Origin of the sequence: Clostridium sp., from assembly GCF_050717515.1 — a bacterium.
In the GTDB taxonomy this organism is placed as follows: Bacteria; Bacillota; Clostridia; order Clostridiales; family Clostridiaceae; genus Clostridium_AD.
In genome coordinates this window covers 1-50,474 of record NZ_JBOITL010000001.1, presented here as the reverse complement: position 1 = coordinate 50,474, position 50,474 = coordinate 1, and the positions used below count along the sequence as shown (strand labels likewise).

Annotated in this window: 46 protein-coding genes, 1 tRNA gene and 1 other annotated feature; of the genes, 16 read left to right on the top strand and 31 right to left on the bottom strand. The window is 30.7% G+C overall.

The window, feature by feature from the left end:
• Window positions 1-656 precede the first annotated feature (656 nt).
• Window positions 657-1,790: a pyridoxal-phosphate-dependent aminotransferase family protein gene (locus tag ACREV6_RS00235; RefSeq protein WP_431576038.1), complete on the bottom strand. Its 1,134-nt coding sequence runs from the start codon at window positions 1,788-1,790 to the stop codon at window positions 657-659.
• Window positions 1,791-2,074: 284 nt separating this feature from the next.
• On the opposite strand from ACREV6_RS00235, the gene ACREV6_RS00230 reads away from it, so the two are divergent.
• A complete protein-coding gene (locus ACREV6_RS00230; RefSeq protein ID WP_431576037.1) occupies window positions 2,075-2,827 on the top strand; it encodes a hypothetical protein in 753 nt (250 codons plus the stop codon).
• A gap of 211 nt (window positions 2,828-3,038) precedes the next feature.
• Here ACREV6_RS00230 and ACREV6_RS00225 read toward each other — a convergent pair whose 3' ends face one another.
• From ACREV6_RS00225 to ACREV6_RS00210, 4 genes are all read right to left on the bottom strand, one after another.
• The gene (locus ACREV6_RS00225; RefSeq protein ID WP_431576036.1) at window positions 3,039-4,154 is read right to left on the bottom strand and encodes an NAD(P)-binding protein; all 1,116 of its coding nucleotides are present in this window, start codon (window positions 4,152-4,154) and stop codon (window positions 3,039-3,041) included.
• A 95-nt stretch (window positions 4,155-4,249) separates the two neighbouring features.
• Complete coding sequence (locus ACREV6_RS00220; protein ID WP_431576035.1) at window positions 4,250-4,594, bottom strand: hypothetical protein; 345 nt, start codon at window positions 4,592-4,594, stop codon at window positions 4,250-4,252.
• A gap of 102 nt (window positions 4,595-4,696) precedes the next feature.
• Complete coding sequence (locus tag ACREV6_RS00215; RefSeq protein WP_431576034.1) at window positions 4,697-4,891, bottom strand: transcription initiation factor TFIIIB; 195 nt, start codon at window positions 4,889-4,891, stop codon at window positions 4,697-4,699.
• A 137-nt stretch (window positions 4,892-5,028) separates the two neighbouring features.
• Window positions 5,029-5,499, bottom strand: a complete 471-nt coding sequence (locus tag ACREV6_RS00210) for a VanZ family protein (protein ID WP_431576033.1) — start codon at window positions 5,497-5,499, stop codon at window positions 5,029-5,031.
• A gap of 227 nt (window positions 5,500-5,726) precedes the next feature.
• Window positions 5,727-5,977, top strand: a binding site (T-box leader).
• A 103-nt stretch (window positions 5,978-6,080) separates the two neighbouring features.
• Between ACREV6_RS00210 and asnA the strand changes: the two genes are divergently transcribed.
• A complete protein-coding gene (gene asnA, locus ACREV6_RS00205; RefSeq protein WP_431576032.1) occupies window positions 6,081-7,103 on the top strand; it encodes an aspartate--ammonia ligase in 1,023 nt (340 codons plus the stop codon).
• Between the two features lie 157 nt (window positions 7,104-7,260).
• Here the strand turns inward: asnA and ACREV6_RS00200 are convergent, their stop codons facing one another.
• Both ACREV6_RS00200 and ACREV6_RS00195 read right to left on the bottom strand, forming a co-directional pair.
• On the bottom strand, window positions 7,261-7,965 hold the full coding sequence (locus ACREV6_RS00200) for a glutaminyl-peptide cyclotransferase (RefSeq protein ID WP_431576031.1): 705 nt from the start codon (window positions 7,963-7,965) through the stop codon (window positions 7,261-7,263).
• Window positions 7,966-8,119: 154 nt separating this feature from the next.
• On the bottom strand, window positions 8,120-8,431 hold the full coding sequence (locus ACREV6_RS00195; protein ID WP_431576030.1) for a hypothetical protein: 312 nt from the start codon (window positions 8,429-8,431) through the stop codon (window positions 8,120-8,122).
• A 257-nt stretch (window positions 8,432-8,688) separates the two neighbouring features.
• Between ACREV6_RS00195 and ACREV6_RS00190 the strand changes: the two genes are divergently transcribed.
• A complete protein-coding gene (locus ACREV6_RS00190; RefSeq protein ID WP_431576040.1) occupies window positions 8,689-8,928 on the top strand; it encodes a hypothetical protein in 240 nt (79 codons plus the stop codon).
• Window positions 8,929-9,063: 135 nt separating this feature from the next.
• Window positions 9,064-11,592 (top strand): YceG family protein, encoded by a 2,529-nt coding sequence (locus ACREV6_RS00185; protein ID WP_431576029.1) that lies wholly within the window; start codon window positions 9,064-9,066, stop codon window positions 11,590-11,592.
• Window positions 11,593-11,743: 151 nt separating this feature from the next.
• Here the strand turns inward: ACREV6_RS00185 and fliB are convergent, their stop codons facing one another.
• Genes fliB through ACREV6_RS00170 form a run of 3 tightly spaced genes read right to left on the bottom strand, consistent with a single transcriptional unit; the run spans window position 11,744 to window position 14,501 of the window.
• Window positions 11,744-12,973 (bottom strand): flagellin lysine-N-methylase, encoded by a 1,230-nt coding sequence (gene fliB, locus ACREV6_RS00180; protein WP_431576028.1) that lies wholly within the window; start codon window positions 12,971-12,973, stop codon window positions 11,744-11,746.
• Window positions 12,974-12,995: 22 nt separating this feature from the next.
• Complete coding sequence (locus ACREV6_RS00175) at window positions 12,996-13,826, bottom strand: TerD family protein (RefSeq protein WP_431576027.1); 831 nt, start codon at window positions 13,824-13,826, stop codon at window positions 12,996-12,998.
• 15 nt (window positions 13,827-13,841) lie between these two features.
• The gene (locus ACREV6_RS00170; protein ID WP_431576026.1) at window positions 13,842-14,501 is read right to left on the bottom strand and encodes an AIM24 family protein; all 660 of its coding nucleotides are present in this window, start codon (window positions 14,499-14,501) and stop codon (window positions 13,842-13,844) included.
• Between the two features lie 376 nt (window positions 14,502-14,877).
• Here ACREV6_RS00170 and ACREV6_RS00165 point away from each other — a divergent pair, with 376 nt between their 5' ends.
• Genes ACREV6_RS00165 through ACREV6_RS00150 form a run of 4 tightly spaced genes read left to right on the top strand, consistent with a single transcriptional unit; the run spans window position 14,878 to window position 19,369 of the window.
• On the top strand, window positions 14,878-15,969 hold the full coding sequence (locus ACREV6_RS00165; protein ID WP_431576025.1) for an HpcH/HpaI aldolase/citrate lyase family protein: 1,092 nt from the start codon (window positions 14,878-14,880) through the stop codon (window positions 15,967-15,969).
• Window positions 15,914-17,290, top strand: coding sequence for a phosphoribosyltransferase family protein (locus ACREV6_RS00160; RefSeq protein WP_431576024.1), 1,377 nt, complete (start codon window positions 15,914-15,916; stop codon window positions 17,288-17,290). Before ACREV6_RS00165 ends, ACREV6_RS00160 begins: the two co-directional genes overlap by 56 nt.
• A 45-nt stretch (window positions 17,291-17,335) precedes the next feature.
• Complete coding sequence (locus tag ACREV6_RS00155) at window positions 17,336-18,475, top strand: cysteine protease StiP family protein (protein ID WP_431576023.1); 1,140 nt, start codon at window positions 17,336-17,338, stop codon at window positions 18,473-18,475.
• Window positions 18,476-18,499: 24 nt separating this feature from the next.
• Entirely contained in the window at window positions 18,500-19,369 is an 870-nt protein-coding gene (locus ACREV6_RS00150; protein WP_431576022.1) for an HAD hydrolase family protein, read from the top strand.
• Between the two features lie 90 nt (window positions 19,370-19,459).
• Here ACREV6_RS00150 and ACREV6_RS00145 read toward each other — a convergent pair whose 3' ends face one another.
• From ACREV6_RS00145 to ACREV6_RS00130, 4 genes are all read right to left on the bottom strand, one after another.
• Entirely contained in the window at window positions 19,460-22,237 is a 2,778-nt protein-coding gene (locus tag ACREV6_RS00145; RefSeq protein ID WP_431576021.1) for a calcium-translocating P-type ATPase, PMCA-type, read from the bottom strand.
• An 84-nt stretch (window positions 22,238-22,321) separates the two neighbouring features.
• Window positions 22,322-22,927, bottom strand: a complete 606-nt coding sequence (locus ACREV6_RS00140; RefSeq protein WP_431576020.1) for a TerD family protein — start codon at window positions 22,925-22,927, stop codon at window positions 22,322-22,324.
• Window positions 22,928-22,992: 65 nt separating this feature from the next.
• Window positions 22,993-23,571, bottom strand: a complete 579-nt coding sequence (locus ACREV6_RS00135; RefSeq protein ID WP_431576019.1) for a TerD family protein — start codon at window positions 23,569-23,571, stop codon at window positions 22,993-22,995.
• Window positions 23,572-23,612: 41 nt separating this feature from the next.
• Window positions 23,613-24,194, bottom strand: a complete 582-nt coding sequence (locus tag ACREV6_RS00130) for a TerD family protein (protein ID WP_431576018.1) — start codon at window positions 24,192-24,194, stop codon at window positions 23,613-23,615.
• Window positions 24,195-24,716: 522 nt separating this feature from the next.
• Between ACREV6_RS00130 and ACREV6_RS00125 the strand changes: the two genes are divergently transcribed.
• The 3 genes from ACREV6_RS00125 (at window position 24,717) to glgD (ending at window position 28,403) form a co-directional block, all read left to right on the top strand.
• The gene (locus tag ACREV6_RS00125; RefSeq protein WP_431576039.1) at window positions 24,717-25,928 is read left to right on the top strand and encodes an Nramp family divalent metal transporter; all 1,212 of its coding nucleotides are present in this window, start codon (window positions 24,717-24,719) and stop codon (window positions 25,926-25,928) included.
• 210 nt (window positions 25,929-26,138) lie between these two features.
• Window positions 26,139-27,284, top strand: coding sequence for a glucose-1-phosphate adenylyltransferase (locus ACREV6_RS00120; protein WP_431576017.1), 1,146 nt, complete (start codon window positions 26,139-26,141; stop codon window positions 27,282-27,284).
• A 9-nt stretch (window positions 27,285-27,293) separates the two neighbouring features.
• Complete coding sequence (gene glgD / locus ACREV6_RS00115; RefSeq protein WP_431576016.1) at window positions 27,294-28,403, top strand: glucose-1-phosphate adenylyltransferase subunit GlgD; 1,110 nt, start codon at window positions 27,294-27,296, stop codon at window positions 28,401-28,403.
• A gap of 69 nt (window positions 28,404-28,472) precedes the next feature.
• Here glgD and ACREV6_RS00110 read toward each other — a convergent pair whose 3' ends face one another.
• The 5 genes from ACREV6_RS00110 to ACREV6_RS00090 all read right to left on the bottom strand — a co-directional run bounded on the left by ACREV6_RS00110 (window position 28,473) and on the right by ACREV6_RS00090 (window position 34,315).
• Window positions 28,473-29,711: a right-handed parallel beta-helix repeat-containing protein gene (locus ACREV6_RS00110; protein WP_431576015.1), complete on the bottom strand. Its 1,239-nt coding sequence runs from the start codon at window positions 29,709-29,711 to the stop codon at window positions 28,473-28,475.
• A gap of 148 nt (window positions 29,712-29,859) precedes the next feature.
• Complete coding sequence (locus tag ACREV6_RS00105) at window positions 29,860-30,816, bottom strand: M42 family metallopeptidase (RefSeq protein ID WP_431576014.1); 957 nt, start codon at window positions 30,814-30,816, stop codon at window positions 29,860-29,862.
• 33 nt (window positions 30,817-30,849) lie between these two features.
• The gene (locus tag ACREV6_RS00100; RefSeq protein WP_431576013.1) at window positions 30,850-31,848 is read right to left on the bottom strand and encodes a M42 family metallopeptidase; all 999 of its coding nucleotides are present in this window, start codon (window positions 31,846-31,848) and stop codon (window positions 30,850-30,852) included.
• Window positions 31,839-32,888 (bottom strand): M42 family metallopeptidase, encoded by a 1,050-nt coding sequence (locus tag ACREV6_RS00095; RefSeq protein ID WP_431576012.1) that lies wholly within the window; start codon window positions 32,886-32,888, stop codon window positions 31,839-31,841. The genes ACREV6_RS00100 and ACREV6_RS00095 overlap by 10 nt, the downstream gene beginning before the upstream one ends.
• A gap of 260 nt (window positions 32,889-33,148) precedes the next feature.
• Window positions 33,149-34,315 carry a mechanosensitive ion channel family protein gene (locus tag ACREV6_RS00090; protein ID WP_431576011.1) on the bottom strand — a complete coding sequence of 389 codons (1,167 nt, stop codon included), beginning with the start codon at window positions 34,313-34,315 and terminating at the stop codon, window positions 33,149-33,151.
• A gap of 203 nt (window positions 34,316-34,518) precedes the next feature.
• Here ACREV6_RS00090 and ACREV6_RS00085 point away from each other — a divergent pair, with 203 nt between their 5' ends.
• From ACREV6_RS00085 to ACREV6_RS00075, 3 genes are all read left to right on the top strand, one after another.
• Window positions 34,519-34,896 (top strand): GntR family transcriptional regulator, encoded by a 378-nt coding sequence (locus ACREV6_RS00085; protein WP_431576010.1) that lies wholly within the window; start codon window positions 34,519-34,521, stop codon window positions 34,894-34,896.
• A 74-nt stretch (window positions 34,897-34,970) separates the two neighbouring features.
• Window positions 34,971-35,831, top strand: a complete 861-nt coding sequence (locus ACREV6_RS00080) for an ABC transporter ATP-binding protein (protein ID WP_431576009.1) — start codon at window positions 34,971-34,973, stop codon at window positions 35,829-35,831.
• Complete coding sequence (locus tag ACREV6_RS00075; protein ID WP_431576008.1) at window positions 35,831-36,499, top strand: ABC-2 transporter permease; 669 nt, start codon at window positions 35,831-35,833, stop codon at window positions 36,497-36,499. The genes ACREV6_RS00080 and ACREV6_RS00075 overlap by 1 nt, the downstream gene beginning before the upstream one ends.
• Before the next feature lie 41 nt (window positions 36,500-36,540).
• On the opposite strand, the gene ACREV6_RS00070 is transcribed toward ACREV6_RS00075, so the two are convergent.
• Window positions 36,541-36,954, bottom strand: a complete 414-nt coding sequence (locus ACREV6_RS00070; protein WP_431576007.1) for a hypothetical protein — start codon at window positions 36,952-36,954, stop codon at window positions 36,541-36,543.
• A 312-nt stretch (window positions 36,955-37,266) separates the two neighbouring features.
• Here ACREV6_RS00070 and ACREV6_RS00065 point away from each other — a divergent pair, with 312 nt between their 5' ends.
• Window positions 37,267-38,421, top strand: a complete 1,155-nt coding sequence (locus ACREV6_RS00065) for a sensor protein KdpD (RefSeq protein WP_431576006.1) — start codon at window positions 37,267-37,269, stop codon at window positions 38,419-38,421.
• A 116-nt stretch (window positions 38,422-38,537) separates the two neighbouring features.
• Here the strand turns inward: ACREV6_RS00065 and kdpC are convergent, their stop codons facing one another.
• From kdpC to ACREV6_RS00015, 10 genes are all read right to left on the bottom strand, one after another.
• Window positions 38,538-39,128: a potassium-transporting ATPase subunit KdpC gene (gene kdpC / locus ACREV6_RS00060; RefSeq protein ID WP_431576005.1), complete on the bottom strand. Its 591-nt coding sequence runs from the start codon at window positions 39,126-39,128 to the stop codon at window positions 38,538-38,540.
• A gap of 15 nt (window positions 39,129-39,143) precedes the next feature.
• Window positions 39,144-41,207, bottom strand: coding sequence for a potassium-transporting ATPase subunit KdpB (kdpB, locus tag ACREV6_RS00055; RefSeq protein ID WP_431576004.1), 2,064 nt, complete (start codon window positions 41,205-41,207; stop codon window positions 39,144-39,146).
• Between the two features lie 32 nt (window positions 41,208-41,239).
• Window positions 41,240-42,910 carry a potassium-transporting ATPase subunit KdpA gene (gene kdpA, locus ACREV6_RS00050; protein ID WP_431576003.1) on the bottom strand — a complete coding sequence of 557 codons (1,671 nt, stop codon included), beginning with the start codon at window positions 42,908-42,910 and terminating at the stop codon, window positions 41,240-41,242.
• Window positions 42,911-42,935: 25 nt separating this feature from the next.
• Window positions 42,936-43,013 (bottom strand): K(+)-transporting ATPase subunit F, encoded by a 78-nt coding sequence (kdpF, locus tag ACREV6_RS00045; RefSeq protein ID WP_224617774.1) that lies wholly within the window; start codon window positions 43,011-43,013, stop codon window positions 42,936-42,938.
• 300 nt (window positions 43,014-43,313) lie between these two features.
• On the bottom strand, window positions 43,314-44,015 hold the full coding sequence (locus tag ACREV6_RS00040) for a response regulator (protein ID WP_431576002.1): 702 nt from the start codon (window positions 44,013-44,015) through the stop codon (window positions 43,314-43,316).
• Window positions 43,984-45,615: an ATP-binding protein gene (locus tag ACREV6_RS00035; protein WP_431576001.1), complete on the bottom strand. Its 1,632-nt coding sequence runs from the start codon at window positions 45,613-45,615 to the stop codon at window positions 43,984-43,986. Before ACREV6_RS00035 ends, ACREV6_RS00040 begins: the two co-directional genes overlap by 32 nt.
• 154 nt (window positions 45,616-45,769) lie before the next feature.
• Window positions 45,770-46,270 carry a hypothetical protein gene (locus ACREV6_RS00030; RefSeq protein WP_431576000.1) on the bottom strand — a complete coding sequence of 167 codons (501 nt, stop codon included), beginning with the start codon at window positions 46,268-46,270 and terminating at the stop codon, window positions 45,770-45,772.
• Window positions 46,246-47,781: a TrkH family potassium uptake protein gene (locus ACREV6_RS00025; RefSeq protein WP_431575999.1), complete on the bottom strand. Its 1,536-nt coding sequence runs from the start codon at window positions 47,779-47,781 to the stop codon at window positions 46,246-46,248. Before ACREV6_RS00025 ends, ACREV6_RS00030 begins: the two co-directional genes overlap by 25 nt.
• A gap of 111 nt (window positions 47,782-47,892) precedes the next feature.
• Complete coding sequence (locus ACREV6_RS00020; RefSeq protein WP_431575998.1) at window positions 47,893-48,552, bottom strand: potassium channel family protein; 660 nt, start codon at window positions 48,550-48,552, stop codon at window positions 47,893-47,895.
• Window positions 48,549-49,202 (bottom strand): potassium channel family protein, encoded by a 654-nt coding sequence (locus tag ACREV6_RS00015; protein ID WP_431575997.1) that lies wholly within the window; start codon window positions 49,200-49,202, stop codon window positions 48,549-48,551. The genes ACREV6_RS00020 and ACREV6_RS00015 overlap by 4 nt, the downstream gene beginning before the upstream one ends.
• A 419-nt stretch (window positions 49,203-49,621) precedes the next feature.
• Here ACREV6_RS00015 and ACREV6_RS00010 point away from each other — a divergent pair, with 419 nt between their 5' ends.
• A complete protein-coding gene (locus ACREV6_RS00010; RefSeq protein WP_431575996.1) occupies window positions 49,622-50,203 on the top strand; it encodes a tetratricopeptide repeat protein in 582 nt (193 codons plus the stop codon).
• 177 nt (window positions 50,204-50,380) lie between these two features.
• Here ACREV6_RS00010 and ACREV6_RS00005 read toward each other — a convergent pair.
• A tRNA-Lys gene (locus ACREV6_RS00005) sits at window positions 50,381-50,456 on the bottom strand.
• Window positions 50,457-50,474 lie beyond the last annotated feature (18 nt).

Sequence of the window (50,474 nt, the reverse complement as noted above, 5' to 3'; positions counted from 1 at the left end):
CGACTAAAATTACTTTTTTATCTAAAGTAATTAACTGGTCAAGCGAAATGTTATTTCGCTATTTTACCTATTTCTCTGTTTAATTTTCAAAGACCAACTTACTTTGTCATCATGTGACGACTTCTACTATTTTACTAGGTATTGCTTGTTTTGTCAACAACTTTTCAAAATTTATTTTCATCTGAAAACATATTAAATAGTAATCAACATCTAGCTTACAGTGCCACTTGTTTGTGACGACAAGGAATATTCTATCATGTACACACATAATACATTTATACTAACTATCCAAATACGACAATTATATATAACATTCTTTATAATACTACTAATTATGAAGTTTCTTTGACACCGATACACTAGGGCTAGTATACTTTATTTAATCAAAAAAAAACACTAAATTCACCTTACTCTGAATGCTTTATAGTTCATAATGCGTATTTACTTAGTCGTATTTAAGCTGATCTTTCATCCCTCATTAATTTGTATATATATTTTTTGGGTAATTGCATGAACTCAATCCACTTAGCTTTCCATATTATTATTTCATCTATATATATGAAGCAACGTAAAAAAGCCAATGATTTATCATCGACTTAACCTTTATCCTACATATATACTTACCATTCATATTCCTTTAAAATCAAACTATTAAACTATATCTCATTTAAAAAAACCTCAACCATGTCTTTTTTACATTGAAATCCTAGCACCTTTAATGAGTTTTGTAATGCTAATAGAGTATATGCCATTTTATCCTTTTTAGCATTTTCACCCATATGCCCTATTCTTATTACTTTCCCTTGTAGATACCCAAATGAACCAGCTATAAATACATTAAATTCCTCACGCATATGTTTTAATAGTTCTTTATCATCTATACCCTTAGGTATTTCTATAACTGTTACAGTATTAGAATATCCCTCTTCGATGTATAACGTAAGCCCCCCTTCCATTACAGCTTTTCTTGTAGCTTTACCAATAGAATTATGTCTTTGAATTACCTCTTTATCTTCCAATATATTATCAATAGCCTGTCTTAGTCCAACAATATCGCTTATTGGTGGTGTATATGGGAACCATTTATTTTCGTAATAATCCTTCCATACAAGTAAATTGCAATAGTAAGAAGCTATAGGCTTTTTTCTCTGCTGCATTAATTTAAATGCAGCTTCACTTATACTTATAAAAGTTAGACCCGCTGGAGCCGAAACACATTTTTGGGAAGCGCCTAATGCAATATCTATTTCCCATTCATCTACTCTTATATCTTCTCCACCCATGGCAGCTACACTATCTACTACAGATAATATACCATTTTTCTTTAGCATAGGACATATTTTATCTATTTCATTCAAAACTCCTGAAGGAGTATCACAATGTACTACAGTAGCATATTTAAAATCATGATCTTTCTCTAAAAATTTCTCTAGCTCTATTGTATCTATCTTACATTTTCTGTCCCCTTTAAAAAAGACTACTTCTCCACCGTACATCTTAACAAAATCCGCAAACCCTTCTCCAAATATTCCATTCTCAATTACAAGTACCCTATCATGAGTCTCAGTTAGAGACGCGCATGCTGCTTCAAGGCCTAAAATCCCCTCGCCACTTAGTATTCTAACCTGGTTATTAGTGTTTAAAAATCGGCCTATTTTATCACAAGTTTGCTTGTAAAATTCATAAAACTGTAAATCTAAATCTGGATTAGTTGTGGCTAAAGCTCTTGCCATTCTTACGTTTTCTCTTACCTCCGTAGGTCCTGGAGTCATTATTTGAGACACTTTCATAATTTTCACTCCTTAAAATGTAGTTTACAACGTCATATTAAAAATTATATCACTGTTAATGGATTTTAAAAAATGTATCCATACAATGTCGTTTCACATTTATATCCATGACACTATTATAAATTAACCAATGCTATAAATTCCATACTTACATGTATAATTTTTTGATTTTTTATTTTCATTGTATATTTTTTAGTTTTTTGGAGATATTTGTAACAAGTTATGTATTTTCATGTTTTGCATGGAGATATCACAAATTTAAAAGTAGGTGTAAAACTATAAGTATGAAAAATAATCTTATTAATTGTAAATTTATATTGCTAACAATTATTTATGCTACAGTTTGCATAATAATGATTAAATATTTTACTGCATTCAACGCTATAGCCCTAAATATTTTTGAAAAAGTAAATTTCCCAAAAATTGTTGATTCCCCTGCATATACAACAACACTTTCAAAAAAAATAGCGTCCAATAATTATGTAGATGATCCCTATACATTAAATGAACCTGCTCCCCTTAAAAGCTATTATACAAAAAAATCCAGCATTAACTCAAACATTATTGACCATAAAAAAACTCCAGTTGTTAATGCTCATCTCCCAGATTATTTAATGTACAAGAATGTTAATATAACAAATTTAAAGGAATTTCTAAAATCAAAAAACTCTATTCTAGTTCAAGAACCTTATTTTTCAGCAATATTATCTGCAAGCAAAGATTTCAATCTAAATCCACTTGTACTGTTCGCTATTGCAGGTCAAGAACAATCCTTTGTACCAAAAGACGCTAAAAACGCCTATAAGATTGCTAACAATCCCTTTAATGTGTTTATTAGTTGGAAAAAATATAATACTAATATCCAAGATGCTGCTAGCATTGCTGCAAGAACCATAGTAAATTTGTGTAAAAACAAGCCTAATAATATTGAAGCCTTTACTTGGGTTAATAGAAAATACTCTGAAGATAAAAATTGGTCAAAAGCTGTTCGCTCGATATTTAATAAACTTGAAGATAATGTTTCTTATTGGAAATAAGTTAGCCCCGATATAATTATATATTTCGAAAGTTAGTTTATGTGAATTTTCAGCCATATCTATATTGTACCTTGGTGTTTTAAAATATCAGCATTTTGTACTAGTTTAACCCACAGAGAATGGTCATTAAGAATCTTTCTTTCACGATTAAACCTTAGAATTTGATTTTAAATTCACTAAAAATCCATCTCCGGCTACTCATCTTAATACCTCAATTTTTAAAATCTTTGTAATTATTCCATAGTCTCATAATAGGGGTTGATAGTTTAAGTAAATCAATACTACTATCACTACTACATACACTATCCACTACTTTATCTATAATTTTGTTATCTAAATTCCTAACTTCAAAATCTATTTGATCATCCGTTAAACTCTCTAAAAATCTTCTAAAAACAAGAGAATGATTATAATTCTCAAATAGTGGTTTAGCAAGTTTCTCATAATCTCCTAATGCACAAATATCATATGCAGCATATATTCCTGTTAAAATTGATGTATATTGTCCAAAGCCGAGACCTGGCGAAACAGTACCAAAACAATTCCCAACAAAATACGTATTATCAATAATAGCTTTATCACATATTCCCATCATATATCTTGTAATTTCAAAGTTATCAGTTATCCTAAGGTTTTGGTCCAAGTCCACACATGCTAAATTATAGAATTTTTCCCACATATCATTTATATCTAATTTTATATTGTCAGGATAATCAGGATATGCAATAACTAAATTTGCTTCACTTTCAGAAAAAGGTATAAGCCAAGCATATCCTTTAGGCAATATCTCATAATTAAACCATACATGAGAATTGCTCCGTGTAAACTCACCTTGAACTGTTGCTCCTTTTATAGTGCATGTAAGATCACATCTATAATTACCTAAATGAGAAGCATATTCTCCATCTCCAGTCGCTAATACTACATGCTTGAAATTTTTGCACAACTCTTCATATTCGTAGGTTGAATTAAATGTAATCTTAGATTTAACTTGTTTCTCTAATTGACATTCATATGAATTCTCGTTTCTACCGCGTACATTTGTATATCCAATTTTTCCATTGATAGTGCCAATGGCATTTTTAGAATGTATAAATAGTTTATCAACTTCATCTATAGGTGTTAAATTTATATGGTGTTTCTCTGCTATGTAAGGTACCCAGTCTTTACACGGTCTATTAAGTATACTAAACATTGCTTCCGCATTAACAAATCTATCTCCCACACTGTTTCTTTTCTCAAAAATGATTGGTGTGATTCCATGCCTCTCCAGTGTTATTGCACAACAAAGTCCAGACATTCCACCACCCATTATAGCAACTTCCATTATAAACACCTCCTTGTATAGTGTTTATCTAAATAAAATTTCTATACATTATTTGAAATTGAAATAATTATTTATAGGTTACTTAATATATCTAATTATTTTTCATAATTTTTATACCAATATAGAATACAAGGTAAGCAGATAATACCTGCGATTAATAACAAAGAATACTGGTAAGCCTTTAACATCCACATAAACTGTTCATTATTATATTGACCAATCTCATTTGGCACAAAATACATTGAAGTGAATTTATAAGAAAGCATCGGAGAGCAAATGATCATTAAAATCCCCATAATAAATTGACTTATCTTTGAACCTTTTTTAACAAAAATAGCTTCTTTATCAACTTCGGTTTTTTCAATTAACGCACACTCACAATCACTACAAATTGTATACCCCTCTTGATATTCACTTTTACATTTTGGACATATTAACATACTCAACCCCCTATTAATTTATGATTTAATATTCCATAAATTACAAATGTTTAAGTATCATAGATTTTACAATTGGTGAACAATTTTTAAAAATGTAAATTATCACTTAAGTTTCTCTGGTGCTAATGCTCTCATATTTAAAATATAACCACATTTTGTACATACCTCCGCACTGACTTGTGACCCATTCATGATTTTTAATAATGCGTCAATAGGATACAATTTTGCATTAATATCAAGCTTAGCCTGTGCAATTTTTTTACAGCCACATTCTGGGCATTTCTTTTCTACTTCCATTAAATTATCCTCCATTCTGCATATTTATTTACATAATATATTATTCAGAGAAACTAATTATTATAACAAAGCCGGAATAAATTACGACTGTTATATTATAAGTTTTGAAACTGCCGATTAGCTTTTTTAGCAAAACTTTATTTTAATTTAGTCAGGTCTTTTTTCGAAAGAGCAGGTTTCTTTTTTAATGTGACACAAATATACATAACCAGAAATGCTGTAAGCCCTCCACCTGTATCTACCATCACATCTCTAAAAGCCGGTCCCCTTCCCGGAACAAAAGCCTGATGGAACTCATCCGAGCATGCATATAAAAACACCATTAGTAGTATCCATATAAAAACTTTAAAGCCCCAATTTTTCTTTGTATTTATAGCCCTATATAACAGAATATATAAAATAAAATATTCAGTAAAATGTGCTGCTTTTCTAACTATAAAATCACTGAGCGTCCCAAGTATACTATTTAAATCTAGCCCAATAAATTTGAATATGTATATAACAAATTTATTATTTTCACTTGATACCTCCCCAGGTTGACTGGAAAACATAAATATTAATATCATCCACCCTATAACCAAAATCCAATTCATATGTTTTTTCTTCATATATGCGCCCCTCAATTATTTTTCTTTATTAATACTTTTATTATGATTTATGTAAATATGCTTGTCAATATTCCTTTGTAAACTGCCCTTAAAAATCAGATTGTAATAACTATATGTAGTAATCCTATAAAGTCAGATTTTATATTTCTATAAATTCCCATAAAAATATTTGTTTTGCAGGTTGACAAATCTCAACTTGCAAGTTAGAATAAATGTAAGTTATTTTTCTAAAAACTGTGATGAGAAGAGTATATATAGGAAGTAGTTAAAGCGAGTGGATTATAGTGAGAGTTCCATATGACGCCTATGTTGAAGAACATCTCTGAGTTTCCAGCTGAAATCCTTGTGAAATTAGGTGTGGACGGAGCCTAACCGTTATATATAGGGCAGTATCGAATATTTTTTCCGTACTGATTACGAGTGAGCTTTTAAAGCTAATTTAGGTGGTACCACGGAAGTTTAACCTTTCGTCCTAGAAATAAGGATGAAAGGTTTTTTGTTTTTTGTAACAATATTAGAACATATAGCATGGCCATGCTAATCATTAGAAAAAATTACAAAACTACTAGGAGGTTTTATTTATGATTACTTACAAAAAAGAACTTGCAATTCCAGTTGGCTACAAACCACTTCTCGGATTAAAAGATACGGAAATTGCTATTAAACAAGTAAAGGATTATTTTGAAAATAGAATAGCAAAAGAGTTAACTCTTACAAGAGTCTCAGCTCCTCTTTTCGTAAAATCTGATACTGGAATAAATGATAACCTAAACGGTACTGAACGAGTTGTTTCCTTTGATATGAAAGCTTTAGCTGGTACAAATATTGAAATTGTTAATTCACTAGCTAAGTGGAAACGTATGGCTTTATATAGATATGACTTTGAAGTAGGCGAAGGGCTATACACTGATATGAATGCTATAAGACGTGATGAAGATTTAGATAACCTTCACTCTATATATGTAGACCAATGGGATTGGGAAAAGGTTATTTTAAAAAAAGAAAGAACTTTAGATAAATTAAAAGAAATTGTAACTAATCTTTATAAAGTTTTTAAAGATACTGAAGATCATATCCACAAATTACATCCTAAAATAGAAAAGTTTTTACCCGAGGAAATTTTCTTTATAACTACGCAAGAACTTGAGGATTTGTACCCTTCTTTTACTTCAAAAGAAAGAGAAGATGCTATATGTAAAGAAAAGATTGCAGTATTTATAATGCAAATTGGTGGTATACTTAAATCCGGTGAAAAGCATGATGGTAGAGCTCCTGACTATGATGATTGGTCACTTAATGGAGATATAGTATTCTGGAATCCAATACTTGAAAAGGCCTTTGAGCTTTCCTCTATGGGAATAAGGGTTGATGAAATAGCACTAAGAAAGCAACTTAAAGTGGCAGGTTGCGAGGAGCGAAGTTCCTTTGAATTCCATAAGCTACTATTGGAAGGTAAACTCCCATACACTGTAGGCGGTGGTATAGGTCAATCTAGAATATGTATGTATTTTCTAAATAAAGCTCATATTGGTGAGGTTCAATCTTCAATATGGACAGATGAAATGATAAATGATTGTTTGGAAGCAAATATAGTTTTACTTTAATGATATTAAAAACACTGAAAATAATTAATTATTTTCAGTGTTTTTTAAAATAACAAACAGAAAAATTCTGAGGGAGTTTAAATTTCCTTCTGAAGTCTATAATATTGCAGCTTCGCAGAAGATGATTTAACCTTATTTAAGTGCTATAAACATACATCTAAATTAACTTTATTTCAAATACTTTAGGCCACATCTTTCCAGTTACAAAAAATCTATTATTTTCACTATCAAAGGTTATTCCATTAAGTGTACCTGCATTTTTATATTCCTTAGGACTTAACAACCCTTTAAGGTCTATCCACCCAGTTACTTTTCCACTATAAGGACAAATTCTAGCAATTTTATCACTTCTCCATATATTAGCATAAATTTCACCTTTAGTGAATTCCAGTTCATTTAGTCTTGTAATAGGCTTAAATTCATCATGAACTTTAATACTATATACCTTTTTAAAGTTTTTGGGATTTAAAAAAAATATTTCATCTGTACCATCACTCATAATTAAATGCTCATCATTATGAGTAATTCCCCAGCCTTCTGTATTATAGTAAAATTTGTCAATTAGATTAAAGTTATCTTTATCGTAAATAAATCCCACCTTAGATTTCCATGTTAACTGAAAAATTTTATCATGGTAAAGTGTAATGCCCTCACCAAAATAATCTTCATCTAATTTGTGTAGTTTTAAAATCTCACCTGTTTGTAATTGTACTTTACGCAATGTGGACTCATTATATTTACCCGTGCTTTCATAAATACACCCAGATTCATATACTAACCCTTCAGTAAAAGCACTAGCATCATGTGGATAAGTGTTTATAATGTCGTAAGAATATATTGGAATATTTTTAAAATACACCATAACCCTCACATCCCTACTTAATTTATGTTTACCATATTATATGTACATTTCAACACTTATGTTAATATTAATGTAAAACAAATAATATATTATTACTTTATCTGTGCATAACATATGCATAACTATATAAATTATACAATCTCACACTAAATTTTTACCCAAAAAATTCTGGCGTTTTAATATTATCTGCTCTTATCGCCTTTTTCATTATGGTAAGACCAATAGTTTGACTATCTTTATCAATGGAGCAGGGATATTTTGTGCCGCAGGTACTACATTCTATATATTCCTTGAAGCAAGTTTGTTCTCTATTATCAAATAAAAATGGAAGATTTTCAGGTCCTTCCTCCTCTATATTTTGGTTAACTGTGTCTATTTTATATGTATAGAGGAAAGTGGCTTCATGCTTTATTTCGAAGTTTTTGCTATTACATTTTGGACAATTAAGTGATTCATTTATTTTCAACTAATTACTTCCTTTCTAGCTTATTATATTTATAGTCTATGTTTATTTTTATTTCCTATTCGTCTTATTATACTTAGAGTTTTATAGTATTTTTATACATTAAATGATAAAATATGTATTATAAGTAATATAAAAGTCTAATAGTATTAATTTCAATCTAAATTATAATCTTACATAATAAAAAGGGGGATTTATAAATGAAAATTAAAACTAAAAAAACAATACTACTTTTAGGACTTCTAAGCCTATCTACATTTATGGTTGCATGTATGCCTGGTGATGGCAGTTACTCTGCAGCTAAACCTGCAAATTTCTTATCCGGAATTTGGCATGGATGGATTGCACCTATATCTCTAATTTTAGGTATATTTAATAGGAGCCACCGTGTTTATGAGATTGTAAATTCTGGTTGGTGGTATGATTTTGGATTCTATGTAGCTATCATTAGTGGTTTTGGTGGTCTTTCTTTACGTCGCAGAAAGAGAAAAGAAAAGTAGTACTCAATTATTCTATTACCTAATAGTAATATTAATGGTAAACTAGTAGTAAATAAAATTGTTTTTATTATTGATTTTTTACATCTATGCTCATCGTGTATCATAGGTGTAAAAATAAGATTGGAGGTTTACGCTTTGATTAATACTAGAAAACAAATAAGTACATCTATATTAGAATCACAAAATTTATTTCAAGATATATTTGTTCCTGTTAATAAGAGGCAGGGATTTATTAAATCAAAATCCCCTAATATACCTATTTATTTTTATAGATATATTGGTATTAGTGAAAATAGTGAACTCTATTATGAGAATTTACATAAACTAAACCATAAACTTACTTCACTTGAAAGCTTATATATAAATTTTACCTCTGGAATACCAGTGAAAATATTATCTACATCTATATCTGAGATACCCTGGAATGGACTTCTAAGTTCTAACTCAACTGAAAGAAATACACTAATGAGTATTCTTAAAACTAAAGCCCTATTTCCTGAGTTTAATAACAACTTTTTCAATGATTATATCCAAAATAGCTTTGATGAAACCCTGGCTCTCTATTTAGCAAATGAACCTAATACTACAGAAACTGTAATTAAGAATTTTGCTGTTAAATTGCTGGGGTGGACTTTGGACTTCGCTCCAAAACTATTTCATAGCTCTAATTATAATTCTAGACAAGATTCCGATATTATAAATCCTAAGGTGCTTTTTTATGGTGAGATCAAAAAGCATGAAATTTATTTTTTGATACTCTTGTCTAAACTAAGTTGTGATGTCATATATATTAATACCCTATCAGATATGGATTTTTCAAAAATAGATAAACTAAATATTCATTCAAAATTTATAAAGCTACCTAAAACTCAGCCATTAATAGATTTGGATTTAAAAGTAAACCACGACTTTAAGAAAACTATTGTTGATGACACTAGTAAATTTAAAGAAACTATTATTGAGCACAAGCAACCTATTATAGAAAATAAAAAGCTACCTACAGATATAAGCTTTAAGGGTTCCATTAACACTTTACTTAAAAGCAGCATGAGTATATTTAATGATTTAATATTGCCTGTAAATAAAAGGATTGGGTTTATAGGAGGCACCGTACCTTTTGTCCCTGTATACTTTTATAGATATATAGGAATAAAGGAAAATGAAGATGATTATTATAACGACTTATTTAGATTAGATAAAAATTTAAGTATGTTCGATGGATTATATTTAAAATTTACAGACTCTATACCTATACGCACCGTTCCTAAATTAATCACTAGCACTCTAAATATATGGCAGCATGTAGATCCTTTTGATGCTTCACTAACTGCTAAGATTGCTGCACTACTTATGGAACATAAAGTTTTTCCAACTAATAACAGTACTTTAAATTGTTCTATGGCAAATAGTTTTAGCTATATATTAGATTTATACTGCAAGGAAGAAAAGAATTTAAACTTATCTAAAGTTAAAAATTTTTCACTTAAATTACTTTCTTGGGTTCATGATTTTGTTCCAACACTTGTTAAGAATTTTCACTTTCAAGATACTTCCTCTGATGAAATTTCAAACCCTAAAATTATATATTATGGTGAAATTAAAAAGCATGAGCTTTTATTCTTAATTTTTTTATCTAAATTAGGTTGTGATGTGCTATATATAAATTCTTTAAGTGATAGTATTTTAGACCTTACAGAATATAGCGAAATTTTTTCAAAGTGCTTTGAACTCCCATATAAGGCTGATTTAAAGGAATTCCCCAAAGAAGAGAAGCTTATACGTCAAGAAACTATTGCTGCCTCGGCATCTAGAGAATTATCGAATTCACTGTATGCTGATGGAGATGGTTTTTATAGACCTTGGCAATTTGAGGAGTATAAAACTCAGCCTGCTACACTTAATACTACCTTTCATGAGTTTAAACTTTTATGGAATGAGCCATCTAGTCTTCGCACAGGATTTAGAGTAGAGAATAACACCGTATACATTCCAAACTTATTCGCAAAAATAAGTGGCGTTCCCAGTGATTTAACTTTATATTGGAAGGATTTTTTTCATTTAAAATCCGCAGACAATACATTGTTTATACCAGGGATTCCTTTTACTAATATAACTTACTCTAAAACTGATTTATACTCCTTAGCCTTTGTACTTGATAATAATGGATTTGTTGATGAAAAAAAACTACTAACCCATAGTTGTTATAAATTTTCTTATTTAAAAACTTCTCTGCAACATATTATCTTAGAAAAAATAAATTATTTTCTAAAAACAGATATGCTAAAAAAAGCTATAGATAAGGATTTCAAATTAAAGATTTTAATGACTATTTTAAATGCTGATAAAAACATACTACAACTAATACAACAGTATGATTATCCTTCAAAAATACCTAAGCTTCTTATTTATGATAATAATGAAAGTATTTTTAGTGATGAAGATTGCATTATGCTATGTTTCTTAAACCTATTTGGATTTGACATTAGTATATTAACCCCTACTGGCTATAATAATATAGAAGGTAAAATCCAGGAAAAGTTCTATGATACTCATAGATTAGAAGAGGTGAATTTTAGTTTACCCTTACCTGATTTTAATGACGAGAAAAAATATACCAAAGAAAAAGGTAAAAGCTTCTTCTCTAATATTTTTAACTTTAAATAATTATATCTATTATCTCCAAAACTGAAATAAGAACCTTATATCCTATACTTCAACTAAAATAATAGGTAGACAACATAGTATTCTATGTATATTCTACCTATTTTTTTTACTTTAATTAATTATAAATAAGATACTTTACTACTCTATGCTTCTAATAAATATTTAAAAGCATTTTAGCAAATTCTATATTATCAAATTTATTTTCTTTTATATAATTTAATACATCAATTGTATAAGTTTTGTGATGTCCTATGATCTTTGAGAAGACTTGGATGAATTCAACTATATTTTCTTTAGAATCTTGTTTATTATATAGATATTTTCCAACCAAATAAAATCTAATAAATGAATATCTTATCAAAAGCATAATATACCCATCAAACATTGATTCTGTTTCAGAAAATGGAAACATGTTGTTATATATAAAATTAACCAAATAATTTTCAAAAATATAGCTATTATTATTTATAAATTTCTCAGTATAATCTTCAAATGCTTTTATGTAAAACTCTGAATATTTACTTATGTCCTCTTCTTCCTCAAATTTGAATTCAACTATAATTTGCTTAGTGTATTCCTTAAAAGAAAGACTGTCCACTTCTTTAGATACATTTAGAAAGCCCACCATCTTTTTGAAAAAAACCATCTCATCACTATAACTTAATTGATTTTTTCCATAAGAATCGCTAACTGAATTTATATCATATTCTTTAATAAATTTAGGTACATTATTATAATTATGTTTAAATTCTTTTTCTAATGCATTTATAAATACACCTAGTATATATAACCTTTGACTTAAAACAAATTTTCTATTTTTTATTATTTTAATACTCAAATCTCTAATTTCTTTAAAATATTTTACAGGTGAATTATTGAATTTTTTAGATTTAGTATCAATATCACTTGATACTATGTGTTTTTCTAAATTTTCCGCGCCTTCTTCAAATTCAATTCCTTGTTCTTTTAGTAAAATAATTCTTGCAGCTTCTGGGCAAGCTACATCAAGGGACATTTCATAATATCCATCTACTTTATTAATTATTCTAGGGAAAGATGTGCAAACATTTGAAAGATATTCCTCTCCAAGCTTAGAATAAATAATACAATAATTTTCTTCATCTAAAAAAGGACACCTTTTCCCACTTGTTAATTTTACTTTTCCATAATCTACATTACTATCTAGATAATTATCATTATTATGAACATTTTTTTGAAACATTCTCTTCATTTCTTTGTCTTGAACTTTATAATACTGTCTGAAGGTGATCTTATCAATATCTATATCCCATCCAACACAACAACTATCTTCACACTTTCCACCTATACACTTAAATTCTTTAAGATATCTAGGATATCTTTTTTCAATATTTTTTCCCATTGTATACTTCCTTTCCATGTTACTAGACCGTCTCTATTCCATAATTATCGCACAGTGCTTGAAGGCCCCCTCTAAATCCGCTACCTATACAATTAATCTTCCACTCACTTTTATATCTGTATATCTCCGCTACTACCATAGCTGTTTCTATCGATAAATTTTCATTGAATTTATAGTTTAAAATTTCTTGTTTACTGTCGCCAGCTATAATTCTAAAATATCCATCTGATAACTGTCCAAAATTTTGGATCCTTTCATCTGCTTCATAAATAGTTACAGTAAATGCCAATTTTTGAATGTTGGCTGGTATTAGATTTAAATCTAACTGAATGCACTCATTATAAGCATCTTTAAGACAAGTATCGTGATCTGCTTTAATAACTATTCCTCCACAAGTACTCTTGGTATTTTCATAAAAAATAAAATCTTTTTCTATTGTTTTGTCATTTGTATCCACCATAAATACCGATACATCTAACTCAAACTCATTAGGTCCCTTTGAGATTGAATTATAATCTAATGTTACTATTAATTTTGAAAGATTCTTAGCATTCTGATTTAGACTTAATTTTTGCCCTTTTCCTAATTTAATGCTTTTTGTAACATCCACAATTTTTCTTTTTTCCATATTATTATTTGGCTTTATGGTGGCACTCCCTTTAGGTCCTACCGTGATGTTAGGTTGTACATTATTTGTGCTTTGAACTTTGTTTTGTTCTGTGTGCTGCTTTGCACCCATTACTAGATTAGAATTATTTTCTGGTCTGATGCTGGTTTCAATAATTAATTTCCCATATTGTTTCTTTTGAGACGTTACTATTTTTTTATTAGTATTATCAATAATTATAGCCACAAAAACATCCCTCCCTTAATCTATTGCAACATTTAATCCTGAGACTCTTTCATAAGGCTGGATAATTACTGTTTCTCCCTGAGAATTAAATTCTAACATATAGGATTCTCCAGAGGTTTGTCCAAGGAAAGTTTTCCAATTTACATCGGTCTTAAAATGAGGATCAGGACCTGTCCAACATACTACTGCATCAGGATCTACTACGCAAGGCGACTCTAAAATAATTGGATTTCCATTGGTAGTTATAACTACCTGAGGATTGCTGCCAATTGCGGTTAAATTTGATGTGAACATACCCTTTTGAGATATTACCCCGGATCCCATAAACCTAACTCCATATTTGCACCCTTCAGTAAAAGCGAGTAAATTTTCTCCTTCAACTCCTACGCTCTGACCTGGCTCTAGCGTAATTATAGTAATGTGTTGTGCTCTATTTGCCATATAATAACTACCATGCCCATTTACTTTCATAATATGAATATTTTCTCCAGTAAGCTTTCTAGCTGCTAGGTTCATAACAGATTTGAATATGCTTTGATTACTATTTGTATCTAATAATACCTTTTCAGAAGTAAAAGTACCCTTGTAAGCTACCATAGCACCTAATTTGGCGAAAAAGTGTCCCTCTCCTTCTGCAATACAAGTAAGTTCTTGATGATTTTTAAAATTAAACATGCGTATTAACTCCTTTCTCTTTTGCAATATAATTGAATTTCTCATTGTAAAAATTGTATTTTTGTGTAAACTTTATTTTTTGAATTCTATCTGTATATTATATCATACTGTATACTACTAGCCTTATTTAAATAATTTGTTTTTATATAAAAACTGGCCTAAAGCTAATATTGAAAAAATATTTAGCATACAAATCTTAACTCCAAAAAAAAATCATTTATAATCATTAATTTTACTTAACATCCAGTAATTCTTGTAATTCCTGTGTGTATTATGTAATTATGCAACGAACTATGTTATAATAATGTATTACAATCAGTAATTTATGGCCTTTGGGACTTACTGATTAATTTATTATGATAAATGGAGAAAAATTATGAGATATTTTAATGATATTAATAATTCACAAGACATTTTTTTTAAAACACCTTCATCTTACGATTTATTTTCCTCAAGAGAAGAATTGTCTTATGCACTAGGTGCATGTTTATATATGCCAGGAACAAGGGAAAATTTATTTGTGGACATAGTTTTTAGTAAAAGTATGGGAGCTCACACCATTACTCTTTGTATTGAAGATTCAGTATCATCCAATGAAGTTGTACAAGCTGAAAATAACATTATTGACCTTTTTATGAGGATAGACCTTCGTTTAAAAGAAGATTCTTCTTTTATTGATAGTCTACCTCTCATTTTTATTAGGGTTAGAAATGTTTGTCAACTTCAAAGGTTACTTAATGAATCTTCCTTAATAGGGCTTTGCGGTTTTATTTTTCCAAAATTTGATGCTGAAGTTGGAGAAAAATACTTTTCCGTCCTAAAAGAATATAATAGGTCAAATAAAAGAACTCTGTACGGAATGCCCATCCTTGAAACACCCAGCATAATTCATAAGGAAACGAGAGTAAACGAACTTACTAACGCAAAACAAATAATCGATTACTATAAACAATATGTTCTAAACATTCGAATTGGCGGAACAGATTTTTCAGGCTTATATAGTCTTAGGAGGAGTAAAGATTTTACCGTATACGACTTATCTGTAGTCAAAGATTGTATTAGTGATATAATAAATGTTTTTAAAAGAGATGATTATGTTATCTCTGGTGTAGTTTATGAATATTATAGCAAAGTTTTAGATTTTGAAAATAATGTTCTTATTAAAGAAACCCTTTTAGATAGAACTAATGGATTAATTGGTAAAACCGTTATACATCCTACCCAAGTAAATGTAGTAAATTCTCTTATGGTAGTTTCTAAGGAAGATTTTATAGATGCAAGTAACATCATTAATTCATCCCTTGACGGTGTAATAAAGAGCAATTACTCAAATAAAATGAATGAAATAAAACCCCATGAAAAATGGGCTAAAGAAATATTGTTAAAAGCTAAAATAATGGGGGTATTTGAAGATGGAAAATGTCACAGAGAATTGTTGCAACGAATCAATTCATTACAACATAGATAATAGACTAGACATATCACTTAATATAAAAGAAAACCTATGTAAAATTCCAGTATCCAATCTTTTTACTATGTCCGCTCGTGAAAATAAAAAAAGAGATTTCTTATTTGTAAGTAAGGTTATAGGAAAGCATATGCCAATGATTCCAGATACTCTGAAAATTATTGGAGGAATCTTGGCACGCCTTTGGATTAATGAAAGAGAGGACTCGCATGATTATCCTACTACTGAATTAGTTAATACCCTTATATCTTTAGATGTATCCCCTAACATAATGGATTTGGATTTAAAAAACGGACAAGAAATAGTTAAAATTCATAGTTTTCCAGTTAATATGGAAAACACACATACTATTTTAGACACTCCTATCAAACTTGCAAACAAAACTCTTTTTATAGGTTTTGCGGAGACTGCTACAGGTCTTGCTCAAGCAGTATTCCAAAACTTTTCAAATGCTGCTTATATACATACCACACGTGAAAAAATAACTTCTATAAAGCCTGCACTATTTTTTAATGAAGAACATTCTCACGCAGTAGAACATTCACTTTTCCCTTATGAAAATGACTTTTTTAATGATTTTGAAGATATAGTTTTAATAGACGATGAACTTACTACAGGTAAATCTGCATTAAATTTAATAAAATGTCTTCCCGGGAAATCTTTTGGAATATTATCCATACTAGACTGGAGAGATGCTATCAGCTATAAAATGTTCCATGATGAAAAAGGTATAGATGTTAGATTATGTTCCTTATTAAAGGGAGATATTAAGTGCAGTAAATCAAAAGATATTATTAGTGATGCTATAACCGCACCTCCTAGCTCCACTAAGTTAATCCCATATAAAGAGCATATTTTTGAAATGTCTGATAGCATTGAGGGCTACAACAAATCTACGGGTAGATTTGGACTTAGTTCACAAGATAATTGTAAAGTATTTGAAGAAATTAAATCAATATCTGAAGTACTAAAAAAAGAAAGAACTAAGGGTAACTGTCTTTGCATAGGTACTGGAGAATTTATATATTTACCTTGTAGTATAAGCGCTAAACTTGGAGATAATGTATACTTTCAGTCTACTACAAGAAGTCCCGTTCATGCTAGAAACATCGATTGTTATGGCAATAAAAATAAGGTTGCTTTTCAAAGTCCAGAAGATGACAATATAACTAACTACCTTTATAATATTCCTGATAATTTTTATAATCAGGTGTTTTTCTTTTCTGAAAAGCCTTTAACCAAAGAAAAAAAAGAAGAATTTAATAGACTTTTTTCACATTTTCATGTAGAATCCATTATATTTGCAAGTTGGATTGGCTAATAGCTTTTATTTTTCACAAATAATATATAAAAGAGGTGTATTTAAATGAATCAATGTATTTTTTCAGGAAGCTACCCCGCAGAAGATGTTGTATTTCTTCTTAAAGACATATCACATCTTATAGTAGAACAAGATAATGAATTTAGAGAAAATGCTATACAAAGTGGAATTCATTATTCCGAGATGTTACCAATAGAATATACTCCCTCAAAAGAATACATGGATATTTTCTATAGCACTCTACAAGAAACAAAAATCAAACTAGCTTCTCTCGTTTCTATATTAAGCGATAAAATTATAGAAGCACGGGGTAAAAATATTGTTTTAGTTTCCCTTGCTAGAGCTGGTACTCCTATTGGCATATTAATTAAAAGGTATATTAAGTTTAAATATGATATAACTATCCCTCATTATAGTATTTCCATAATACGTGATAAAGGCATAGATAAAAATGCACTTGCCCATATATTAAAAAATCACCCCTGTGCAGAGATACAATTCATTGATGGGTGGACAGGTAAAGGTGTTATTCAACATACCTTAACAAAGGCTTGCAAGGAAATTCATGAAGAGTTTAATATAAGCCTTAATTCAAACCTAGCAGTATTATCTGATCCTGCTCACTGCACCCTTATTTACGGTACACGGGAGGATTTTTTAATTCCAAGTGCTTGTCTTAATTCTACAGTTTCAGGGCTTGTAAGTAGAACTGTACTTAATGATAATTATATTTCCAGTGATGATTTCCACGGCACAAAGTTTTATAGTGAATTAAAGTCCTCGGATGTTTCTAATTTTTATATTGATGAAATATGTAACTGTTTTAATGACATAGATAAAAATTATATATCTGAGCTTTTAGAGTCACCAATTACTACCGAAGTTGCTGCAGATATTGAGTTTGATGGTAATTTTTTAAACTGCAAAGGACTTCGCGATATTGAAAGTATTAAAAATAAGTTTAAGATTGATAATATTAATCTTATAAAACCAGGAATCGGAGAAACCACAAGAGTACTTTTAAGGAGAATACCTTGGAAAATCCTAGTGGACTCATTTGATAACCCTAATTTATTACATATATTTAAGTTAGCAGAGGAAAAGCATATCCCGGTAGAAATATATAGTGATATGTGCTACTCCTCTTGTGGTATTATTAAAGCTAAAGAAAAAGAAGATGTATAAAAAGTAATCAAAGGATGTGACTATATGATATTTGCCTCGGACCTTGATAGCACTCTTATATATTCTTCAAGGCACTGCACCCTAATTAACGAAGAAAAACTTGTTCCTGTAGATTTTTATAATAATTGCAACAGTAGTTTCATTACTAAATCCATGCAGGATAAACTAGAGCATTTAAATGAAAGTATGCTTTTTATACCTGTCACCACACGCTCCACAGAGCAATACACGCGAATGAAATACTTTTATGATGTAATAAGGCCTAAATATGCAGTGGTAGCTAATGGGGGTATAATACTTAAGAACGGCAAGGAGCTTAAGTCTTGGTCTGAAATAAGTTCTGCTAAAATCAAGGTCGCTACATCTATTTCGACTATGATAAAATTATGCAGTTTCTTTTTAGAAAGCGACTTTGTAAAATCATATAAAACTTGTGAAGATCTTTTTATATACTCCATTATGGATGAAGAAAAGTTAGCTAATACCTTTTTAAAGGGAGAAATAGCAATAGACTATTTCGAAGTATTAAGGCGCTTTTGCTCAAAACATAACTATAGCCTATCAAAACAAGGAAAAAAGGTTTATATAGTACCTAATTGTATAAATAAATATGATCCTATAAAATATATAATGCAGCTAGAAAACATAAATACATTTATAGCTGCTGGTGATTCTCTCCTAGACTACCCCATGATTAAAAGTTCAAATTATGGAATAATTCCCTTACATGGCGAATTACTAAATGCTCTTCCTGTGAAAAAACTTGAAGATACTGTATTTATTTCAAAGACATCTGGTATCTTTGCTGGTGAAGAAATTTTAGATATAGTACATGAAAAACTTCATGAAAATAAAAATATTTCACAAGATAAAGTCACTTCTTATACCGGTTAATGTTACTACATATTATTTAATATGAAAATAAAAATCCACATTATTGATTTCACTCAATAATGTGGATTTTTATGATTATTGTTTATATGCCTACGCTGCTATCTTTTCCTCTGATTCTGCTTCCATTTGTTGTTCTTTTTTTGAAAAAGGCTTCATAATCAATTTTACAATTTCATTAATTACTATTATAAGTGAAGATAAAATAATTATCTTTAGCCACATAGTAGCACTTAAAGATACTGCATTAAAGAATTTTGAAAACACTTCAGTTACAAATATTTGTACTACTGCTGTAGCTGAAATTATCTTTAAGAAAATAGTGTTTTTTGTAATGTTGGGAAATATGCTATCTGTTCCAAATTCTCTACAGTTAAATGCATTAAATAATGCACTAAAAGCAAATAATGCAAATAATACTGTCTGCATTTCGTTTGGTCCTGTAACCCCTTCTTTTGGGAATCCAGCACCTAATATGTCAAATCTCATTTGAATCATGATAACAATAGTTATATAAATAGCATTTGAAATCATACTCTTTAACATTTGCTTAGTTATAATACTAGCCTTTCTATTTGTAGGCTTTCTGTTTAAAACAGCATCTCTTACTGGTTCTAGTCCAAGTGACAGTGCTGGTGGTCCATCCATTATAATATTTACCCACAAGAGTTGTATTGTAGTGAAGGGCATTTGAAAGTCAAATATTACGGATAAAATTGCTGTTAAAAACGCAATAATATTTACAGTTATCTGGAATTGTATAAATCTTTGGAAGTTTTCATAAATACCTCTTCCCCATTTAATTCCTTTTACAATAGTTCCAAAACTATCATCTGTTAAGATTATATCTGCTGCATTTTTACTTACTTCCGTTCCAGCTATACCCATAGCTATACCTACATCTGCTTTTGTAAGGGCTGGAGCATCATTTATTCCATCTCCTGTTACAGCAACTACTTCTCCATTACTTTGAAGTGCTATAACTATTCTCATTTTTGTATCAGGTTTTGAACGTGCTACTATTGAAATAGTAGTTATTTCTTTTCTAAGTTCATCATCAGATAATGTATCTATATAAGTAGCCTCCACAGCCCTATTATTACCCTCAAGTAATCCTAATTCTTCACCTATAGCAATAGCGGTATTAATATTATCTCCTGTAAGCATTTTTGTAGCAACCCCTGCTTTTCTAGCAGTTTCAATGGCTTCTTTAACATCAAGTCTTAGAGGATCTCTTATTCCAACGAATCCTGTAAACACTAAATCATCTTCTAAAGTACCTTGCTCGGATGCCATAGCTACTTCTCCACTTATATTTCCATATGCAAAACCAAGTACACGCATAGATTTCCTCTGAAGAATTTCAATTTCATCTAATATTTCTTTTCTTCTAGAAGCATCCAACTCTTTTTCAACGCAATTAATATGTTCATATTTGCATAACTCTAGAATTATTTCTGGGGCTCCCTTTGTTAATACTGTGGAACCTTCCTCCTCTTCTATAACTGTACTCATCCTCTTATTTTTTGAACTAAATGGAATTTGATGAGCTATGTTTGCATTTTGTCTTTCTTGTACATAATCACAAGCATCATTGTATAAAAGAAGAGCACATTCTGTTGCACTACCTAAATATTTAACCTCTGAATCATCCTTTTCAATATCTGCTGTTGAATTTACAAGACAGTTATCTATAAAGTAGTTATTGCTTTCGGTGAGCTCACCTCTTTCTCTGTATTTACCATTTAAATAAACTTTTTCTACAGTCATTCTGTTTTGAGTAAGTGTGCCTGTTTTATCTGAGCATATTACACTTACAGATCCTATTGTTTCACAGGCTTCTTTTTTAGTAACAAGTGCATTTATCTTAGCCATTTTCTGCATAGTAATTGCAAGTGTCATATTTATCATTGTTGGAAGTCCTTCTGGAACTGCTGCAACAATTAAGGCAACACATACAACAAAAGCAGTTTTTATAGGTTCAACAGATTGTAAAAATGCAAATATTCCTGAAGTGTCTGGTGATATAGTCTTCGCTACCACCATTTTTACAATCATAACTATAAATAATATGGCAGCTATAGCACTTGATACTTTTGATATCTTACCACCTAAATCTCCAAGTTTCGCTTGAAGCGGTGTTTGCAGGTCACTATCCTCAAGATTTTTAGCTATTTCACCCATTTGAGAGCTATCTCCTGTGGAAGTAACTACAAAGCTAGCTCTACCATAAGCTACTAGTGTTCCACCGAAAACCATATTCAGTTGTTTTGCTGGAATAGGGTCTTGTACAATATTTTTATCTTTAGATTTTATATTTTCCATCTCTATTACAACTTGGCCATCTTTGCTTACGTCTTCTGATTCTCCTGTAAGCATATCCTCTCTAACCATTAAATCTATACTACTAACGAGTCTTCCATCTGCTGGTACCATGTCCCCGGTCTCAATTAGAACTATATCTCCAGGTACTAAATCATTTTTATTCACTTGCACAATTTTCTCATTACGTAATACTTTTACATCTATGTTTTCTGTCATTTTTGAAAGTGCATCTGCAGCTTTTTGTGATTTTCCTTCTGTAAAAATCCCTATGCCAATTCCTATTGCTACAGCACATACTATACCAATAGCATCTTGAAATTCTCCTACTAATGCACTAATTAGGGCTGCGGCTAAAAGTATTATCATCATAGGCTCAGTTATTGCTTCCTTAACACTATCCCATATAGATCCTCTTTCTTGCTTCGTAAATTCATTTGAACCATATTTTTCTAGTCTTTCTTTAACCTCAGAACTCGACAATCCAACACTGCTATCAACCTTAAGCTCATCTAAAACTTCTGAGCTCTGCTTATTAAAATATTTCATATTATCCACCTTTCAGTAATTTTTATATTTTCTTTTACATTAAAATGTAGAAAATGATGGACATGTCATTTTCTACACATATATTTATTGGTATTTTTTTGACATTTCATTTAAGCCAGCAGAAGCATCGCCTTCACCTACGGCTATAAATTTCCATTCTCCGTTGTTACGATAAATTTCAGCAACATATAAACCAGTTTTACCAGAATATTCTTCTGTCAAGTTAAAACGAAGCATTTCTTTGTTGTCTGTTACATTTACTAAACGTATAAAAGCATTTTCTATCATGCCAAAATGTTGTTTACGCTGAGTTGCAGCATAGATATTAACAACAAAAACTAGCTTGGAAATATTTTGAGGTACCATTGATAGGTCAACCATAACTTGCTCATCGTCCCCATCACCACTTCCAGTAAGATTATCTCCCATATGCTGAACACTACCACACTTACTTTTCAAATTTCCAAAATAAATTATGTTTTCTTTTGATTTTAGCTTATCATTTTCATCTAACATAAACACAGAAGCATCACAATCTACTTGTGATTGAGTACCTCCGAATAAGCCTCCGAGCAATCCCTTAGATTTTTGTTTTACTGGATCCCATCCAAGTCCCACCATTGTCTTTTTTAGACCAGGATTATCTTTTGTTAGACTTATCCTTTGACCTTTTTGTAAATTTATACCCATTTTGCCCAACTCCTCTAATATCTATTATACTTACCTATACTAATTAGTTTAAATATTGTATCCCTCTACGCATCAAGACCATAATTTTTACAAAGGGCTGATAATCCGCCTTGAAAACCACTTCCTGTTGCACTAAATTTCCATTCTCCATTATTACGGTATATTTCACAAAATACCAATGCAGTCTCTACTGAAAAATCCTCTGATAAGTCATACCTTAAAACCTCTTCATTAGTTTCTTCATTCACTACTCTAACAAAGGCATTTGAAATCTGACCAAAATTTTGCGCACGAGCTATTGCATCGTGTATAGTTACTGTAATTGCAATTTTTTCAATATCCTTAGGTATTTTAGAAAATTCCACGATTAATTGTTCATCGTCTCCTTCTCCTTCTCCAGTTCTATTATCCCCGGTATGTATAACAGCTCCCGACGCATGCTGTAAATTATTATAAAATATAAAGTCTAGGTCATCATTAGTTTTTCCATTTGCACCTACTAAAAAAGCTGAGGCATCTAAATCGAAATCGCCTCCACCTGAATATTTATTTGTATCCCAACCTAGTCCTATGATTGCTTTCTTTAAACTTGGGTTAGTCTTGGTTAAATCAATTTTTTGACCTTTACTTAGGTTAATAGTCATGATTATTCCCCCCTATTTATTAATCGTCACCTTCGGTGGTGTTAGTCTACGCTAATTCCAAAGTTAGCACAAAGCGCAGATAATCCACCCTCAAATCCACTTCCTACTGCACTAAACTTCCATTCTCCATTATTACGGTATAGTTCTGCTACTACTACTGCAGTTTCAACACTATAATCTTCACTCAAATCATATCTTATTAATTCTTCATTACTAGTTTCATCGCAAATTCTTATAAATGCATTAGAAACTTGTCCGAAATTTTGCGCTCTTTGAGCAGCCTCATGAATAGTTACTGTAAAGTTAATTTTTTCTACAGACGCTGGTACTTTAGCCAATTCTATTCTGATTTGTTCATCATCGCCCTCACCCTCACCAGTCTTGTTATCTCCCATATGTGTTACAGATTCTGCTGAGTCCTTTGGGTTATTATAAAAAATAAAATCATTATCAGATGATACTTTTCCACTTGCTCCAACTAAGAATGCCGCTGCATCTAAATCAAAAGCAGCTCCTCCATCATATTTATTAGTATCCCATCCGAGTCCAACCATAACACTAACAAGACCTGGATTGGTTTTAGTTAAATCAACTTTTTGACCTTTTTTCAAACTAATTGCCATAATAAATTCCTCCTCGCACGCCACTAAAGTGGCTATAATATATTATATAGTACTTAAATAATTGATTTTATTCCATGAAAATAGAATCTTTTTCTAAATTATTTCCAAAAATTCAGACATTAATCATTTTTTTGAGCATTTATCAAAAAAGCCTTATTTTAGTCTAAATTACATAATATAATTTAACTCCAATAAAGCAACACTCATTACTATCATTATAGCACCATTCCACACTAAACACTAGATTATATAGCTAAATATCCTTTACTTTTTTGTATATTTTTAGTTAACAATTATAATTTTCACTTATTAATTCTACAAAAAAAAGAATACTAAACCGTAAATATACAATCTATTTGCAAACAACATCTTTACTATAGTATATTTTTAGCATTGATTTAAACAATAATTACTATATAATATATATTATACGGTACAACAATAATATAGGACGGAAGTGTTAGCGTGAAATTTTCAAATATTAAAAAAAACCTTTTAAAAGATGATCATAAACCTAAATTTATGGCATTAGATTTTATAAAATATATCGGACCTGGACTCCTTGTAACTGTAGGATTTATAGATCCTGGTAACTGGGCAGCAAATGTTTCTGCAGGCGCCAGTTACGGGTATACTCTACTCTGGATGGTAACTCTTTCAACCATTATGTTGATTGTTCTTCAGCATAATGCGGCCCATCTTGGAATTGTTACAGGTAATTGTATAGCAGAAGCATCTACTGCTACATTAAAACCAAAACTAAACCAAGTAGTTCTTGGCTCTGCAGTCGTGGCTGCAGTATCTACTGCCCTTGCGGAACTTCTTGGTGGTGCTATTGCTTTAAACATGTTATTTGGTATCCCTATAAAACTAGGAACAGTATTAGTTTTAGCATTGATTTTATGGATGCTATTTACAAATTCCTACAAGAAGCTAGAAAAATGGATTATTGGCTTTGTTTCTATTATAGGAATATCTTTTATATTTGAACTTAGCCTTGTGCACATTGAATGGGGAAAAGCAATGATAAGCTGGGTCAAACCCTCTTTTCCTAAGGGATCTATTCCAATAATAATGAGCGTGCTAGGTGCAGTTGTAATGCCTCATAATTTATTTCTGCATTCAGAAATAATTCAAAGTCGCCAGTGGAACTTAAAAGATGAAACTGTAATAAAAAAACAATTGAAATATGAATTTATGGACACTTTTTTCTCAATGATAGTAGGTTGGGCTATAAATAGTGCTATGATACTTATTGCAGCCGCTACTTTCTTTACACAAAATATTCACGTTACAGAACTTAGTCAAGCTCAGCAAATGCTGACGCCAATGCTGGGAAGTATAGCATCCGTGGTGTTTGCACTAGCTCTACTCTTTGCCGGCATTTCCTCCTCAGTTACTGCAGGCATGGCTGGTGGTAGTATTTTTGCAGGGATATTTGGAGACCCTTATGATATTCATGATATTCATACTAAAATAGGAGTAGCAATTACTTTAGCTTTCGCTGCAGTAGTTATATTTTTTATATCGGAACCATTTAAAGGCCTTATCTATTCACAGATGCTCTTAAGTATACAACTTCCTATAACTATATTCCTCCAGATATATTTAACTTCCTCTAAAAAAGTTATGGGCAAGTATGTAAATACCAGATTCGATAAAGTAACTCTTTGGATTATTGGACTTATAGTAACTGCACTCAACATAATGCTATTATTAAGCTATATATTATAAATTTGCATAATATAAACAAAGGAATTGGGCGCAATATGTTGCCCAATTCCTTTTTGATTATAGATGTATTTTTTTTAAAGGTATTAAATCACCTTCATCCTAATATACATAGGTAAAGTAATATAATGAAGTTTTAAGCCTCTTCTATAATAGACAAGCTTATTAATTAGTTATTTATTGAAGAAACCTTAGATAATGGAGGTATTTAAAATGCAAAAAAAAGAGATGATCGCTATGATTCTGGCGGGTGGACAAGGCAGTAGACTTAAGATGCTTACTAAAAACACAGCAAAACCTGCAATACCTTTTGGGGGTAAGTATAGGATTATTGATTTTACTCTAAGTAATTGTTCAAATTCAGGAATAGATACGGTTGGGGTACTAACACAATATCAACCCCTTGCACTAAATTCTCATATAGGTATAGGTGTCCCTTGGGATTTAGATAGAAATAACGGCGGAGTCACACTTCTCCCTCCTTATATGGATGAATCGGGAGGAGACTGGTATAAAGGTACCGCTAACGCAATCTATCAAAATACTAATTTTATAGACTCCTATGACCCAGAGTATGTACTTATTCTCTCTGGCGACCACGTTTATAAAATGGATTATTCAAAAATGCTCAATTTCCACAAAGAGAAATCCGCCGATGCTACTATAGCCGTTATTGAAGTTCCACTAGATGAAGCCTCTAGATTCGGAATAATGAATACTACTTCTGATAATAAAATATATGAATTTGAAGAAAAGCCTCAAGACCCCAAAAACAATATGGCTTCTATGGGTGTATATATTTTCAATTGGAAATTTCTTAAAAGCTTTTTAAAAGAGGATGAAAACAATAAACACTCTAGCAACGATTTCGGGAAAAATATAATACCTTCTATGCTTAAAAACCAAAAGAAACTTTATGCATATCCTTTTAAAGGCTATTGGAAAGATGTAGGTACTATTAAAAGCCTTTGGGAAGCAAATATGGATTTAATAGATGACAATAATGAATTAAATATTCATGATGAAACTTGGAAGATATATTCCATAAATCCTATAAACCCTGCTCAATATGTAGGCCCTAATGCAAAAGTTACAAGCTCACTAGTGGTAGAAGGATGCATTGTTCTTGGAGAAGTTTATAATTCAGTACTATTTCAAGGAGTTACAGTTGGAAAAAACTCTAAAATATCAAATTCTGTTATTATGCCTAACACCAAAATAGGGGACAACGTTATTATTGATAAAGCTATAATCGGTAATAATGTTACTATAAGAGGTCATTCTCTTATAGGAATTGCAGGTGATATAACTCTCATTGCAGAAGGCTCTGAAATTAAATCTAATTCAGTTATAAGATGAGGTGGTTAAATGCTTAAAAATTATATGGGTATATTAAACCTAAATGAAAATGAAACAAATATAATAAGTCTTACTAAAAACAGACCACTAGCTTCTATTCCCATAGCTGCTAGGTATAGAATTATAGATTTTGCATTATCTAACATGGTTAATTCAGGTCTTAAAAACATCGGAATTTTTACCCAAAGTAAATCTCGCTCCTTAGTAGATCATTTAGGTTCTGGAAAACCATGGGATTTAGATAGAAGACTCAACGGGCTATTTGTTTTTAATTTTGGCATTGGTAATATGTCTATAAACGATGCAGAAATGTTGTGGAATAACATGGAGTATATATATAGAAGTAAAGAAAAAAATGTTATTATTTCTCCTTCTTATATGATAGGAAACATAGATTATATAGCTGCCGTTAAGTATCATGAAGAGAGACAGCAAGATATAACTGTCATATATAAAAATATTAAAACTAGTACTAAAAACTTTTTAAATTGCGACGTATTAAATATAGATGATAACAATAATGTACTAAGTGTAGGAAAAAATATAGGCGCTTATGACAGTTTAAATATTTCCATGGAAATGTTCATTATGAAAAAGGACCTTTTAATATCACTCATTAGTAAATGTATACAAACTGGTTTTTACTGTACTATTAAGGATGCTATATATAAAAATATTAAAGATTTAAGGGTTACAGCTTATGAATTTAAAGGCTACCTTCAATGTATTAATTCAATAAGTGCTTACTATAAAGCTAATATGGACCTTTTAAACTTAAAAACAACTAAAGAATTATTTTTTAATAATGGTCCTATTTATACAAAAATCAAAGATGAACCACCTACTAAATATGCCCCTGAAAGCAAGGTAAAAAATTCAATAGTTGCTGATGGCTGTATTATCGATGGGCTTATTGAAAATAGTATTATATCAAGGGGAGTTGTGGTTCATAGGGGAGCTGAAATTAGAAATAGTATTATCCTTCAAAATTGCCAAATTAAAGAACATTCTAAACTCTTTAATGTTATAATGGATAAAAATGTAATTATCGACAGCGGTAAGCACCTTAATGGTGATGAAGAATTTCCACTTGTAATTGAAAAAAGGGCTTTATTTTAAGATCATTTTACAAACAAAACGGATACTGTTTTATCCCAACAGTATCCGTTTTGTTTCTCATTTATTTGATTATTTGTCAAAAGTATTGTTATGAAATTCTACATTTTCAAAAATAACAGTTTCCTTATTACTAACTAAACTCTTAACTTTATTATCTTTTATTATGGAATTTTTAACAAGAACATTTGATTTTTCATCTACATTGAATAAATATGGAGTATATTCATCGGTTGACTTATTATTATAAATGTTACATTTATCAAAAATAACATCCTTAGTATTACTTACATTTATAAGATTATATTCCATCGTATCATAAAAGTTCGAGTCTTTAAACACAATATTCTTTGAATCAATTAAATTCATTAAATCATATGAACATTCCTTAATTGTAGAATTTACAAAGTTAAAATTTTCAACTTTATTAAGATTTATACCTTCTGTTCCGCATCCAAATAAAACCGAATTTTTTATGTCGATATTTTTACAATTATCAAAAAAGAATACTCCACCGGTACAAGATCCTTTATCTGGATAATGTCCTGCAATTATATTTGAAATATTTATATTGTCCGAATTTTTGAAGGTAAGTACATTTGCATATCTTGGATTAACTAACAATTTTACCTCAGCATCCTTTAATCCTTCAATAGTTAAATTGCTTATATCTGATATTACCAGCTGTTGTCCATCAAACACTTTTTCAAATTTTAAGTACTTATTGTTCAAATCCTTTACAGCTAATAAGTCATATTCACCAGTTTTTAATTTTATAGTCTTATTGGGTCCTATATTTTCCAATAAGTCTTTTGCGTTACTAACTTCAATCACTTCGGGTTCCACAATTTTTTTTACTACTGTGGAAAAAGAATATGCATCATCATAACTGCCATACTTATTTTTATATTTCCCCTGCATTCCATCTCTTTTTACTCTAATTGCAAATCTGTAATAGTCTGGTTTTAAGTTTAAATTAGATATATTAAGTACTTCATACTTATTAGCCTGTGTAGGTTTAGTCCATCCGTCTATCATACCTTTATTACTAACTAATTCCCATGACTTCATGGTGTTTTCTCCTATATAAAATGCCTGATACTGAACTTTTCCTGTATAATTATTACAAGACACATATATGGAATTTTCTTCTTTTTCAATGAATGGAAAATGTTCAAGTGATACTATATCTATTTTAGGAACAACATCTATTTCTTTAGCTTGTACAACTTTGGTCTTTAAACTTACTATTGATAGAAACATTACGAAGCTCATCAGAATGCTTATTAACTTTTTTGATAAATTCTTCATTTAAATCCTCCCCTATTCTAGTATTTATTTTTTTAAACTACCCAATGACTATACTACCACTATTTATAACATATGTAAATATAATGCTTATATTGCAGCACACAAATATCCTAAATTTTAATAATATAAGAAAGTTTAAATATTTATATTATTTTAAAACAGCTTTTAGTAATTTTATTGTATCCTCTACATCCTTCATAGAAATCATTTCTGAAATAGATTGAGTATATCTGCAAGGAATTGAAACTACCCCTGTTCTTATTCCGCCATTTTCTTTATGAATGTTTCCACCATCTGTACTTCCCTTTGAAATTCCATATTGAACTTTTACCTCAGATTTTTGCGCTGCATTCTCAAGCATTTCTTTGATTTCATGATGCATAATTAAAGTTCTATCTTGTATCTTAATTATAGGTCCTTTTCCAAGTTCTAAATTTCCTTCGCCGCCAATATAATCTCCGGTTCCCTGTGTATCTAGTACTATGCAATAATCTGGATTTACAGTATAAGCTGCTGCTCTTGCTCCCCTTCCCCCCAGTTCCTCTTGAGTAGAAAATACAAAATATAGTTCATTTTTTGTTTCTTTAATTTCTTTTATCATGCTTAGAAGAATATAACAACTAATCCTGTTATCTAATGAGGGGCTAATTATTTTATCTTCTACTTCCATGCCATCAGATAAAAGACGTGCTGTATCTCCTTCTTTAATTTTCTTTAACGCTTCTTCTCTTGAATTCACCCCAAGGTCTATAAATAAATCTTCTACTTTAGGCTCTGGTTTTGCAGCGCCAACTTTGCCCCTAATCCCATTTTGAAATACAACAAAATTATGTACTATTTCAGAGGCATGAATTCCCCCTATATTACTTACTCGTACAAACCCGTTATCCTCTATATATGTAGCTATGAGACCTACCTCGTCCATATGAGCACAGAACATTATTTTTTGCGCACCACTACCTAATTTAACTATTAAATTCCCCATCTTATCTTCTTTTATATTACAATTAATATTCTTTAATTCTTCTCTTATAACTCCTCTAACCTCATCTTCATGTCCACTAACACCAAATGCGCTAACTAGTTTTTGTAACATTATATCCATAATTAATCCCCACTTTCATATTACTGTTTATTTTTAAAATGTTTTTAGCCATTCCACCATAAGTCTCACAGTATTTTTATAATCTTCTATACTCGCTACTGAAACAGAGGAATGTATATATCTACAGGGCACTGACACTGTAGCTACCTTTGCTCCCGCTCCTGACATAAGTATAGCTCCTGCATCATTTCCGCCTGCCGTGGCTCTCCTTAGCTGATAGAGTATGTCCTTATCTTCTGCTACCTTTATTATGGTCTTTAAAATCTCATCATCAAAAATGCTAGTCTTATCCATAATAGATAGTGCAGGACCCTTACCTATTTCTGTGGCGCTTAAATGTTTAGGAATGCCAGGCATGTCTGCACATATAGTTCCCTCTAGCGCAACCCCTATATCCGGTTGTATATTAAAAGCAGAAACATAGGATCCTCTTTCTCCTACCTCCTCTTGAACATTAAAGCTAACGTAAAGATCACAATTATAACTTTCCTTTAATATTTCTATAGCAACAGCGCAACCCATTCTATCATCAAATGCTTTTCCTTTAACTAGTCCATCTCCAAACTTACCATACACCATATGGAACACAACAAATTCTCCAATTTTTATGTGTTTTTGGGTTTCTTCCACAGAACTTGAACCTATATCAATGCAACACATACTAGCCTTTACGTTGTTTTTTCTTTCATCACTATTTTGCAGATGAATTGGTTTAAAGCCTATTACTCCTGGTATTTTATTTTTGCCTATTAACACAACTTTAGATAGGAGCACCTTGCCATTAATTCCCCCTAAGGACTCAAACCTTAAAGTACCATCCTGATTATATCCAGTAATAATAAAACCTACTTCATCCATATGGGCATCTATAAGTACTTTTATGCCATTACCTTTTTTGTGTGCGATAATATTACCCATAACATCTACTTTCATCTCATCTACATAATTCACAATTTCTTCTTTTATAATTTCTCTTACTTCTCCTTCAAACCCTGAAGGACCTGCGGCATTAGATAATTTTTCTAAAAACATAGTAATTCCTCCACCTCCTTTCTACTTACCTTTTCAATAAATTTGGCTATTACTCTTCCCGTATTTATAATATCATCCATATTAACAACCTCAACTGATGTATGCATATACTTGATTGGTATAGATATTAATAGTGTAGGAATACCTCCTCTAGTTACCTGTATATCCCAGGCATCTGTTCCAGTATTACCTGATTCCACTTCTACGTTATAAGGAATAACATACTCATCAGCTATTTCCATAAGTCTTTCTCTAAATTTACTATGTATATTAGGTCCAAAACATATAACAGGACCTCCACCTAGTTTATTTTCGCGATCAATATCTCCCATAGGACCATTATCAAAGGTTACATCTATAGCTATAGCTAAAGTTGGCAATAAATCATAACTTGCCATTTTAGCTCCTCTATGGCCTACTTCCTCTTGGCAAGAAGCTACAAAATAAACATCTAAATCATGGTTTATTTTTTCTAGTTCTTTGCAACAAGTATACATAGCTACTATACCTGCTCTATCATCTGTAGCTTTACATGTTACATTATTATTTAATAGCTCATAGAAGTCTCTTTTTAATGTTACAAAATCACCAATATTAACAATCTCTTGTAATTTTTCTGTGCTATATCCTGTATCAATTGTTAAGCCCTTTATAGTAACTGATTTTTCACTTTCTTCCTCACTCATAAGATGTGGTGGCTTAATCCCTATAATGCCGTCTATCTGTTTTTTGCCATGAATAAGAACCTCCTGAGAAACCAAGGTCTTAGGATCAATTCCACTACCAGTAAACTTTAAAAATGCCTTTGGCATTATCTCAGTTATCATAAGGAAAACCTCATCAGAATGTGCCATAAGCATTATACTTTTTCTTTCTCCATTTTTGTTGCCTTTTTTTATAGCATATAGATTATTTAATTTCCCTTCCGTAACTTCACAAAAAGGCTCAAAGGCCTCTTTAATTAGTGGATGTATCCAATGTTCGCGTCCACTTGGAGCATGCGCCGTGCATAAATTTTTTAACAGTTGCTTTTCGTCCATAATTTCCTCCTACTTGAGATTCTAGTCTAATTGATATTGTTTGATTTTTCTGTTTATTATTGTTTGCAGTGTTTCTTTGATTTAGATTATTATAAACACATACCTATTTGTATTCTATATATAATGGTTTTTTCCTCCAATATATCTGTGTAAATTTTGAATTATTTCATGCTATATAATTATAAAAAGCTTTAGGGTAAACCCTAAAGCCTTTACTTATTATCATTAATTTCAGTGTTTCTACTGTTTCTATAAAAATTTTATTCTGAAGTTTCTTTTTTCTGAAGTTTATCTGCTAATTTAAAATCCCCTGCTATTGTATTAGGTAGACTTTCCACATATACACTTGTGCTTGGAAATGCCATTGAAACTCCTTGCTCTTGTAAAATATCCATTATTTTAAAATTAACATCTTCTTTTATTTCAAAGTATTCATCAAACTCTGGTGTATCAGTAAAAAAATATATTAAAACGTCTAAACTACTTGAATTAAATTTATCAAATCTAACAAGGATGCCATCCTTACTAACCTTTGAATGATTTTCTAACATATTCCGTATGCTTTCAACGCAAGTTTCTAATTTCTCCCTAGAGGTTCTATAGGTTAATCCTAACTTTAAATTAACTCTTCGTTTGCCTCTTCTACTAAAATTTATTACGGCTTCATTAGTTAATTTTGAATTAGGCACTATTATTAATGATTGATCAACAGCTCTTATTTTAGTAGTTCTAAAAGAAATATCCTCTATGCTACCTTCTAATGAGTCATTACTAAGCCAATCTCCAATAGTGAATGGTTTATCTAATATTATGAAAATACCTGCAATAATATTAGCTGCTGCATCTTTAGCTGCTAGTGCAAAAGCAAGTCCTCCTAGGCCAAGCCCCGCCACAAACCCTTGAATATTATATCCCCACTTTTCAGCAATTATAGTAATAGCTAATGCTACCACTATTAATCTTAATGTTTTTGACAGAAATGGAAATAATATTTTATCTACTTTTATGTCATAAGCTTTATGCATTCTCTCAAATAATACAGAAGATTCACCAGTGAGATTATATGTTCCCCAAGTAATTAGAATAATTACAGCAGAACTAAAAAACCTATCTATAGTTATTAAACTAATTGGAATTCCTGCCCTAGTTAAAATTTTAAAAGCAAAATAAAATCCTAATACCTCAAAAAAATTGGTTACAGGTTTTTGAAAAGCAGCTACTATATTTGTATCTGCATTAAACTTTGTTTTATTAACAAGTCTCAATATTATTTTAAATACATATTTTGCAAATACCTTTTTTAATAATACAAATAATGCAAAAACTGCAATAGCTATACCTATATACTCGAATTGGTAGGATTGCATATCAGTAAAAACATACTGTATTTTATTTTCTACAAAAAAATCAACTATATCATCAAACAAAAAATCACGCTCCTTTCATCTTATGTTTATATATATAATCATTTTAAGCTAATAATGTTATTTTCTCAATGGATTATGCGAGAAAAAATAGATTCTTATTAATATATTCATAAACAAAACTTACAAATATTTGTTGACAATAATTTTTAATCCGTATATACTGTTCGTATAGTATATATACACTATTAACAAAGGAGTAAATTATGAATATTATAATTTCTAATTCATCACAATATCCAATTTATGAGCAAATAGTAACTCAAATAAAAACTGCCCTTATGAAGGAGGAGCTTTCAGAGGGTGACGCTCTACCGTCTATAAGAAGTTTAGCAAAAGACCTTCAGATAAGCGTTATAACAACTAAGAGAGCTTATGAGGAACTTGAAAGAGATGGTTTTATAGAAACTGTACCAGGAAAGGGCTCCTATGTTTCTGGTCAAAACAAAGACCTAATAAGAGAAAAACGATTAACAGCTATAGAAGAAAAACTAATGGAAGTGGCAACTGAAAGCAAACATTTAAATTTAAGTTTAGAAGAATTACAAAGTATGCTAGCGCTATTATATACAGAAGAAAATTAATATCTAATGCAATTAAAATGGGCTGACTATTTATAATTATTGCGTTTTATCAAACTAATTAAGGAGAGATAAATATGAATAATATTTTAGAAATAAAGAATTTAGGGAAATCCTATAAAAATTTCACTTTAGATAACCTAACTTTTAATGTTGAAAGAGGCTCTGTAATGGGATTTATAGGTCCAAACGGTTCTGGAAAGAGTACCACCATAAAACTTATAATGAATCTTATTAAAAAAGATAGTGGAAAAATAACTGTTTTCGGATTGGACAATTTAAAACATGAGAAAGAAATCAAACAAAAAATTGGTTTTGTTTATGACGAAAACTATTTCTATGAAGAATTAAACATAATAGAAATGAAAAATATCCTTCGCCCTTTCTATAAAAGCTGGAATGACACTTTATTTGAAAAATTTATAAAAGAATTTGAATTACCTAAAAAAAATAAAATTAAAACCCTATCAAAAGGAATGAAAACAAAATTTTCTCTAGCGCTAGCTCTTTCCCATAATGCAGAGCTAATTATAATGGATGAACCCACATCTGGACTGGACCCAGTATTTAGAAGTGAACTTTTAGATATTTTATACAACGTAATTCAAGATGAAAATGTAAGTATTTTCTTTTCAACACATATAACTACTGACCTTGAGAAGATAGCAGATTATATTACTTTTATCAATAAAGGCAAATTAGTTTTTTCGCAAACTAAGGACGAAATTGTTGAAAACTACGGTTTAGTAAAGGGAAGTAAAGAAGTTTTAGACAATGATACTAAACGTGAATTTGTGAGTATAAAAGAAACTAACTGTGGATTTCAGGCTTTAACAAAGGATATTACCAAAGCAAGAAAGATATTTAAAGACAAAGCTATTATTGAAAGAGCTTCACTTGAAGAAATTATGGTATATACGGTTAGGGGGAATAATTAATGTTAAATTTAATAATAAAGGATATATCTATTCAGAAAAAAACCTTGTTATATGCTCTTCTTTATACTATTTTTGCGTCAATTGGTTTTTCTTCTATGAGACCTAATGGCTTTGGTTTATATGTGTTATCCCCTACGGTAATCACCTATCTATTCATAAATATTGCTGTAGCCTATGATGACAAAAACAAAAGTGAAATTATATTAAACAGTTTACCACTTAAAAGAGATGATATTGTTATATCAAAATATATATCAACCTTTATTTTTGGAATTGTAGGTATTATTTGTTCTATATTAATTGGATTTATAGGCAAGACTGCTGGACTACCAATGTTTACTAGATTAATATCACTATTAGATATTGTTTCAGTTTTAACATCTGTATGTATATTTAGTTCTATATTTTTTCCTGTGTATTTCAAGTTTGGAGTTGCAAGAATGAAAATTTTTACTGTTTTAATATTTATGGCATTCTTTTTCGTACCAACATCAGCTATTGACTATGCTATTAAAAATCCAAATAATATTTTTGTTCACAAATTTAATTATTTTGTAAGCAACACTTCTAGTTTAACTCGAAATTCTTTAGTTTTAATCTTAGGCTTAATTCTCTTTTTAATTTCTCTAATGATCTCAATACGGATATATAAAAATAAGGAGTTTTAAACTCCTTATTTTTTTCAAGAAAATATACACTAAAAATTTAATTAACAAGCTGACTTTCTACTTACCTGAATATTTTTTAAATTTCCAATCTGCATTCCACTACACTCGGCAAAACATAATTTCTCATTTTCTTTCTCCATAGCATCTCCAAAATCTATATTTTCTTCATTAAATCTATAAAAAAATGAAGTTAATTTTTCTAAATTTTTATCCGATGGCTTATAAGTTGGATCAAATACATATGCCGCTCTATAGTATATGCACGCCATAACCTCATCCCTTTTATATTCTGAAATAATTCCTAGTAAATTGTACACCTCTGCTGAATGGTCATTTCCAATCATCTCTGCCATTAAATACTTACGTGCTAGATTATACTCTTTTGACCTTATTGCATTAATAGCTTGTTTTATATTATTCTCAAGAAAATTTTCTTCATTTATATTTGTTAACATACTCTCACCTCAAGTTATCCTTTCACTTTATATTTGATAATCATATTTTATCAAATCGCCTATTAAGACGGTATAAAGATAAATCCTAGCGTATAAAGATTATGTTAAGATTTTATAATTTAGTGCTATTTTTTTTTCATGAACTGTGGTATATCAAGGGTTTTCATTCATTCCATAGTATTATTATGTGATTTTTAAAAAGTAAAATTTAATTGTATAATGAATATATGTTTCAACTTTATAATCTTTTACTTAAATCCTCACCTGCGATGCTGTAATTAACCAAAATTTTATAAATAAAGGATTGATTTAATGAATAATAATTCTTTTAACCGAATTACACCTGATGAAGCATTAAAAGCAGTAGAAAGAGAAACTAGAATAGGACATTTGAAAATATTTTTAGGCTACGCACCTGGTGTTGGAAAGACATACTCCATGCTCAATGAAGCTAATCGAATGTTAAAAAGAGGACAAGATATTGTTATAGGTTATCTTGAAAGCCATGGGAGACACGAAACTAATTCTCAAGTAGATTCTCTTGAGGTATTACCCAGAAAAAAAATAAACTATAATAACATGATTTTAGAAGAAATTCATTTAGATGAGGTATTAAATCGTAACCCTAAAATAGTACTTATAGACGAATTAGCCCATACTAATGCCCCTGGTTCTAAAAATAAGAAAAGGTATGAAGATGTTTTAGAAATACTAGAACATGGAATAGATGTAGTTACTACTTTAAACATTCAACATTTAGAAAGTCTTAATGACGTTATAAAACAAATAACAGGTATAACAGTCAGAGAAACAATTCCTGATATTATAGTTGAAAACGCTGATGAGGTGGTTGTTATCGATATTACTCCTTCAGCACTTCAGTCCAGATTAAAAAGAGGTGATATTTATAAAAACGAAAATATTGCAAGAGCATTAAAAAACTTTTTTAGAGGTGGAAATTTAAATGCTCTAAGAGAAATAACATTAAGACAAACTGCCCAGGAAGTTGATGATGATTTAGAAGAGTATATGAAAAAACACAATATTAGAGAAAACTGGCATACTGCCGAAAGAGTTATGGTTTGTGTAAGTGCTAATCCTTTCGGAAAAAAATTAATAAGAAGAGGCGCCCGCATAGCAAAACGCTATAAATGCGAATGGATTGTAGCTACAGTAAACTGTACTCATGCTTTAGCCACTACGCCTTCTAAAAAGGGTTTAGATATGTTAGCAAGCCACTTTAAATTAGCTGAGCAACTCGGCGCTGATACTATAACCTTAACTGGCAAAAGTGTTTCCAGAGAACTTGTAAGATTTGCTTCACAAAAGCATATCACACAAATTATAATTGGCCATGCTAACCGTTCCTTTTGGCAAATGGTATTTAGAGGTTCCCCAGTAACAAAAGTTTTACGTCATGCTAAAGATATAGAAATACACGTAATTCCTGATAACCGCAGCTTTTAATTAAGTTGATAGTTACATGTTATTACCACAACTACCATTAAATTATACAAAAAAAAGAATGTAGCTAGATTTATTTACACAAATCTAGCCCCATTCCTATTTTTGTTAACTCTCAATTAATGAAGCTTACTTCCAACTTCAATATTGAGTTCCAATACATTAACTCTTTTATTTCCAAACACACCAAGTTGTCTTTCCTGCGTATTATTCTTAACCATTCCTTCTAAATCACTTTTAGCAATACCTGTAGCTTTTGAAATAGCTGGTATTTGTATCTTTGCAGCTTCTGGACTTATATGAGGATCGAGACCTGAGCCTGAACTTGTTAAAAAATCTGCTGGAATCTCTTCTTTTTTCACTTCAGGATTGGCCTTTAAAAATTCATCCATATCCTTTTGTATTCTCTCTGTTAGGGCCTTATTCGAAGGCGCAAGATTTGCAGACCCCGAAGACAATGAAATCTTATCCCCCTCCTTGTACGTATTGTAATTTACAGCTGAAATTCTTCCATGAAAATAACGAGCGTCTGTAAAATTTTGACCTATAAGCTTTGAACCTACTTCATGCCCATTCACAGTTATCATACTTCCATTAGCCTTATTATTAAAAACCAACTGACCTACCCCAGTCATTACAGTCGGAAATACAAACCCACATATAAACATCAACGTCAAACTAACTAATATTGATTTTTTTAATACTTTCATTGTTATCCTCCTCAATTATGCCACGTTAAGTACTTTGAGTAGCGGGAATATTATCATATCTATTATTTTAATTCCACCGAAGGGAACCAGAATTCCACCTACACCATAAATTAATATATTTCTCAAAAGAAGAGTTTCAGCCTTTGATGGTTTATATTTTACTCCTCTCATAGCTATTGGAATTAATAAAGGTATTATTATTGCATTAAACACTAATGCTGATAATATTGCACTTGAAGGCGTAGCAAGCTTCATTACATTTAATACATTCATTGTGGGAATAGCTACAGTAAATATTGCGGGGATTATAGCAAAGTATTTCGCAACATCATTTGCTATACTAAATGTAGTTAATGCCCCCCTTGTTATAAGTAACTGCTTACCTATTTCTACTACTTCAATTATCTTAGTAGGATCAGAATCTAAATCCACCATATTAGCAGCTTCTTTTGCAGCAACAGTACCACTATTCATGGCAAGCCCAACATCCGCCTGAGCAAGTGCCGGAGCATCATTAGTACCATCACCCGTCATAGCAACAAGTTTTCCCTCTGCTTGTTCTCTTTTTATAATATCTATTTTCCCCTCTGGGGTACACTCTGCAATAAATTCATCTACCCCAGCTTCCTTTGCTATTGTAGCCGCTGTAAGCGGGTTATCCCCTGTACACATAATAGTTTTTATACCCATCTGTCTTAGTCTTTCAAACCTTTGCGTAAGTCCTGGTTTTACAGTGTCCTTTAAATAAATAACTCCAAGTATTTCACTATTTACACAAACTACTAAGGGTGTTCCTCCACGCATTGAAATTTTTGTTGTAACTACTTCTAAATCCTTTGAAACCTTACCCCCAAGTCCCTGTACCATTTCTATAATACTACTAATAGCACCTTTTCTTATAATAGTTCCATCTGCTAAATTTAATCCACTCATTTTAGTTTGAGCAGTGAATTCTATGAATTCTGCTTCTTTATAATCCTCTACATCAAAAGATACTCCAAGTTTACTCGCAAGTTCAACTACAGACCTGCCTTCAGGAGTTTCATCCTTTAGGGAAGATATTAATGCATATTTTATTAATTTATTTTGGTCACATCCAGATACAGCCGTAAATTCTGCTGCAAGTCTATTACCGTAAGTTATTGTACCAGTCTTATCCAAAATCATAACATCTACGTCTCCGCAAGCTTCAACCGCTTTACCTGACATAGCAATTACATTAAATCTTGTAACTCTATCCATACCTGCAATTCCTATAGCTGATAATAAACCACCTATTGTAGTTGGTATTAAGCATACAAGCAATGCTATAAGTGTAGATGCAGGGATTTTAACACCGGAATAAGCTCCTAATGGTTGCAATGTAACAACAACCATTAGAAAAATCATTGTTAAAACTGTTAATAAAATATTTAATGCCATCTCATTAGGAGTTTTTTGTCTTGAAGCTCCCTCAACTAAACTTATCATTTTATCAAGGAAGGACTCTCCTGGACTAGCTGTAATTTTGATTTTAAGCCAATCACTTACAACTTTAGTTCCTCCAGTAACTGAGCTAAAATCTCCACCAGACTCTTTCATAACAGGCGCTGATTCTCCTGTTATAGCGGATTCATCTACAGCTGCAAGTCCCGAAACAATTTCACCATCATTTGGTATTATATCCCCATTTTCAACAAGAACAATATCTCCCTTTTTAATCTCCGATGCATTAGTAATTGTTATTTTACCATTTTTATCTAAAAGTTTAGCCCTTGTATCTTTTTTTGTTTTCTTCAAACTTTCAGCTTGAGCTTTACCGCGTCCCTCCGCCACTGCTTCTGCAAAGTTAGCAAATAGAACTGTAATGAAAAGAATCAAAGCAACTAATCCATTATATACTCTTAAATTTGTGCCTGTATCACCAAAGGCTGTAGGAACAAAAGTAAGAAATAAAGTTATAAAAAATCCAACTTCAACAATGAACATAACAGGATTTTTTATCATTAATCTAGGGTTTAACTTTTTAAAAGAATCTTTAACTGCATCATTAAAAATCTTTTTACTTATAAACTTCTTTTTACTATCTTTATTACTCATATATATTACTCCTTACATTATTAAATATTTTATTACATTAAGTGCTCAGCTATTGGTCCTAATACTATAGCTGGCATAAATGTTAACGCTCCTATTATTAAAACTATAAATACTAATATTATAGTAAAGGTAGTGTTGTCTGTCCTAAATGTAGAATTTGATTCTGCTACAGACTTCTTAGCAGCTAGCGAACCAGCTACAGCTAAAAGAATAATCATGGCGAAAAATCTTCCTGCATACATAACAAGCCCTGTACTTACATTCCAAAACATAGTATTGTCTACTAATCCTTCAAAACCTGAACCATTATTAGCAGCAGAGGAAGTAAATTCATAAAGTACTTGGGTTAAACCATGGAAACCTGAATTAGTTATACCCGCAAGTCCCTGCTTCGTAAGTACAGCTATACTTGAAGGTACAAGAATTATAAAAGGATGTATTAATATAGCCAAAGATATTAACTTAATTTCCTTTGCCTCAATTTTTTTACCCAAAAATTCCGGTGTCCTTCCAACCATTAGTCCACATAGGAATACTGTTAGTATGGCGTACATTATCATATTCATAAAACCTACGCCTTCCCCACCGAATACTACGTTAAGCATCATCTGCCATAGTGGAACCATTCCACCAAGAGGTGTTAATGAATCATGCATATTATTTACAGTACCCGTGGTGAATGCTGTTGTAACAGTTGTAAATAGCGTTGAACCTGGAAGGCCAAACCTTATTTCTTTCCCTTCCATATTACCCATGGCTTGGCTTAAATTAAGATTAGCTATGGCAGGATTCCCAGCTTTTTCAGAATGCACGCAAATTACTAAGGACAATACAAACAATATAGACATTGCTGCAAATATAGCCCATCCTTGCTTTTTCTTTTTTACCATTAGTCCAAAACAATAAACTATAGCTCCAGGTATTAACATCATAGATAACATTTCTATTAAGTTTGCAATGGGAGTAGGATTTTCAAATGGATGTGATGAGTTTGCTCCAAAGAAACCACCACCATTAGTCCCTAAATGTTTAATAGCTTCAAATGAAGCTACAGGTCCCACTCCAATAACTTGTTTAGTTCCTTCTAACGTCGTAATAACTTTATTTGCTGAAAAACTCTGTGGAACTCCTTGTACCATTAAAAGTATTGTTACTATTATTGAAAATGGAATTAGCACCCTTGTAATAACTCTTACTAAATCAACAAAAAAATTACCTAGCATTTTAGTCTTTCCAGTAATACCTCTTATAAAAGCAGCTGCAACAGCAAATCCTGATGCTGCTGACGTAAACATAAAGAAAGTTATAACTATCATTTGACTTAAATAGGACAATCCCCCTTCTCCACTATAGTGTTGAAGGTTTGTATTAGTCATAAAACTAAAAATAGTGTTAAAAACAAGTGAAGCATCCATGGCTTTGTTCCCATTAGGGTTTAAGAAATGAACCCCTTGAACCCTAAGCACTACGTAAGCCATTAAAGTCATAACCATATTTGATACTATAAAAGCAATAGCATATTGCTTCCAAGTCATCTCTTCTTTTGTTATTCCTGTAATTTTATATATTGTGTTATCTACCTTGTCCATAACTGGATCTACAAAGGATCTCTTATTATTTATAACTTTATATATATATTTTCCAGTTGGGATAATAAGCAATACAAAAATTATAAGCGTTAATACAATTTGAAAAATGTCCATAAATAACTACCCTCCATCTGTTCTTTTAAAATTTTTCGGGATTAAACAACGCATACCCTAAATACAAAAACAATAAAATTGCGATTACAATTAAACCTTTCATACAATCCTCCATTTAATTATCACTTTAAGTGATATGTTGATTTTTATTTATTTATTTGTGCTTCACACCAATTAATAAACGGTAATACTAGCAAAAAACAAAATGCTGTTCCTATTATAAATATTACATCCATCATGAATTTACGTCGCCTCCTTCTGATCACCTTATGCAATTATTCTAACAAAAACAAAATAAAGATAGTGTTAAGATGCTATATTCTGCATAAATTTTATGTTAAGACAAATACGCCTTATTTTTTTACAAAAAAAAGATGAAGCCAAAAGCTTCATCTTTAAAATATTATTCATCTACTAAACGATATCCTACTCCAACTTCAGTTATGATATACTGCGGCTGGGCAGGGTCCCTTTCTATTTTCCTTCTTATATTAGCCATAAATACCCTAAGAGACTGTGTCTCATTTTCAAAATAACTTCCCCAAATCTCATCAATTATATACTTATGCGTTAACACACGTCCTGCATATCTTGACATCAACACAATTAATTTGTACTCCATTGGTGTTAAATGTATTTCTTCATGTAAAATCGTAACCCTGCGTTTTTCAAAATCTATTTTTAAATCCTTAACCACAAATACTGATTGCACACTATTTTGTGAATTGTCATCTCCATTAAAATGTCTAAGTGCCACCCTGATTCTTGCTAAAAGCTCAGCTACACTAAAAGGCTTGGTCAAATAATCATCTGCACCACTATCTAATGCTTCAACCTTTTCACTTTCATGTCCACGAGCTGAAACAACTATAATCCTAGCTTTTGTGGACTCTCTTACTTTCTCAATAACATTAAGCCCATCAATATCAGGTAATCCTAAGTCTAAAATTATTATATCTGGATTGTTGGAAAAAATAAGTGCTATAGCCGCATTCCCAAATTCAGTTTCAATGCACTTATACCCCTGCGCTTCAAGGGAAACTCTCATAAACTTTTTAATAGGTTTATCATCTTCAACTATTAAAATCAAAGGCTTTATATCCATTTTCATCGCTCCTTATTCCAGGTAAACTAAATCTAAAAGTAGCCCCACCAGAAGAGTTGTTTAAAGCTTCCATACATCCACCATGTGCTTCTATAATGGACTTGCAAATAGCAAGTCCTAGTCCTATTCCTCGTTTTTCTAGGCAATCACCTTTAGTCTTTGTATAAAACCTATCAAATATAGACGTTATATCTTCTTCTGGTATCCCTTTCCCATTATCCGACACTTCAAAATTTACATTTTGATCTTTTTCTGTAACTTTAACTGCTATGATGGAATCATCCTGTGTATACTTTATAGCATTATCAATCAAATTAATAAGCACTTGTTCTATTAATAACCCATCTACAAATAATATAACCATGTTTTGAGGTAAATCAATCACGATATTATGACTTCCTGAAAACCTTTTAACTCTCGATATGGATTCAGCAACGATTTCTTCAACAAGCTCTGCATCCTTCTTAATTTCCAGCTTACCTTCATCTATTCTTGTCATACTTAATATATTTTCAACTGAATGTATAAGCCAGCTTGTATCTTCATAAATAATAGCAAGAAGCTCTTTCTTAGTATCATTATCAAGTACATCATAATTATCAGTAATTGTAGAAACAGACCCTAGTATTCCTGTTAGCGGAGTTCTTAAATCATGTGAAATTGACCTTAAAAGATTTCCCCTAAGCCTTTCTCTTTCAGCCTCTAAATTTATATGTTTTTTCTTTTCATATAAATCTTCCCTTTCAATAGCTAAAGCAATTTGTGTAGAAACGGACTCTAAAAGAATTTTTTCATTTTTTGATAAGGTATCTTCTTCTAAACATGCTATGCCAATAATTCCAAGAATTTCATTCTGTCCTTTAATGGGATGATAATATCCCACACTATTTATGGAGACATCAGCTTCAACACCTACTGATTGACCTGTTTTAAAGCATTTTTCAATTGCCAGAACCTCTACATCTGAATTAAAAATATTCCTACCAGATTCTCCATTAACCATATAATCACTTGACTTTTGCAAATTTTTTTTATCATCTAGTATAGCTATCATAATAGTTCTGTTAAACATATCAACTAAATTGTCACCACAAAACTGAACTACTTGTTTTTTATTTCTTGCTGTAAGCAATGATTTGTTAATTTTATATAAAATTTTCATTCTATTTTCACGTATATAAGATATCTTAACTTGCGTTTTAACCCTTGAAGTTAAAGTGCTTGTAATAATTGCGGCTATAAGCATTATAATAAAAGTTACTGGATAGTCAGCTCTATAAGCTAAAAAGCTATAATATGGTACCGTAAAGAAAAAATTAAATGATAGTACTCCAATTATCGAAGCCATTGTACCATAAATATATCCATCAGTACTTATTGATACAAATAATACTCCTAAAATATATACTATTATTACATTTGACTCATGAATCCCAATTTTTCTAAATACCAGAGATAGTATAGTTGATAAACTCATAATCACTATAATTTTGAACACATTGGCAATTATCATTTCTTTAGGTTTAATTTCTTTATAGTCACTATATTCATATTCACTAAAAATTTTTAGAAACCGCTTATTTAATTTACTTTTTTTCAAAATCCCCGTCGCCTCCTAATATATCTAAATACCTCTTAATTGCCAATACCGATCTTCAATAATACACCACTGATAAAAGGTATCTAGTATTATGATTAGTATAGACAAAAATTGAAACAAAATAGTCTCTGTTTCAATTTCTAAAAAAAGCACTTCATTTTGAAATGCCTTTAGTGACTTTTTTATATAAAAAAATTAAAGTAAGTGTACTAAGTGTTAGTATTGTTGCTATAATTTTTTTATTATCACTTATAGGAATTATTACTTTTCTCCCAACCTCTATAACTTCAACTGAGATTGCATGGATATCCATATCACCACCATGCTCCACGCAAGCTCTATTAAAAGCACCATTTATTTTTAACATATCTCCCTTATAACCATACTTACCAAAGTTTTTTATACTTTGGACTTGTTCATTTTTAATCCATATACCCATAGCATTGCTTCCGTCACTGATATTTACCCATGAATATTTACCTCTATTCATACCTTCCCCAATAGCTTCACCCTTTAGCGTAATTTTAGTGTTATCAATCTTTTTTCCATTTTCGATTAATTCATTAAAGTTACCATATTCCTTTGCCATACATGCTATAGGAAAAGAAAAAACCAAAATACATATTAATATTATTGTTTTAAAAGTCTTAACCATAATTTCTTAATGCCTCCAAATGTAACTCCTATTAATGCAAACACAGATATAAATTCTAGTCTTCCTAAATACATTGCAATTATATAATATACCTTAAGTAAAGTTGGCATTGATGGAGCAGTAATTCCAATGGATAATCCTACATTTCCTGTAATTGATGCAGCTTCAAAAGCTGAACTAAGCACTGGGTATCCATAATAGGTTCCGAGTGCAGTCCCTACAAAAAATAATATTATATAGCATATTATTATAAGGTAGGCAGATTTCACCATTGCATCCTCTAACACAATTTCTTTTATATGATGAAACTTATATATCCTTACTTTTCTATCAGAATTTATCAACTTATTCACTTCTGCACCTATACTTTTAAACACCAATCCTACCCTGAGACCCTTAAACCCACCAGCCGTAGAACAAGCTGATCCACCTATAAGCATGGCTATTACCATCATAACCACAGGAAAATCTCCCCATTCAGTAGCAAACTGCCTTGCATAGAGATTACCAAATCCTGTAGTAGTATGTGCTGATAATACATTGTATACAGCTTTTCTAAAAACTGATATAGCGTTACTATATACTCCCGAATTTGTTAGTTTTAATGCTACAAAAAAAGAAATAATTAATGCTGTTATGAAAAAACTCTGCGTTTCAATATTCTTCAATATTTCTTTTTTCTTGCCTTGCCATACTGCATAATGTAATGCAAAATTTAAAGAACCAATGACAAAGAAAATCATTGTTAACAGCTCGTAGGAAAGACTATGATAATACAATATATTTTGAGACATCGGTGCAAACCCACCCGTGCTCCAAGCGGACATAAAAATAAATAATCCATGAAAAAAAGCACTTATAGGTTGCATGCCTATAAGCATTCCATTTATCCAAAGCATAATAGTCCCTACTACTAGATATATGATGCTTATTGTCCATATTATTCTTGCTGTATTTTTTACATTAGGTACGAGTTCTGCATCTTTACCTTCACCAACATACATTTTGTAAGCACCTAATGTATGGTCTACCATAAAACTTAAAGCGAGTACTACCATACCTTGTCCACCAACAAAGGTAATAATATGTCTCCACATATTGAGTCCCATTGAAAGATGGTCAATGTTTTGAGTAAGTAAAACTCCCGTAGTTGTAAATCCACTCATGACATCAAAAATTGCATCTAAGAAAGATTCAGTATTTCCACTAAGCTGATAAGGCACTGCACATAAAAAAGTTAATATAAGCCAGGAGCTAGATGCAATAATTAACCCATGCTTCCATTGTACCTTTAATTTGTCAATCTTGCTTTTACCTGTAGCCATAAGAAATATACCTAAACTAATAGCTATACTTATACTAATAGTAAAATCTAAAAGTGCACTCCATTCCTTAAATATTAATGAAGTAAGCATTGGTATCAACATTAAACTTGCAGTTCCTATTATTACATATCCTACATAAAAATTTATTATTCTAAAATCATCAAAGTTTCTTATTACTTTTTTCATATAATCACCTTGTCAAAATCATATTAATGCCATATAAAACAAATAAAAACATTAGTGTATATCCTATCTCTGTAATTACTCCACCTATAATCTTTTTGCTTGTCATAATATTTACCCTCCAATTATAGATTTCTCTACATCTTTCTTTCTATCTGTATTTGTTATGATAAGTACTTTATCGCCATCTTTTATATCTACGGAGCCTCTTGGAAAAATCACTTTCTCACTTCTTATTATTGATATTATTAGACATTCCTTAGGTAACTTTAACTGTCCTATAGATTTATCTTTCCAGGCACTGTCTTTATCTATTTTCGCTTCTACTAATATCATTTCTCCTTTATTTATACTTTCTATTACTTTTAGCGGTTCGCTATTAAATTCCCCTTCTATTAAATTGCAAATTACTTGTGTACTACATACAGTCTTATCTACTCCTAGTGCCTTGAATATTGCTGTATTTTTAGGATTGTTGATTCTGGCTATTGTTTCATTAATATTAAAGTTCACTTTAGCCATTTGACATATTACCAAGTTCTCCTCATCTTTCCCCGTTACTGCAGCTACTACTTCTGCTTCCTCAATACCCGCATCTTTCAGTACTTCAACATCCGATCCATCCCCGCATATTACATCTACCTGAATTTCTTCAGCAATTTTTTGGCAAATTTTTATGTCTTTTTCTATTAATACCACTTGATGTTTTTTTTCTTTTAATGCTTTAACAAGATAATAACCTACCTTTCCGCCACCAACTATTATTGCTCTCATATAAGTTTCTCCCTCATTATTGCCTTTACTAACTTTTCTTTATTCTCCTTATTTATGCTACAAACTATTTTATTACCCTTCTCAAACAGTTCATTTTTATTTGGTAACATAAATTCACCATTTTTCCAAATTGCACATATGCTACATTTAAACTTATCTTCTATTTCTAAAACACTTTTAAACTTAAGTTTGTTTATTGTAATTTCTTCTATAGATATATCATTGTTTAATGTAAATAATGTATCAGATTTTTTATCTATTATTTTATTTTTAATTATATTTATACCTAATTCAGTTGGACTTATAGTTTGTAATCCTAGTTTTCTATAAATAAATTCCCTGGATGGGTCAAAGATTCTAGCTATCACTTTAGGTACCTTAAATATATTTTTTGCAATTTGACTAGCCATAATATTTATATTATCTGCAGGGGTCATAGCCAAAAATATATCTGCTTTGTCTATTCCAGCTTCCAGCAATGTATCATTATCTATCTCCACACCCTTAATTTTAATTCCATTAAAGCCACTTCTAAGGCGCTGCAAATTTGCTGCGTATTTGTCCACTATTACCACATCATGGCCATCATTAGAAAGCTCCATGGCAAGTCCGCTGCCTAATCTTCCACAACCTATTATTACAATATACATAATTTGTTCTCCTTACTTGAATTCTTTATTAAAAAAATGCATTACTATTAAATTTAAATACCACATGCATATTCTAAGCAATTTTAGGGCATAATGCAACTTCGTCTAACTGTTTTTAAAATCATTATCCTTGTTGTTATATGTGCTTTAACAACTATAGCATAGGGATCCTTTGTTTATATTAGTTATACTTCATTTTCCTCATAGTAATGAATCCATAATGGTGTATATGAGATTTATTAAAAGAATATAGTGTATTTATACTAATAAAACCTACAAATACCTCTTATTTTACATATTTCAAATATTCATTTTGAGTTGCTTATAATTAATAAATATCTTATACTAATATATAAACTTAAAATTATAACTTTATATATTTAATAATATAATTTTTTATTTTGGAAAGAAGGTCAACTATGAAAAAAGTTTTAGTTGTAGATGATACAAAAAATATTCGTACACTGCTCGGAATCTATCTTAAACTAAATGGATTTGAAGTTTTGATGGCTACTAATGGCAATGAAGCACTATCCATAATTGATACCCAACCTGTAGACTTAATATTTTTAGATATTAAAATGCCCGAAATAAGCGGCACGGAGGTTTTAAAAAGAATTAGAGCTAAAGGAATAACTGCTCCTGTAGTAATTATGACAGCTTTTGCCACAGTTAAAAATGCAGTGGACTGTACAAAGCTTGGTGCCCTTACTTATTTACAGAAACCTTTTACTACAGATAAGATTAAGACTATTATTGATGAAATGATTACAGAAGAAGAGTATCCAAATGCAAGAAGTATCGAGTATCAAATAGTGATTATAAAACAATTAATAACTGAGAATAACCTAAAAAAAGCATTGGATGCACTAAAAGTAGTTCTATCTACTGATCCAAATATTCCTGAAATTTATGAATTAATATCTATAGTGTATAGTAAGCAAGGGGACTTAAAAAAAGCTGCCATATTTCATAATATGGCAGAGCAATGGAGCTGTTAAACCCTTACTTAACATTGGCAAAGAGAGCTAAAATATATTTTTATCAATCTAATAATTTATCTAAGTACGACGGAAAAGTTTATAGCTTTAAGAAAATTCAAACACTAGCCTAAAGGCATAGTGTTTTTCTGTTAAAAGTGTATAAAAAAAAGCACTTCATAAAGAAGTGCTTTTTTTTGGTGGCTTACCGGGGAATCGAACCCCGGACACCATGATTAAAAGTCATGTGCTCTACCAACTGAGCTAGTAAACCATGTTTACCTGGCGACGA

What these genes read in the sequence shown, in the direction of transcription:
- ACREV6_RS00065 (WP_431576006.1), top strand. Translation starts at nt 37,267, where the DNA reads ATGAATAATAATTCTTTTAACCGAATTACACCTGATGAAGCATTAAAA.
- ACREV6_RS00125 (WP_431576039.1), top strand. Translation starts at nt 24,717, where the DNA reads ATGGCATTAGATTTTATAAAATATATCGGACCTGGACTCCTTGTAACT.
- ACREV6_RS00200 (WP_431576031.1), bottom strand. Translation starts at nt 7,965, where the DNA reads ATGGTGTATTTTAAAAATATTCCAATATATTCTTACGACATTATAAAC.
- ACREV6_RS00225 (WP_431576036.1), bottom strand. Translation starts at nt 4,154, where the DNA reads ATGGAAGTTGCTATAATGGGTGGTGGAATGTCTGGACTTTGTTGTGCA.
- ACREV6_RS00210 (WP_431576033.1), bottom strand. Translation starts at nt 5,499, where the DNA reads ATGAAGAAAAAACATATGAATTGGATTTTGGTTATAGGGTGGATGATA.
- ACREV6_RS00040 (WP_431576002.1), bottom strand. Translation starts at nt 44,015, where the DNA reads ATGGATATAAAGCCTTTGATTTTAATAGTTGAAGATGATAAACCTATT.
- ACREV6_RS00235 (WP_431576038.1), bottom strand. Translation starts at nt 1,790, where the DNA reads ATGAAAGTGTCTCAAATAATGACTCCAGGACCTACGGAGGTAAGAGAA.
- ACREV6_RS00130 (WP_431576018.1), bottom strand. Translation starts at nt 24,194, where the DNA reads ATGGCAATTAGTTTGAAAAAAGGTCAAAAAGTTGATTTAACTAAAACC.
- ACREV6_RS00020 (WP_431575998.1), bottom strand. Translation starts at nt 48,552, where the DNA reads ATGAGAGCAATAATAGTTGGTGGCGGAAAGGTAGGTTATTATCTTGTT.
- ACREV6_RS00155 (WP_431576023.1), top strand. Translation starts at nt 17,336, where the DNA reads ATGAATCAATGTATTTTTTCAGGAAGCTACCCCGCAGAAGATGTTGTA.
- ACREV6_RS00145 (WP_431576021.1), bottom strand. Translation starts at nt 22,237, where the DNA reads ATGAAATATTTTAATAAGCAGAGCTCAGAAGTTTTAGATGAGCTTAAG.
- ACREV6_RS00105 (WP_431576014.1), bottom strand. Translation starts at nt 30,816, where the DNA reads ATGGATATAATGTTACAAAAACTAGTTAGCGCATTTGGTGTTAGTGGA.
- ACREV6_RS00015 (WP_431575997.1), bottom strand. Translation starts at nt 49,202, where the DNA reads ATGTATATTGTAATAATAGGTTGTGGAAGATTAGGCAGCGGACTTGCC.
- ACREV6_RS00070 (WP_431576007.1), bottom strand. Translation starts at nt 36,954, where the DNA reads ATGTTAACAAATATAAATGAAGAAAATTTTCTTGAGAATAATATAAAA.
- ACREV6_RS00010 (WP_431575996.1), top strand. Translation starts at nt 49,622, where the DNA reads ATGAAAAAAGTTTTAGTTGTAGATGATACAAAAAATATTCGTACACTG.
- kdpF (WP_224617774.1), bottom strand. Translation starts at nt 43,013, where the DNA reads ATGAAAGGTTTAATTGTAATCGCAATTTTATTGTTTTTGTATTTAGGG.
- ACREV6_RS00075 (WP_431576008.1), top strand. Translation starts at nt 35,831, where the DNA reads ATGTTAAATTTAATAATAAAGGATATATCTATTCAGAAAAAAACCTTG.
- kdpB (WP_431576004.1), bottom strand. Translation starts at nt 41,207, where the DNA reads ATGAGTAATAAAGATAGTAAAAAGAAGTTTATAAGTAAAAAGATTTTT.
- ACREV6_RS00150 (WP_431576022.1), top strand. Translation starts at nt 18,500, where the DNA reads ATGATATTTGCCTCGGACCTTGATAGCACTCTTATATATTCTTCAAGG.
- ACREV6_RS00110 (WP_431576015.1), bottom strand. Translation starts at nt 29,711, where the DNA reads ATGAAGAATTTATCAAAAAAGTTAATAAGCATTCTGATGAGCTTCGTA.
- ACREV6_RS00135 (WP_431576019.1), bottom strand. Translation starts at nt 23,571, where the DNA reads ATGACTATTAACCTAAGTAAAGGTCAAAAAATTGATTTAACCAAGACT.
- ACREV6_RS00190 (WP_431576040.1), top strand. Translation starts at nt 8,689, where the DNA reads ATGGTTGCATGTATGCCTGGTGATGGCAGTTACTCTGCAGCTAAACCT.
- ACREV6_RS00080 (WP_431576009.1), top strand. Translation starts at nt 34,971, where the DNA reads ATGAATAATATTTTAGAAATAAAGAATTTAGGGAAATCCTATAAAAAT.
- fliB (WP_431576028.1), bottom strand. Translation starts at nt 12,973, where the DNA reads ATGGGAAAAAATATTGAAAAAAGATATCCTAGATATCTTAAAGAATTT.
- ACREV6_RS00100 (WP_431576013.1), bottom strand. Translation starts at nt 31,848, where the DNA reads ATGTTTTTAGAAAAATTATCTAATGCCGCAGGTCCTTCAGGGTTTGAA.
- ACREV6_RS00220 (WP_431576035.1), bottom strand. Translation starts at nt 4,594, where the DNA reads ATGTTAATATGTCCAAAATGTAAAAGTGAATATCAAGAGGGGTATACA.
- ACREV6_RS00025 (WP_431575999.1), bottom strand. Translation starts at nt 47,781, where the DNA reads ATGAAAAAAGTAATAAGAAACTTTGATGATTTTAGAATAATAAATTTT.
- kdpC (WP_431576005.1), bottom strand. Translation starts at nt 39,128, where the DNA reads ATGAAAGTATTAAAAAAATCAATATTAGTTAGTTTGACGTTGATGTTT.
- ACREV6_RS00230 (WP_431576037.1), top strand. Translation starts at nt 2,075, where the DNA reads ATGAAAAATAATCTTATTAATTGTAAATTTATATTGCTAACAATTATT.
- kdpA (WP_431576003.1), bottom strand. Translation starts at nt 42,910, where the DNA reads ATGGACATTTTTCAAATTGTATTAACGCTTATAATTTTTGTATTGCTT.
- ACREV6_RS00170 (WP_431576026.1), bottom strand. Translation starts at nt 14,501, where the DNA reads ATGTTTAATTTTAAAAATCATCAAGAACTTACTTGTATTGCAGAAGGA.
- ACREV6_RS00165 (WP_431576025.1), top strand. Translation starts at nt 14,878, where the DNA reads ATGAGATATTTTAATGATATTAATAATTCACAAGACATTTTTTTTAAA.
- ACREV6_RS00160 (WP_431576024.1), top strand. Translation starts at nt 15,914, where the DNA reads ATGGAAAATGTCACAGAGAATTGTTGCAACGAATCAATTCATTACAAC.
- ACREV6_RS00030 (WP_431576000.1), bottom strand. Translation starts at nt 46,270, where the DNA reads ATGGTTAAGACTTTTAAAACAATAATATTAATATGTATTTTGGTTTTT.
- ACREV6_RS00215 (WP_431576034.1), bottom strand. Translation starts at nt 4,891, where the DNA reads ATGGAAGTAGAAAAGAAATGCCCAGAATGTGGCTGTAAAAAAATTGCA.
- ACREV6_RS00140 (WP_431576020.1), bottom strand. Translation starts at nt 22,927, where the DNA reads ATGGGTATAAATTTACAAAAAGGTCAAAGGATAAGTCTAACAAAAGAT.
- ACREV6_RS00085 (WP_431576010.1), top strand. Translation starts at nt 34,519, where the DNA reads ATGAATATTATAATTTCTAATTCATCACAATATCCAATTTATGAGCAA.
- asnA (WP_431576032.1), top strand. Translation starts at nt 6,081, where the DNA reads ATGATTACTTACAAAAAAGAACTTGCAATTCCAGTTGGCTACAAACCA.
- glgD (WP_431576016.1), top strand. Translation starts at nt 27,294, where the DNA reads ATGCTTAAAAATTATATGGGTATATTAAACCTAAATGAAAATGAAACA.
- ACREV6_RS00120 (WP_431576017.1), top strand. Translation starts at nt 26,139, where the DNA reads ATGCAAAAAAAAGAGATGATCGCTATGATTCTGGCGGGTGGACAAGGC.
- ACREV6_RS00095 (WP_431576012.1), bottom strand. Translation starts at nt 32,888, where the DNA reads ATGGACGAAAAGCAACTGTTAAAAAATTTATGCACGGCGCATGCTCCA.